This window comes from Mitsuokella apri, assembly GCF_051886055.1.
Classification (GTDB): Bacteria; Bacillota; Negativicutes; order Selenomonadales; family Selenomonadaceae; genus Mitsuokella.
In genome coordinates this window covers 1-57671 of the sequence record NZ_JBJEXT010000005.1, presented here as the reverse complement: position 1 = coordinate 57671, position 57671 = coordinate 1, and the positions used below count along the sequence as shown (strand labels likewise).

Below are 57671 nucleotides of genomic sequence, written 5' to 3'. Positions count from 1 at the left end.
CAGTGTTCTTTTCAATGTTGCCGGAGTTTGTCTGAATAGCAGCGGTATTCTGTTCAATAGCTTTACCATTCTTTTCAATGTTGCTGGAGTTGGTTGCTACCTGAGCAGAAGTCTGTTCAACCGTCTTACTGATTTTTTCAATGTTGCTGGAATTGGTCTTGATGTCAGCGCTATTCTGTTCAATAGCCTTACCGTTCTTTTCAATGTTGCCAGCATTGGTCTTGATAGCAGCTGTGTTCTGTTCAATGGCTTTGCTGTTCTTTTCGATGTTGCCAGCATTGGTCTTGATAGCAGCGCTGTTTTGTTCGATGGCTTTGCTGTTCTTTTCGATATTGTCGGCATTGGTCTTAATGGCAGCACTATTCTGTTCAACGGCTTTGCCGTTCTTTTCGATATTGTCGGCATTGGTTTTAATGGCGGCGCTGTTTTGCTCAATGGCCTTACTGTTCTTTTCGATGTTGCCAGCATTGGTCTTGATGGCGGCACTGTTCTGTTCGATAGCCTTGCCGTTCTTTTCGATGTTGCTAGCGTTAGTCTTGATGGCAGCGCTGTTCTGTTCAATAGCCTTACCATTCTTTTCGATGTTGCTAGCGTTAGTCTTGATAGCTTCGCTATTGGCGTTGGCTTTAGCATCTACATCATTGACCTGTTTTACCGTAGCTGCATCAGTATCATCTTTGCCTTGTGCTACATTGGTAATCTTGTTGTTGCTGACGCTGACATCACCGCCGCGGATAGTGGTCTTGCCATCCGTGCCGAATTCAATCTTGGCACCGGTTGTAGTCGTGCCGCTGGTGGTCTGATTGCTGATGGAGGAGATACCGGTCAGGTCTTTGGCCAGCTGAACTTTCAGCTTGCCTTTGTCGTTGTTCACACCGATGTTGCCTTCAGTCAGAGTACCTGTTGCACCGCCGATGATATCCACCGTGTTGTTCAGTTTCTTGGCAATGACTTTATCAGTATTCGTCTGTCCATCATCGCCAGCAAATTTCAGGCCATCTTCCATGGTAGCCGCCTGATGGTCTCCCGCTGCATCTGTGTAGACAATGCGGTTAATGCCATTCGTGCCATCGACACCATTGGCACCTTTGATGCCTTTATTTGCATCATCAGTGCCCTGCTTGATGGTAATGTCGACTTCTGCATTCTTGCCATCCGCACCGGCAGGTCCTACGAGGCCAATGGTACCAGGCTTGCCATCTTTGCCCGGCGTACCAACAACGATCTTGTCCAGTCCGCCATGGAGAGCGTCATAGACAGTCTTACCGGTTACAAGCTGACCACTGCCATCTTCAGCCTTATCAGTGATTTTGCCAGTACCAATGGCTGTGCCCCAGTTGTCCAGATTTTCTTTCTGCTTTTCTGTATCAGTAATATGGGTACCGATGTTGGAAGCGTTGACGTTTGCTTTGTCTGCTAACTTCGTATCCGTATTGCCAGCTTCTTTTGTAATCATGCTATGGACATCACCGATGTTGGCAGCATTGGATTTATCTGTTTCAGCATAGGTTCCATCCGTTGCAGTCAAGCCGCTCTTAACGTCTGTGATCTTACCTTTGTTGACGCTGATGCTGCCATCATCCTTCAAGTCAATCTTTGCACCTGTAGTAGTCTTGCTATCTCCCTCACCAGTCGTTTTCTGGTTGCCGATGGAAGTAATGCCCGTCAGGTCTTTGGCCAGCTTAATCGTCAACTGTCCCGGAGTCTTTACTGTGCCATCAGCATTGTATTCGGTATCTGTTGCGACAACACCAATGTTTCCTGTACTCAGATCAGCTGCTTTTTTCTGTTTGTTCTTATCCGTGATACCCTGATTGATATCACCAACAACGTTCAACTCATTATCCAGTTTGACTTTTGCCGTTGTACCGAAATCATCCGTGAATTTCAAGCCATCGTCGAGAGTAGCGAAAGTGCGCTTGGTAGTCCCATCTTGGTAAACGACACGGGTAATCCCATCCTTGCCGTTCTTGCCATCAACACCATCAACACCTCGTTCCGTCTTGATGATGGTTGTAGCAAAAGCATTTTTACCATCTTCACCTTTTGCACCAGTCTGACCGACAATACCGATGGAACCATCTTTACCGTCTTTACCATCCTTGCCATCTTTGCCGACTGTGATGTTGTCCAGTCCACCATGGAGAGCGTCATAAACTTCACCGCCGGTGACAAGCTGTTTAGATCCGTTAGTAGAAGCATCTGTTGCTTTAGAATCCGCAACCTTGCCTGTGCCAATAGCTGCAGCCCAGGCATCTTCGTTTTCTCTGATTTCATCAGTCGAAGCAGCGTTCTTACCGTCAGAATCTTTCAAGTTGGCACCAATATTATCAGCAGCTACATTCGCCTTATCTTTAAGAGCCGTAGTTGAATCACTGGAAAGTTTTTCGCCCAGTTTCTTGAGCTGTGCTACGTTGACTGCATCCGTATCGCTGAAACCAGCTGCTACGTTTGTGATTTTACGAGTCGTTGTACCGTTGGCGCCGACGGAAACAGCACCAGTAGTTGATCTCCAAGTTGCAGACGTTTCTGTCGAAGCCTTGTTATCTGACGTGGATGTAGGATCATACCCTTCTGTATTGACATCGGCAGTTGCTATAGAATTGCTACCGATAGCTACGCCGCCATCTACACTGACATCCGCATTATGACCGAGGACTACAGCTTCAGAAGCATTCAGTGCTTTCTTTTCATTATCGGCAGAACCAACGACCACATTGTTGTTTTTACCATCCAAGCTGTGATTATCGCCAAAGACGATGTTATTGTTACTGCTGGAAAGAGTATTCTTCGAACCAATGATGTAATCATGCTTACCATTGGTCAGTTCGTTCTGGAAGCCATCAACGTAGTTGTACTGAGTAGAAGTTCCTTCATTATATGTAGCATCACTGCCGGTAACTGTGTTGCCAACACCGACGACCTGAGTCATGTAGGCTTTATCGACACTGTTGCCACCGCCGATGGTCATGACCTGGGCACCACTTTTAGGAACGGCATCCTGCAAAGCCTTCTTAAGGGCATCTACATCTTTCTTTGCAACGGCACTCTTAATTGCCGACAACGCATCCTTATCAAGGTCGCGATAAGAATTCGTCACGCTGTTGCCTGCACCGACGATGATGGCTGCATTGGAGTCAGTCGTCATATTGGCTTGACCAACGATGCTGTTGGCTACGCCGCTGTAAGTCTTTTGCGTATCCGTATTGTTGTTGACGTTAACAGTACCGACTGAAACAGCCGCAGCCCCCTGCAGACCGGAGCCTATAACACCGGAGTAGGAACCGGCAACCGTTGAGGCAATACCAGTTGTACCGGTTTCAAAACCTGCTGCCATACCTGCAATATTAGAAGCATCAGCGCCGTCATTATCTGCATTAGTTCTAAAATTACCAAGCTTAATGCCATCTTTGACAGAGTAATACTTGGTCTTAGCCGCACCAATGGCTTTATCACGAGCCTGTTGTTCTGCATAAAGCTGGGCTCCATTGACTGCATCTGTACTCGTTTCGCTAAGAGCGCCGGCTTTGACATTGGTAATGGTGGTGCCAGCTGTGCCGCCGGCGAGGGCAATCTTTGTCTTATCGACGATTTTATCGGCAGCCATATCATACTTGACAGTACTGCTATCAATATCAGAAAGCTGGGTGTCCAAGGCTTTTAGATTCTCTGCAGTTGTGCTAGCTTTTTTCACATACGTGCCATCTTCTGGCCGTACTTCGCTATATACCGTACCACCAGTAACGAGCTGCTTGCTGCCATTGGTATCCGCATCGCTGGCCTTGGAATCCGCTACGCTACCAGTGCCCAAAGCTTTGCCCCACTTATTTTCATTGGCTGTGATTTCTTCTTTTTCTGCAGCAGCTTTTTTATCAGCATCAGTAATTTTCTTCGTATCATCACTGAAGTTATTGAAATTCAAACCGACGTTTCCAGCAGTAACATCTGCTTTGCCGCTGAGACCTACAGTTGTACCACTGCCGCCGGAAATCTTAGCATTCTGAATCGCATCGTAAACCGTGCCCCCAGTAACGAGATTATCATCACCAGAAGTTACCTGTCCTGTCTCGATATTAACGGAATATTCTTTTACACTGCCGTTCATCTTAGAAGAAACAGTGGTATGAGCGCCATCCACAATATCAATGGCTTTTTGAGCATCTGCATAAATTACAGAATGACCATCAGGAGTGATATTGTTGAGGCTTATATTCGCTTTATTACTATTGATAGTCGTTACGGCTGTACTCAACTGGCCTACGGTAACGGCATCATTATCGTCTGCACCATCTGCAACATTCGAAATGCGGCGTTTGATGCTGTTTGAACCTACAGACACGTAATTGGCGACTGGTGTCCCATCTTTTGCATACGTTTTCTTTGTAGAATCAAGAGTCATCGTTGCATCAGAATTAGCACCAATGGCGATGTTATCGTTTGTTGCCTGAGCCTGATAGCCGATGGCAACAGATTTCTTACTTGCATTAGCATTCTTTTTATCTGTATCGCTGATATTTTCCCAAGGATCCGCAGAAGCCCCATAACCAATAGCAACAGATCCTGTACCGGTTGCATCAGCCTCTGAGCCAATAACTACCACATCCGTGCCGGTTCCCGGTTTGACGACACTATTAGCATCATATTTTGAACCTATAAATATGCTATCCTTCGACATTGGCTGTAAGCGATCTCCGATAACGATAGTATGATCACCAGCCTGAGTATGAACACCAATGGTAATGGCATGTTCACCTAATGCACCGTTGTTATTGACGCCGATTCCACCTGGTTGATAGTTTTGAGACTCATTATTTTCTTCAGTTTTATGCTGAACACCTATATATTGCCAACCTGTGGTATCCGTTTTATCTGCCGCTTCTGCATTCACCGGCCCAAACGCAAAGGTAAACGCTCCCAACGCAAGCAAAACGGACATTGTCAGCGCCGCTTTCTGCTGCCCGCCATTGCCATGCGAGCTTTTGACGTGACTTTTCGCAAGCTCCGAGACAACAATGTAGCATTGCTTGACTTTACTGTAGATGACTTTATATATTTTATTCATCTTATGGTTCCCCCTACGATATTAAATCTTGCTTAGCCTTTAATATTGACTTAAGCATACGGCCTCATCTCGCAAGAGGGTCAATACAGTATGTTTTGACGTCTTCTCTGGCTTTTAAAACAGAAGAAAATAAAAAAGGCGGCCATATTCCTCAAGGAATGGTCGTCTTTTCTTTGTCATTATGCTGTTTTATGGAACGTTGGCACAGAATCTTCAAGATTTCATCTTTATGGGCGCCTTTTTGTCACTAAGTATGACATCATTTTGTTTTGTCATCCAATTTCATACTGTTTTAGCAATACATTACGTTTTATGCGTGTTGTTTTAGTCCGACTTTTTCGGTACGGCGACGTATATTTTTTTGCCGCAAAAGGCCATGCCGTACTTCCAGACCTCGGTGAGTCCGCGCTTCTTGAATTCGGTATCGTAGGCGCGGTCCTCAATCTGGGCAAGGGCTTCTTCGGCCTTAGTCTGCAGTTCATCTTCATTGGCCGCGGCCTTGAATTCCATGATGACGCCGGCTTTTTGCGCGTCTTTGGGGAAGATGGCAAGGTCAAAACGCCCATAGCCGCTTTCGCGATTCGATTCGACTGCATAGCCGCTGCCCTGCAGAAGAGCAGTCAGGCCCAGCATAAAACCATGGTAGAAACTCTCTTTATTTGCCGTGTCAAATGTGCTGGCCATCCCAGTCAGGATTTTCTGCAGCTGACGGGCAAAACGGACATGGTCACCATGAAACAGATAATCAAATAAATCATCGAAAGTATCCGTATCAATTCCGTGTGCCAGGTGATTGAGGATTTCCGTTGCGTAAACGTCCCGGATTTCGTCATTTGGAATGCGCAGGGCATAGCGGTTGCGGCGCGTGCGTGAAGCCGACTCTGCCGTCAAATAGCCCGTTGTCAGCAAAAGCGTATAAAGTGCGCTTTTATCTCTGCCAATATCCTCGTAAATCACGCGTTCATTAAGGGTCACCGAAATCGTGCCGCCCGCCAATAAATTCTGCAAAGCCTCAATGCGTTCGGCATCCGCGTGCTCCAGCAGTACGTGCAAAATACCATTGGCCGAGGTGTTGACCCAGTAATCGCCAAATTCGCCATTGCGGAAAAAGTTGATGACCGACCAAGGATTGTACATTTCGGTCTGGCCAAAGCGATAGCCATCGTACCATTGCTTAATTTCCGGCAGTTTGTCACTCATGCCGAGGTCCTCAGCCATCTTTTTGACTTCATCCGGCGTAAAGCCGATCACATCGTCATAGCGCGTGCTGAGTACGGAGCAGACGTCAAGATTATTGAGGTCGCTGAAAATGCTTTCCTTCGCCACGCGCAGCACACCCGTCATCACGGCAAATTCCAGATTTTCATTGCCCTTAAGCACGGAGCCGAGCATCTGCTTCATGAAGGAAATGCACTCTTTGTAGAAACCATTTTCCCATGCCTGCTGAATCGGTGCGTCATATTCGTCAATGAGCAGAATGACTTTTTTGCCGTGATGCTGGCGAAGCATCTCCATCCAGATGGCAAGAAACATCTGCATCTCGGAAATATCCGCTTTTCTTTGCTTCAACGCTGTAAAACGAGCCTTCAAGTCCTCGTCAACACGCGGACTTTCTTCCAGATAAGCACAGGAAATAAACCAATTGCTGATCCAAGAACGAAAAGTATCCAACATTTTCTCCCACGTGATATCCTTAAGATCCTTCAACGATACAAAGATCACCGGATACTGCCCACGTTCCTGCATGTATTTTTGTCCAGCCCGCTCAACGGCGAGCCCGTCAAAAAGAAAACGGCTCTCCTGCTCGCGCTGCAGCGAAAAGAAATAATCGAGCATGCTCATCGTCAGTGTTTTGCCGAACCGCCTTGGACGCGTCAAAAGCGTCACGGCACTGTGTTCATCGATGAGCTGCCGGATAAAATCCGTCTTGTCGACAAAATAATACCCTGCCCGCAGTGTTCCAAAATCATCGATGCCAATCGGCATGGCTTTTTTCATAAACTCACCTCGTCCCGACTTACTTAACGGATATGATCTGTTCATGCTTTTACAGAAATCTTCTTGCCACAAAAGGCAATGCCGTACTTCCATACATTCATAATGCCGCGTTTCTGGAATTCAGCATCATAGGCTTTTTCTGCAATCTGACGAAGGGCATCTTCGGCCTTAGTCTGCAGTTCATCTTCGCTGGCCGCGGCCTTGAATTCCATGATGACGCCGGCTTTTTTCGTGTCTTTGGGGAAGATGGCAAGGTCAAAACGCCCGTAGCCGCTTTCGCGATTCGACTCGATGATATAATCCGGTACAAAAAGAGCTGTCATGCCCAGCATGAAGCCATGGTAGAAACTTTCTTTATTGGCGGCGTCGTAAGTGCTGACAAGGCTGCGAATGTAGGAAGTCAGCCCCTCGGCGAACGCTTCCGCTCTTCCCTGCATGAGATTGTCAAGCAGATTGGACAGGCGTGCCATAGAACGGCCTTGACGTGTCTTATTGAGGACTTCATAGCGATAAATGTCCTGCACTTCACGATTGGGAATCATGAGTTCGCAGATGAGTCCGCCAATGCCGCGCCGGCGGCTCTTGATGGTCAAATAGCCTGTGGTCAGCAGCATGGTATAAAGTGCATCCTCATCCTCACCGATGTCGTCATAGATGACGCCTTCTCTTATCGCCGTCTGGATGCTTGCCCCTGACAAGAGAGACTGCAGGTTCTGTATCGTATCGTCATTGGCCTGCTGCAGCATCTCGCGGATAATGCCATTGCCCGAGGTATTGACCCAATAATCGCCAATCTCGCCATTGCGGAAAAAGTTGATGACGGACCACGGATTGTAGATTTCTGCCTGACCAAAGCGATAGCCGTCGTACCATTGCTGGATTTCCGGCAGTCTGTCCTCCATGCCGAGGTCAGCGGCCATCTTTTCGACTTCTGCCGGCGTAAAGCCGATGGCATCATCGTATTGCGAGCTCAAGACAGAGCAAACATCAAGATTGTTGAGGTCACTGAAGATGCTTTCCTTGGCAACGCGCAGGACACCCGTGAGAACGGCAAATTCAAGGTCATCGTTGCTCTTTAAGGCACTGCCAAGCATCTGTTTCATAAAGGAAATACATTCCTTATAAAAACCGTTCTCCCATGCCTGCTGAATCGGTGCATCATATTCATCAATGAGCAAGATGACTTTTTTGCCATAATGCTGATGTAGCAGGTCCAGCAAAAATGATAATGCATAGGAAAGTTCATCCAATGATGCCTGCCGATCAATAATTTTGCTGAAGAACTTTTTGCTGTCTGCTAATATCGTCGGACTTTGCTCTAAATAACGAAACCGCATAAAAAGACTGCTGAAAAAAATCCGAAAATACGCTTGCATTGAGATCCAATCCAAGGCATTCGTATCTTTCAGCGTTATAAAAACCACTGGATACTGACCACGTTCAGACATATAGGACGCCCCAGCCCGTTCAATGGCTAGTCCATCAAAAAGATGACGGGATTCTTTTTCCTTGTCAATCGCAAAGAAGTATTTAAGCATATTCATCGTCAGCGTTTTGCCAAAACGCCGCGGACGCGTCAAAAGCGTTACTTTGCTGTGCTGGTCGATGAGCTGCCGGATAAAATCGGTCTTGTCAACAAAATAATAACGTCCGCGCAGCTCCTGAAAGTCCTCGATGCCAATCGGCATGGCTTTTTTCATGTCTTCACCTCATCTCATTTTGCATGTTTCCTTCATTATAACATAGGCACCTAACAGACGGCATGAAAAAAGACTGCAGAGGCAGTGAGCCCCTGCAGTCTTTGTCTGCATTTTGATTTTGCCGATTTTATTTGAGTACGGCACCCGTGCTGGCGGACGTCGTGAGTTTGGCGTAACGGGAGAGGTAACCGGTCTTGATTTTCGGCTCCGGTTTCTTCCAGTTGGCCTTGCGTTTGGCGAGTTCTTCGTCGCTGACGGCAAGCGTCAGACTGCGGTTCGGGATGTCGATGGTGATTTCATCACCGTCTTCGATGAGGGCAATCGGGCCGCCCTCCATGGCCTCCGGCGAGATGTGGCCGACGCAGGCACCCTGGCTGGCACCGCTGAAGCGGCCGTCGGTGATCAGGCCGACTTTGAGGCCGCGGCCCGTGATGACTGCCGTCGGGTTCAGCATTTCCTGCATGCCCGGGCCGCCTTTCGGACCTTCGTAGCGGATGACGACGACGTCGCCGTCATGGATGTCGCCGGCCATGATGGCATCGCAGGCTTCCGTCTCGGAGTTGTAGCATTTTGCTTTGCCCGTGTAGGTCAGCATGTCGGCAGCAACGGCCGAAGCCTTGACAACGGCGTAATCCGGTGCAAGGTTGCCCTTGAGGATGGCGATGCCGCCCTCTTTGCGGTACGGGTCGTCGACGCTGTGGATGACATTGCGGTCGAGGACTTCGGCGTTCTTGATGCGGTCGCCGACCGTGCCCGTGATGGTCAGGGCGTCGAGGTGAATCAGGCCCTTCTTCGAAAGCTCATGCATGACAGCCGGAATACCGCCTGCTTCGTTGAGGTCCGTCATATGATGTTTGCCAGACGGGCTGAGCTTCGTGATGTACGGCGTACGGCGCGAAATTTCATCGAACAGCGGTGCCGGCAGGTCGATGCCTGCTTCGTGTGCGATAGCCGTGAGGTGCAGGACCGTGTTCGAGGAACCGCCGATGCCCATGTCAACCGTGATGGCATTTTCGAACGCTTCGCGCGTCATGATATCACGCGGCTTGATGTCCTTCTTGATGAGTTCCATCAAAGCGGCGCCGGCGCGTTTGGCGAGCAGGCGGCGCTCGCCGTTGTAGGCAGCCGGAATCGTGCCGTTGCCCGGCAGGCCCATGCCGAGAACTTCCGTCAGGGAGTTCATCGTGTTGGCCGTGAAGAGACCGGCGCAGGAACCGCAGCCCGGGCAGCATTTCGACTCAAGGTCTGCCATCTCAGCAGCGTCCATCTGGCCGGCGGCGAATTTGCCGGCAGCTTCGAAGGCCTGGCTGACGCTGACGTCATGGCCGTGGAAACGGCCCGGCAGCATCGGGCCGCCGGAAACGACGACAGCCGGAATGTTCAGGCGGGCAGCGGCCATCAGCATGCCCGGAACGACTTTATCGCAGTTCGGGATCAGCACGAGGCCGTCAAAGCCCGAAGCCATGGTGACGGCTTCGATGGAGTCCGCGATGAGTTCGCGGCTCGCGAGGGAATATTTCATGCCCGTGTGGCCCATGGCAATGCCGTCGCAGACGCCGATTGCCGGGAATTCCATCGGCGTGCCGCCGGCAGCAGCGACACCGAGTTTGGCAGCTTCGGCGATCTCGCGCAGATGAATGTGGCCCGGGATAATTTCATTGAAGGAATTGCAGATACCAATCAGCGGCTTTTTGAGGTCTTCAGGACCGTAGCCATTGGCATGGAACAAGGAACGATGCGCACAGCGCGTAGCGCCTTTTTTGACAATATCACTTCTCATAAGACAACTCTCCTAACTTTTTGTATCGCGTGTCTAGCAATAGTAGACATTTTAGATGCAATTGGTAATGTGATACTTAGTTTACAACATTACGAGTCAAAATTCAATGCCTTTTTGTGCTTTTATTCCAGACTCGAACGGATGCCTATGGGATTTCATCTCCGTGATGAGGTCGGCCTGCGCCAAAAGCACGGCCGGCGCGTCCCTGCCCGTGCAGACGAGATGCAGATTTTTGGGGCGTTGGGCAAGCAAATCTGCCAGCTCCTGTTCGCTGATCAGGCCGAATTTTACGGCGTAGTTGATTTCGTCGAGGATGACCATGTCCCATTTGCCGCTTGTGATTTCAGTCTCGGCCAGCTGCAGGGCTTTTTTCGCAGCCGCGAGGTGCTCTGCGCGCGGTGTCTCCCCCTTGCGCGTAAAACCGAGCCCCATCTGGCGGACTTCGATGCGGCCCTCGGCCTTTGCCAAAGTCTCGATGGCATGAAGCTCCCCGTATTTCCAGCCGCCCTTGATAAACTGCAAAATGAGCACCCTGAGCCCATCCCCCCAGGCCCGCATCGCAAGGCCGAGTGCCGCCGTCGTCTTGCCCTTGCCTTTGCCCGTGTGGACAATCAGCAGTCCCTGACGTTCCATAAACTTCCCCCATTTCTGCATAAAATAAACGGTTTGCTTCTATTATAACATGGGTTTACATCATGGGTTTACATCGAGAAAAGGGCGGGGACCTAGTCACAAAGATATACTGTCCCTGCGAGGATGCTTACTACATTTAAATGTAACTAGGGCGAGGGTGCCTATTCCGCCTGCAGAAGCGGCGTGATTGCCGAAGGCTGGGTCCTAAACGGCTGCAGCCAAATATGATAATGTGAGAACGCCGCGGCAGGCGGCGAAATTACTAAGTGCATAAACAAAAACCATAGGACCCATTTAACAGAGCGACGAAGCCGAAATAGGCGCCCTCGCCTCTGTATCGATGTAAGCCGTCCCCGCCCCTTCCACGATGTAAACAAAAAGAGCCCCGCAGGGCTCTCTTTCTATGAATATGTAGGGATTGAGGAAACGAATTTGTCGGACTTTATTTGGTGTCCATGATGGCCTCAGGGCCGCGGTCGCCGGTGCGGATGCGGACGGCATCGGTGAGTTCGTAGACGAAGATTTTGCCATCGCCTATGTTGCCGGTCCGCACAGCCTTTTGTGCGACCTCAAGGACGCGTTCTACCGGAATCTCGCAGATGACAGTCTCGAGCTTGATTTTTGGCACGAGGTTGATGTCATATTCCTTGCCGCGATAAACTTCCGTGTGGCCTTTCGACAGGCCGCAGCCAAAGACCTGGCTGACGGTCATGCCGAGCACGCCGATATCGTTCAGTGCCTGTTTGAGCTCTTCGAGCTTGCTGGCACGGGTAATAATTTCTACTTTGGTAATTTTTCTCTTTTCCGTATTTTCTGTAGCCATGATGATTACTCCTTCTGCGTACTCAGAATCGTATTTGCAAGCATCTCGCTGGAGTTCTCAAGCGAAGCAATCGGGCTGCCGGCCATCATGGAGCTGGCATAACCGCGCTCGCCGTGCTCGACAACATCGAGACCTGCAATTTCTTCCGTCTCATCAGCGCGAACCTTCATGAAGTGGCTGACAATCTTGAAGAGGATGTACGTGCCAACGATGGCCAGGGCATATGCGACGATAACCGAAACAACCTGAGCGAAGAGGAGGTGCGTCTCGCCGTAGAACAGGCCGTTTGCACCAGCCGGGTTGACTTCCGTCGTAGCCCAGAGGCCCGTAGCGATGGAGCCCCAGGTACCGCCAATACCATGAACACCGAAAGCATCGAGGGAATCATCATAACCGAGTTTTTCTTTGAGGACGGCAACGGCGAAGTAGCAGACAATACCGCCGATCAGGCCAATGGCCAGAGCTGGCATCGGCTTAACAAAGCCGGCAGCAGGAGTGATGGCAACGAGGCCGGCGATGCAGCCCGAAGCAGCACCGAGGATGGTCGGTTTGCCGTTGCGGATCCACTCAGCGAGTACCCAGGAAACCGTTGCACCGGCAGCAGCAACCTGCGTCGTGACAAAAGCATTGGCAGCGAGGCCGTTAGCACCGAGAGCCGAGCCGGCGTTGAAGCCGAACCAGCCGAACCAAAGAAGCGTAGCGCCGAGAACCGTCATCGGCAGGTTGTGCGGAATCATGGCAAACTGGCCGTAGCCACGGCGTGCGCCGAGAAGAATACAAATCGTAAGGCCCGAAACACCGGAGAGGATGTGAATGACAAGGCCGCCGGCGAAGTCAAGAGCACCGAGCTGCGAAAGGAAGCCGCCGCCCCATACCCAGTGGGCCATCGGGTTGTAAATGAAGATTGCCCAGAGCAGGATCAAAACGGCGAAAGCTGCGAAGCGCATGCGCTCTGCAAATGCACCAGTAATGAGGGCCGGCGTGATGACGGCGAACATGCACTGGAAGGCAACGAACGCGAGCTCCGGAATCGTGCCGTTTTCGAGAACGTTGAGGCCGACGCCTGCAAGACCGATCTTATCGAGGCTGCCGATGAAACCATTGATATCCGTGCCGAACGTCATGGCATAACCGATGATGACCCATTCAACGGAAATCATTGCTACAATGAAGAAACTCTGCATAATCGTGGTCAGGACGTTTTTGCTGCGAACCATGCCGCCGTAGAAGAACGCAAGACCAGGTGTCATAATGAAAACCAGGGCTGCACTTATCAGCACCCAGGCAGTATCGCCAGTGTCAATCATGTAAATCAAATCCTTTCCCATTAGCTCGAAAAAAATGCGATTTGTGGAAAATATAATAGCTTTTCCCCTGACTCCCCGCTGCACTCTGCCGGCCAAAAAGCAAAAAGCGTCCAGCCGCATGACACAAAGGTCATGCCTGCCGGACGCCATTGTCCACTTCTGGCCGCTGTTTGGTTTTGGGGATTTTCAACGGAAAGTGTTGACAGCTTGAAACATAAAAACCCCGAAGGATTTGGTACCTAAATCCTTCGGGGCTCCGTTGCCTCTTGCTGATGTGTATATAATAACAGGCTCTGTGACTTTCGTCAACACCAAATTGTCATGTATACATGTATTCTCAAAAATTAGATTGAAAATCATGCTCTGCAAAAAAACGCCTTTATGCAAGCAGGCCGTTCTTCTTGACAATCAGATCGTACGTCCCATCTTCGCGCTTCTTGACGGAAAGCACCTTGTGGTCCTCATCCTTGAGGCTGCGCGGCACATTCTGGATGGGCTCGCCGTCATTGAGATGCACGGCAAGCGTCTGACCGTCTTCGAGGTCTTCGAGGGCCATCTTGACTTTGACAAACGTAATCGGGCAGACAACATCCGTGATATCGAGCTCTGCGTCCGTCTTTACTGCTTCACTCATAAGATTTCCTCCACTCTCTTCTGGAATTTATCCCAGCCCACGCGGTCCAGGCAGTTTGCGAAGCGTTCGCTCGGTTTGGCATTTTCCTCAAAGAACGCCAGCGTCGCATCGACAATCGCGTAGAGCTTCTCCTCTTCAAAAACAATCGGCAGGAAATGACGGCCGACGGCGATGCGGTTGCCGTAAAGACCGCCGAACGAAATGACAAAACCTGCCTCACCCTGCCAGGCGTCCGTCGGGCAGCTCTTGATGCATTTGCCGCAGTAAACGCATTTTTCGCGGTCAATGCGGACTTCGCTGTTTGCTGCATCCACCGTAATGGCCTTTTCAGGGCAGACGGCCTCGCAGACGCCGCAGTAAACGCAGCTGTCCTGCTTCCACTCCGGCTTAATGCCACCCTTGACGCCGAAGTCATTTTCCTCGGCCTTCAGGCAGTTGTTGTGGCAGCCCGTGAAACCGAATTTGAACTTATGAGGCAGCTCGCGGCCGCCGTAGCGCTTGTCAAATTCATTCGCGAGTTTCTGCGTGTCGATGAGGCCCGACGCACAGATCGCACAGCCCTGACAGGCCGTAATCGTGCGCACGCGCGGACCGCAGACGCCGACGGACACCCCGCCCTCGTGCAGGGCCTTCTTGACCTCGTCGATATCCTGCAGATGGATGAACGGGATCTCGATACCCTGACGCGACGTCAGATGCACATAGCCCTTGCCGTATTTTTCTGCGACCTGCTGAATCGTGCCGAGCTGCGCCGCCGTGAAATGGCCGCCGACCGACTTTAAGCGCATGGAAAAACAATCCTTCTGCCGCTGGCGCATGAAACCGCCTTTTTTGAGCTCCTTATAATCAACTGCCATGGAAATTTCCTCCTAAAACTCCTAAGATATATAATTTGTGTTACATCGTGGTGTACAAGGCGTTTTCAGGGGGCATTTAACGTTCCGCGCAGCAGGCTGAAGCTTCACTTATAAATGCCCCCTGAAAACTCAATGCTGATAAAACATGGATGCAAGGTTAGCAATACATCGTAGCACCTATGGCGTTTGGAAGGAGTATCGAACGCTCCGCGCAGCAGGCTGAAGCTCCGCTTATCGATACTCCTCCCAAACTTAATATCTGCAAGGACGAGCGAAGCAAAGTCCGTCCTCGAACCGAGAGACGAGTATGCTGGAAGTAAGGGAAGGGCTGGACAAAAGCGAAGCGTTCATTTGTCTGCGTGAAGAACTTATTTTTTGCCAGCTAGAACCCTTGCAAGGGAGCGTCGTTCAAACGAAGTGCGTTTAGCTCCCTGCAAGGCTGAATTAAAAGGCAAAAAATAAGTTTAGCAGACAAATGCCGCGCAGCGTTGGCCGGCCCTTCCCGCCTTCCATCCCCTCTCTCCCCTCACCTCACCGAATGCGCAAATCTTCTTTGGTGACATCCTGCTGCTTCTCGATGTGAAAGCTGTTCAGCACAGGTTCGCCGCCGTTCAGGGACAAAATGAAGTAGCTTGCCCTGCTGTCATAGGCGAGCCGTTTATCCTCTTCGCTCGGTCGTGACGGCGTGGCGGGGTGGCTGTGCCAGTTGCCGAGGAGTTCGAGACCTTCGGCGCGCATTTCCTTAACGGCCGCGAACTGCTCCTTTGGGTCGAGTGAGAAATGCTCGGGACTGTGGTCGAGATTCGTCAGGAAAAAGACGTGCTCCACGAATTTTTCACCTGTCTTTTCATCGATGCGGCCGCCCAGAAGCCCGCAGTCCTCATTCGGCGCGTTTTTGCGCGCGTGCTGCACGAGGGCGAGATAGTCCGCGAGTTTTAAATGCACAATCATATTCTGCCTCACTTCCCCTTCTCTTTAATGCTGGCGCAAATCGCAGGCCGGCTGTTCGTAGTCGATGAGCTCCGTAATCGTCGGATGCTCGCCGCAGATGCCGCATTTCGGATTCTTCGGGATCTTGATCTTGCGGAAATTCATCGTCAGGGCATCGTATGTCAGAAGATACCCCGTCAAAAGGTCGCCGACGCCCAGAATGTATTTGAGGGCTTCCGTCGCCTGCAGTGTGCCGATGACGCCGCCCATGACGCCGAGCACGCCGGCCTGACGGCAGGTCGGCACCGCGTCCTTCGGCGGCATCGTCGGGAAAACGCAGCGGTAGCACGGTCCCTGCCCCGGCACATATGTCATGAGCTGTCCCTGAAAGCGGATAATGCCGGCATGCGAAAAAGGCTTTTTCTCAAAGACGCAGGCATCGTTAATCAGGAACTTCGCGGGGAAATTGTCCGTGCCGTCGATGATGAAGTCATAATCCTCGGAACGGATGATGTCGCGAATGTTCTTCGACGTCACCATCTCGTTGTACGTATGGACCTTGACATCAGGATTCATCGCCGCAATGGTCTCGCGGCCCGACTCGACTTTTGGCTTGCCGACATCGGCCGTCTGGTGGATGATCTGACGCTGCAGATTCGAGAGGTCGACGACATCAAAGTCGACGAGGCCGATCGTGCCGACACCGGCAGCCGCGAGGTACATCGCAGCCGGCGCGCCGAGGCCGCCCGTGCCGATGACGAGGACTTTGCTGTTCAGGATTTTTTCCTGCCCTTTGCCGCCGACCTGCTTCAATATAATATGGCGCGAATAGCGCTCAATCTGTTCATTCGTCAAACTGCTCATCTGGCACCGCCTCCCATGAAGTAGAGGAATTCAATCTTGTCGCCATCCTTGACAAAAGTCGACTCAAAGCCCTTGTGGTCGACAAACTCACCGTTGAGTTCGACCGTCACATAGTCGGGCTGCTCGGCCTTCGCGACGACGAGCAGTTCCTTGAGGTTGATGCTTTTCTCGAGACTGAGATCCTTGCCATTTACCGTTACCTTCATGAAAAATCCCTCCATAAGAAAAAGCCCACGATAAAGAACCCACGGCAGACAGAGACTGCGAGCAGGAATATCCATATCATGAGCTTTCGTTGACGAATAACTCCTATATGCTTTTACAATACATATAAAATAAATATGTTTAACAATTTATGGTTATTATACAGCCGTATGTGACGATTGTCAACACGGATTGTAAAAAGTCACAAAAAGTCGCGTAAAATCAGCAAAATCGTAAAAGTCATGGCAAGTCATCGTCATTTGTCATTTTCTGAGCCACAGGCTGCCCTTCATCAGGGAACTCATCGCGCAGCCGCCGGCGGCACCGGCCGCGAGGACTTCAGGGAGCCGCGCCGGCGTCAGGCCGCCAATGGCAAAAACCGGCAGGTCTGACGACGAAGTGACTTCGCGCAGGAAAGTCAGTCCGCGCGGCGAAAGGCCCGGCTTGCACGAAGTCGCGTAGATGTGACCGGCAAAGGCATACGTGCAGCCGAGCTCTGCAGCTTCTTTGACATCCTGCACGGAATGACACGAAGTGCCAAGCTCGGCAAAATTCAGCTCTTTTCCCTCTGCCCTGACCCTGCGCAAAAGCGGCAGCGGCAGATGCAGGCCCGCAGGCCGAAGTTTTTGGGCTGCTTCGATAAATTGATGCAGGATGCAGGGAACGTCATGCTTTGCACAAATCGCCATGACTTTTCTGGCAAGGGCCTCATAAGCTTCGGGCGTCATATCCTTTTCACGCAGCACAATGGCCCTCGGCCCTGCCGCGGCGATTTTTTCAAGACGCTGCAGAAAGTCAGCCTGACTTTTAAAGAGTCTGCGATTCGTCACGCAGATGACTTTTTCAAGGTCAAAGTCCGACTGAAAATCAGCATGACCGGAATTAAAGGTAGACATAGTCGTTCAGGACAGGCTGCAGGCCCTCAGAGGCCATGTCGTCGTACATGCGTCTGAGGCTGCGCGTATCGGCAATCTCAAACTGGGCGTCACCTGTCTCTCCTTCCTCTTTGCCCGTGTATTTCTCCTCGTGGTCGCCGATGCCCGTCGAGACGCCGGCGGAAATCTTCGTCGCGGCGATGCGCACGATGCCGTTGCGGAATTTGGCCGTCTCGCGCGAGGACACTGTGATGCCGACATACGGCAGGAAAATGCGGTACGCGCAGAGAATCTGGCAGAGCTGACGCTCGCCGACATCGAGCGGATTGATTTTTTCGTTGTTGATGATTGGGCGCAGGCGCGGACATGACAGCGAGAACTCGGCCTGCGGGTATTTGCGCTGCAGATAGTAGACGTGCAGGGCCGTTGCGAGGGCGTCCTTGCGGAAGTCGGCAAGGCCTAAGAGTGCCGAGAAGCCGACGCCGCGCATGCCGCCCATGAGCGCGCGTTCCTGTGCTTCGAAGCGGTACGGCCAGACGCGTTTATGGCCCATGAGGTGCAGGGTCTCGTATTTCTTGAGGTCGTACGTCTCCTGAAAGACCGTGACATAGTCGGCGCCGCATTCGTGCAGGTAGGCATAATCCTTGACATTCATCGGGTAGACCTCAAGGCCGACATTGCGGAAATACTTGCACGCAAGCTTGCAGGCCTCGCCGATGTATGCGACGCTGCTCTTCGTCTTGCTCTCGCCCGTCAGCATGAGGATTTCCTCCATGCCGCTGTCCGCGATGACTTTCATCTCGTACTCGATTTCCTCGGGATTCAGCTGCAGGCGGTGAATGTCGTTATAGCAGTTGAAGCCGCAGTAAACGCAGTAGTTCTCGCAGTAGTTGGCGATGTAGAGCGGCGTAAAGAGGTAGACCGTATTGCCGAAATGACGGCTCGTCTCGCGGCTCGCGCGCTCCGCCATCTGCTCAAGAAGCGGCGCGGCGGCCGGCGAGAGCAGGGCCTTGAAGTCCTCAATCGTGCAGGTCTCGTGCTCAAGAGCCCTTTTCGCGTCGAGAATCGTGTAGGTGTCGGGGTCATAGGCGTTCATGGCCGAGATGACCTTGTTGCGCACGTCCGAATGAATCTGCTCCATATCCGGCAGATAGTCCATCGGGTTCGTGCGGCACGAAGGGTCCGTCTCAAGGCGGTGTTTCTTCGCGAGGGCCTTTTCGCTGAGTTTGTCGGAGTCAATGAAGAAATGATTTTCTTTTTTCTCGCTCATTTTTTCTCCCCCCCCTATCAGCGCAAAAAACCAGTCAATGGGTCGGAAGCGGCGCCGCCGCGCTGCAGCACGCGGCCGAGGCCAGCAAGATACGCCTTGCGGCCGGCCTTTATCGCATCGCGAAAAGCCGAGGCCATCAGCGGCACATTGCCGGCCGTCGCGAGAGCCGTGTTCGCCATGATGGCAGCAACGCCCATCTCCATGGCCTCGCAGGCCTCCGACGGCTTGCCGATGCCGGCATCGACGATGATTGGCAGGTCCATCTCGTCGATGAGAATCTGGATGAATTCTTTCGTCGCGAGGCCTTTATTCGAGCCAATCGGCGCGGCGAGCGGCATGATGGCAGCGGCGCCGGCTTCCTTGAGGCTGCGGGCGGCGTAGAGGTCCGGATACATGTACGGCAGGACGACAAAGCCCTCTTTGGCGAGCGTTTCCGTCGCGCGGATGGTCTCGTTGTTGTCCGGCAGCAGGTATTTCGAGTCGCGCATGATCTCGACTTTGACAAAATCGCCGCAGCCAAGGGCCCTGCCGAGGTGTGCGATGCGCACGGCCTCCTCCGCCGTACGGGCGCCCGAGGTATTCGGCAGCAGCGTCACGGTCTTCGGCACGTAGTCGAGGATGTTTTCCTTTTCCTTCGTGTTGGCGCGGCGCACGGCCACCGTAATGAGCTCGGCTTCGGCGTAGCGCACGGCCGCATCGATGAGCTGCAGCGAATATTTACCGGAACCTAAGATAAAGCGCGAATGAAATTTATGGCCGCCGAGCACCAAAGCGTCTTCTGCCATCTTTGCTTCCAGATTTTCACTCTTATTGTTCTTGCTTTCGTTATGCTGTTCCATTTATGTCGCTTCTTTCCATAATATAAGTACTATAAGGTAAACATGTTAAAGACCAAAAGCCTGTGGGCCCCTTTCTCAGCAGCCGCCGCCCATAAAGCAGACGACTTCCACGACATCGCCGTCTTTCAGGCGCGTCGCTGCGTAATCCTCTTTCGCGAGAATCTCACCGTTGTACTCGACGGCCACGGCACGGCTGTCATAGCCGGCTTCCTCCAAAAAATCCGGCAGCAGCACGCCCGCTTTTGCCTGCGGCTCTCCATTGATTGTTACCATATCGTCACCTCTTCTGCACTGCTCAAAAAAAGAAGGAATGCCCGTTTGGGCATTCCCTCTGATGCTTGCATTTCAATCATTTTCTGATGTATTTTGCAAATTGCGCTTGCACACGCTGGTTTCCTACGTTGGCATTGTCCAAATCAGGTCATGGGTCGGAATCGTGAATTCCCTCTCAGCCTGCTTTGACAAATTTTTAAGCTCTGTCCGCAAGCTCCCCAGCTATGAAATTATAATACTTTTTTATTATAGACCGTTTCGTTGGCAATTACAATAGATTTTTTCAGCTTGCTTTGTATGGATTGACAAGGTTCTGCCATACAGATATATCGGTGCGGGCAATGACCTGATGGAACGATTCGCCTGCTTTGCGCAGATTCAGATAGTGCTGAATCAAAGCCCTGACGCAGGCTTCGAGCTGGCTATCAGGAATTTTTCCCTCGAGTTTTTTCGCAAAAGCGGCATGCGGGCCGAGATGGCCGCCGAGCTGCAGGGTATAGACCGGGACGATTTCGTTCCCGACTTTGGCGCGGCCGCCCGTGAGGCCGATGTCGGCCAGCTGGGGCTGGGCACAGGCATGAGAGCAGCCCGTAAGGTTGATACGCAGGGGCAGGCCGATGGCGGGGAATTCATCTTCCATGGCCAGAGCCAGTTTCTGCAGGCGGTATTTCGTCTCAATCGGTGCGAAGTTGCAGTAAGCATTGCCCGTGCACGAGGAAGCATAGCCCGTGAAAAAGCCCGGCGCGAGCGGATAGCGCGTAAAGATTTCGTCGGCAGTGAGTTCTTCTGCCTTCTCTGCAGGAATGTCCGTCAGGATGAGGTTCTGCGAATTGGTCGTGCGCAGGCGGCCCTGACCGAATGTTTCTGCAAGTTCGGCAAAATGTGCGAGGTCTTTGGCCTGTACATGGCCGTTTGGCAGATGCAGTCCGACGTAGACGAGGCCTGCCTGTTTCTGGTCATGGACGCCATAGAAACGGCCGTAGTTCCAGCCTTTCGTGACTTCTTCGCCGCCGCGCGGCAGTTCTCCCGTCTGGGCCTCGATTTTTGCCGCCACGGCCTCGATGCCGAGGTCATCGACGAGGAATTTCAGACGGCAGTGCGTGCGCTTTTCGCGGTAGCCTTCATCGCGGAACAGCGTGGCTGCAGCTTGCGCGACTTTCAGGACATTTTCCGGATGGATGAAGAACGGCAGTTTTTTCGCGAGATACGGCTCTGCCGAAAGGCCGCCGCCGATGTAGGCATGGAAGCCTGCTTCCCCGTCAAGTTTTGCCGGCACAAAGGCGAGGTCGTTGATGCGCGCAAAACCTGCGTCATGCGGATTGGCCGAAATCGAGATCTTGAGTTTGCGCGGCAGATTGGAAAATTCCGGATTGCCGAGGAAGAAGCGGAAGACTTCTTCAACGATGGGGCGCGTGTCGAGGAGCTCTTCAGCGTCGATACCTGCAAGCGGATTGCCGAGAATCGTGCGCGGCACGTCGCCGCAGGCCTCGACCGAGCTCAGGCCGACTGCTTCAAGACGCGGCAGGATGTCAAGCGCATCTTTTAAGGTGATGTTATGAATCTGCACGGCCTGACGAATCGTAATCTGGATTTCGCCTTTGCCGTATTCTTCCGCTAAGTCCGCCAGGACTTTTGCCTGCGCTGCTGTCACCTGCCCCGACGGCAGCTTGACGCGCACGAGGAAATGACCGTCGCGCGGCCGCTGGGCATAGATGCCAGCCCATTTGAGGCGTTCCACATCGCCGGGGTCGATCTCCTTGAATTCCTTCTTTGCTAACTTTGCGAGGTCCTTGAAAATTTCCAGACCGTCTTTTTCGTATTTCCATTTTTCATTGCGATTGTCAAATTCCATTTTTTCTCTCCTGTCGATATCTTTCCTGTTTTAGGGTAAAAAAATAGAGACTCCTGCAGAATATGCAGGAACCTCCATTTGCTGGTCAGTTACTCTTTGCTTTATCAAGATAACATAGCATTTTACTATGCGTCTGTGACCAAAGTCACACTTCTGTATTTTTTACGGTCCTTATTTGCGTCCGAACGCAAAGATCTTGACGAACAGGAACGTAATCGGCACGCCGAGGATGGCGGCAATCAGGTAGCTCGCAAGCGACGGCAGCCCCATCAAATTGTAGACAACAAAGACAATGATATTCTGGATGATGTAGTTCGGCACATAGGAAAGGAAGAATTTTACATAGCGCACAAGGCTCATCTTTGTCGGGAAGACGAAGACGCTGTTTAAAAGATACGCATTGATATTCGAAAGGATGTAGCCGATATTAAAGGCGAGATTGGCATCGCCTGCAACGAGTGGTTCGATGATTTTCGCCAGAAAGCTGCAGAGAAACGTATTGATGCAGCCGACGACGAGAAAGAGCAGAAACGCCCGCGTAAAAAAGTGATGCTTGATGGCCTCGAAATTAAACTTCATGCAGGGGCTTCCCCTTTCCCGCAGGTTCCTCTGCTTTCTCGGCCTCATCCGCATCGTCAAGGCCATGCACAAGGTCTTCAGGCTTGCCGCGCTCCAGAAGATACAGCGGACGGCGTTTCGTCTCTTCGTACGTACGGCCGAGGTATTCGCCGATGATGCCGAGAATCAAAAGCTGCATGCCGCCAAAAAACAGGATGCAGGCCATGATTGTCGGCCAGCCGGCCGTCGTACTCTCCTCAATAAGCGTTTCATACAATACATAGATGAAGGCAAAGACACTCGCGATAAGGCTGGCCATGCCGAAGTAAAGGCCGAGGCGCAGCGGAAACGTCGAACACGTGAAAACGCCGTCGACGGCAAGGCGCCACATCTTGCGCGGCGAAAACTTCGAAACACCGGCAAAGCGCGGCGGCGCCGTGAAATGCAGCTGCTTCTGACGGAATCCCATCGCACCGATGAGCCCGCGGATAAAACGCGCATGCTCGCGGTAGCGGCGGAAGGCCACGACGGCCTTGTGATCCATCAGGCGGAAATCCGAGCCGCCCGGCTGTACGGGCACTTCGGAGATGAGGTTGAGGAATTTGTAATAGCCTGCCGAGGTCGTCCGTTTGAGCCATGAGGCATCCTTTGTCGCATCGCGGATGGTCTGCACGACTTCATAACCGTCTTCCCAGTACTTCAAAAGCGTCGGGATGAGTTCGGGCGGATGCTGCATATCGCCGTCCATCGTGATGACGACATCGCCGTCCGCATGGTCGAGGCCGCAGGTCAGCGCGAGCTGATGGCCGTAGTTGCGCGCCAGAAACATCGGCTGGACATGATGGTCTTCGTGCTCCAGTTCATGCAGGATAGCGCGGCTCTTGTCGCGCGAGCCATCGTCAACAAAGATGATTTCCCAATCGAAATCAAGACCGGCCATAGCTTTTTTGACGGCTTCGTAAAAATGCTGCAAATTGTCCTCTTCGTTATAAACCGGTACAACGATGGATAATCTTCTTTTCTTTATGCTCTTCATGCCTAAGGGCTTCCCTTCTTCTAGTTTTTCTCTTCCTCCGTGCGGCGGGCCGGCACAACAGCCTTGACGATGGACGTGCCGTGCTGTTCATCTACGACTTCCAGCGCGCTGTCCTGCAGACGGCCGCGCAAAAATGGCAGGCGCGGCGTCTCACAGAGGATGTAAACGGTCGTTTCGGGCGGCAGGTCTTCATAAGCGAGGAACGGCATGACATTCTTGGCATTCCAGCTCATGCCGCCCGGCTGAATCTCCGCAAGCTCCCTTTTGCCGATGAGTTCGGGGATATTTTCGCCATAGTAGAAGACCGTCGAGGTCCGATAATGGATACGGTCATTATTATAATCGCCGTAGTTAACGACAAGGTGATGCTCCGGATTAAGATTTCTTAATGCTGCCGCCACATCCCTGCCCGACTGCTGCGCGCAGAGCGGAATGGCAGCCGCGAAGAGCAGGACAAAATAAACGAAATACGAAGCAAGGGCCAGTCTTTTCACGAAAGTCACATGGTCCTTCAGCAGGCGTCCGGCGAGAATCGCCATCGGCAGAAAGGCCGGCTGCGTGTACGTGACGTACTTCGTGGCCATGCACTGGAAAAAGAGATGGACGAGCAGGGCCCAGATGAAGAGAAACAACGCACCCTCGCTGAAAGACCTCTCCTTGACGCGGGCCTTGAGCTCCTGCCAGCGTTTTTTCACCTGCCAGAGTACGACAAACGACCACGGCAAAAAGCCCAGCAGGAAAATCAGGATGTAGTAGAACCAGACATCATCGCGGGCATGCTCGGCGACGCGCGCACGCAGGAAATTATGCACGCCAAAGAACGTATCGATGAAGTCCATGCCGTGCAGCCGGTACATGACGTAGTACCACGAGCCGCCCACGAGCAGGAAAACGGCCATGCCGGAAAACCACTTCATGCGCAAAAGCTCTTTGGGACGCCGCCTGACACAGAGAAAGACGAGCAGGATAAAGCCCGGCAGCAAAAAGCCAATCGGCCCTTTCGTCAGGACAGTCAGCCCCGAAAAGAGAAAGGCCAGTACATAGAGGCTGCGCCGGCCGCTCCTGTAAGCGAGGAAAAAGGCAATGAGTACAGCATTAAAGAAAAAGACAAACGTCATGTCCGTGATGACGGCCTTCGAAAGATAGAAAAACGCCGTCGTCGTGCCGAAAATCAAGGCCGAGAGCAGGGCCGTGCTTTTATCATAAAGCTTCCGCGCAAAATAATAGGTCTCCAGCACATTGAGCACCGAAAAGACCGCAGGGAAAAAGCGGGCGGCAAATTCATTCACGCCAAAGGCTGAAAAAGCCGCCAAAAGCTCCCAATAAAAGAAAATCGGTTTATCATACCAATAATTGCCGTAGATGCGCGGCGAGATATAATCGCCTGAGGCCAGCATCTCCTTCGCCGTCAGCGCGTAATTGGATTCCACGGGATCCGTGATGGCCAATTGGCCGTTGCCGGCCAGCACGAGCACGATAAGGGCCAGCAAAAACACCAGCGGCTGCCGCGTCCGCAGGAATTGTGCAACTTTATTCATCCGCTGTTACTCCTGCCCCGCAGTCTGCGCCGCATCGCGGTGCAGGCAGGCCTGCGTCTCCTGCTGGATATCTGCCAGCGTCGTATGCGCAAGGTCCTGTTCAAGCGCGCTCTGGGCAGACTCCAGATGACCATCGAGGATGTGATGGATATTGCGGCCGACCGGGCAGGCCGGATTCGGATTTTCATGGAAGTGGAACAAACTCTCATGTTCCAGCACATCAACTGCCTTGAAGACATCGAGCAGCGTGATTTCATTCAAGGGACGCGTGATCTTGATGCCGCCCGTGCCGCGCGCGACCTTGATGAGGCCGGCTTTCTGGAGCTGCGACATCGTCTTGCGGATGATGACCGGATTGACATTGACACTGCCGGCGAGGAAATCGCTCGTAAGCTTGTGCGTTTTGCCAAAGGCCTCAATGCAGGCAAAAATATGGACAGCTATTGTAAAACGACTGGAAATCTGCATAAACTCTTCTCCCCTTCTCTTTCTAAGTTTTCTTCTCCGTCAACAAACTTTTGCAGTACACTGCAGCTTCTCTGCATCTCTGTATGGCAGAAAGCAGGCCTGTGTCAATTGGCTGCCGGCTGCTTTTGCGCGGCCGCAAAGCGTTCCGGTGCAAAGAAACGGCCGTGGATGCCGCCCATGACTTCATGCAGGTCCTGCAAAAATACCTTCCAGTCCCCGGGCATGTCCTCTGCATCGTAATGACAGCTTAAGCCTGCTTCCACGCGGTCATGGCGCTGCCAGCGGACGACGAGATGTGCGCTCTTGTCATCTGACGAAAGATTGCGCGCCGTCAGGCGCGATTCAAACGGTGCCATTTTATCGAGCTCATCGAGCAGGCGGCTGACGGACTTTGGCAGTTCATAGGCATGACGCTCCGTGCCGAAATCCTCTTTATGACGGTTGTAGAGAATCATGCGCTTGCGCCGGTCCAGCACGAGTTTTTCGCGCAGCTCCACCATGGTCTGCCTGCGTCCCTGCCGTACCGGCACGGTCTCAATCAAAAGGAAGCGGACGTACTCGAGATGATTTTCCTGCTGAATAGCCACATTCGGCAGCTCATTGAGGCAGTCAATAAATGTAGCCCAATTCTCCGGAAAAGCGCCGCAGCCCGTGATATGGCGCGCCGGCTTGCCCAGTTCCTTGTAAAGAAGCGTCCAGTGCGTATCGGCCGCAAGCTGTTCTTCGGCAAAGAAGCGCGAGCGCCAGCGCTGGGCAATGGCCAGTTTATCGAGTTTGCGGAGCCAGCGGCGGCCGCCCGGCAGCTCTTCCGTGTCGAGCTTTGCGGGCAGATTTTCAAAACTTGCCGCCTGCGCCGCGCCGACATAGACCCTGCGCTCGCGCACGACGGCTTCCACTTTCCAGCAGCCGGCCGTCAAAGGGCCTCCTATAGTAAAACAAAGTTGTTCGAGCAAAGCTCTCATTTTCTCCTTCCCTGCTCCCGCTCTGCCACTTGCTCAGACAGGCTCAGACAAACAATATAGCTTTTACAGCTTTCACAGTTTCCGCGTCTGCCAGTCTATCGTATCATTATTTTTTGCATACCCGCTGAAAATGCGGTACAATGGCAAGCAGGAGGTGTTTTTATGAAAAAATTTTATATCATCGCTATGATGCTCTGCCTGCTGATTCTGCCGGCTACCGTCATGGCAGCGCCATCGCAGAATGCACAGGCTTTCGCCAACGAGGAAGCGGTATCCACGCAGTGGATCAACACCATGCTGACGAATAAAGATGCCAACGGTGCCTATGCCATGATGAGTGCCGAGGCGAAGAAAAGCGTCAAGGCCGCTGACCTGCAGAAAGCAGAACAGCGCATGGCAAAAGAACTCGGCAGCCTCAAAGAGACCCGTTTCGTTGCCTGGACGCGCTTCGACAATGTCGACCAGATGACGTATCTCATGAGCTTTGACAAGACGAAGGCTGTCCGCTGCGAACTCATCTTCAACAAGAAGGGTGAACTCGATTCCTTCATTCTGGCACCGCTCAACACGGATAACGCCAAGAATGCCAAGGCTGACACGAAGAAAAAATAAGCATTTTGCCTTCATCAGTCTGTCTGTGAAAAAGAGCTGTCGCATAAGCGGCAGCCCTTTTTTATTTTGCCTTCAGCAGCTTTTCCACATGGTCGAGGATGATGCCGCCGAGCTCCATCTTAGAGAGCAGCGGATACTCCCACGCCTGCCCGTCGCGGGCAAAAATCCTGACGCGGTTCGTCTCGACGCCAAAGCCGGCTCCCTCTTCCGAAACGTCATTGGCCACAATGAAGTCGAGGTTCTTTTTCGCGAGTTTTTTTCTGGCATAGGTTTCGACATCCGTGGTTTCGGCAGCGAAGCCTATGAGCAGCTGATGCGTCTTTTTTTGACCGAGCTCATAGAGGATATCGGGGTTGCGCTCCAAGACGAGCGTGAACTCCCCTTCCTGCTTCTTAATCTTGTTGGCTGCCACAACCTTGGGCCGGTAGTCTGCCACAGCAGCGGCCTTGATGACAATGTCGCTGTCGGGAAATTCCCGCAGAACAGCCTCGCGCATCTCGCGGGCCGTCTCCACGCGGACGATGCGCACGCCAGCCGGGGCAGACAGAGCAGATGGCGCCGAAATGAGCACGACCTCGGCACCGCGGTTTGCTGCCTGCTGAGCAATCGCATAGCCCATGCGGCCCGTCGAACGGTTGCCAAGATAGCGCACAGGGTCCAAAGGCTCAATGGTGCCGCCGGCCGTCACTAGAATCTTTCTGCCGGCAAGCTCCTGTCCCTTCGCGAAGAAATCTGCCAGAATGCCGACAACGTCAGCAGGCTCGGGCAGGCGGCCCTTGCCCGATACGCCGCAGGCCAGCATGCCGCTGTCCGGCTCAATGAGATGGAAGCCGCGCGCGGCGAGTTCGCGCAGATTGCGCTGCGTGACGGGATTTTCGTACATATTCGTATTCATTGCCGGAGCGACAAACACGGGTGCCTTGGTCGCGAGCAAAGTCGTCGTCAGCATGTCATCGGCAAGGCCGCAGGCAGCCTTTGCTATGACATTGGCCGTGGCCGGCGCAATCAGCACAGCATCGGCAAGATTCGCCAGAGCGATGTGCTCGACATGGTAATGGGCGACTTTTGCCCACATATCCGTTGTAACCGGCTGGCCGCTGATTTCGCGGAATGTCAGCTCCGTGACGAAATTCTCGGCGCCGCGCGTCATGATGACGTGAACCTCGGCACCGGCTTTCTTCAAGCGGCTTGTGATTTCTACGGCCTTATAGGCAGCAATGCCGCCCGTGACGCCGAGGATGATTTTCCTGCCCGCAAGGGCCTGAAGCGCAGAAGCTTCCATAGCGCATAACCCTCTTATTATTCGTCGATATCGAGCTTGTACGAAATCTTGCCCTCAACGATTTCTTCCAGTGCGTTCGTCACGTTCTTCGTCGAGCGGGCCTTCGTAGCCTTGCACTCCGCACCGTCGAGCAGCTGGCGGGCGCGCTTTGCTGCGAGGACGACGAGACCGTAGCGGCTGTCCACTTTCTTCATCAGGGCATCCGTAGACGGATTGACCATGCTCATCTCTACGTTATTCGTTTTCATTTCTCCAACACCTCATTGATCATATCTTCTTTGTCACGGCGGCAGTGCTCTGCGGTCATGATGGCCTTGATGCGGCCGACTGCCCTCTGTACCGTGTCATTGATGACAACAAATGTATACTGACGGCCGATTTCAATTTCCTTGCGGGCGGAGCCGAGGCGGCGTGCCAGCGATTCCTCTGTCTCCGAGCCGCGGCCGCGGATGCGGCGTTCAAGTTCCGGCAGGGACGGCGGCAGCAGGAAAATAAAGAGACCATCGGGGCACTTTTTCATGACATTGAGCGCTCCCTGCGTATCGATTTCCAGCAGGATGTCCTGACCTGCCTCGCGGCGCTCCTCAATCTTGCCGAGCGGCGTGCCGTAATAATTGCCGTAGACATTGGCATACTCGAGGAAGTCCCCCTCGCTGATCTTGCGCTCGAACTCTTCCTTCTCCAAAAAGTAATAGTTCCTGCCGTCGACCTCACCGTCACGCGGCTGGCGCGTCGTGGCCGAAATGGAGTAAGCAAGTTCCGGCGTGCTCGACAAAAGTTCCGCACAGACCGTGCCCTTGCCCGTACCCGAAGGGCCTGATACAACAATCAATAAACCTTTGCTCATTCTACCTCATCTTTTCCTTTTTTATTTCCCTTGGCCGTATCCTTTTCATCCATATCCACAACGATGCGGTGCGTGATGGTCTCCGGCTGAACGGACGACAGGACGACATGGTCGCTGTCCATGACGATGACGGCGCGCGTGCGGCGGCCATACGTGGCGTCAATCAGGCGGCCGCAGTCGCGTGCTTCCTGGACAAAGCGTTTGATGGGTGCCGATTCCGGACTTACAATCGCAACGATGCGATTCGAGGAGATGATATTGCCAAAGCCGATGTTGATTAATTTGATATCCATGGTGGTTCCTCCTCCACTCAGTTCATGTACTTCTATATAATATAGGGACTATATCATATGCTTATTCAATGTTCTGTACCTGCTCACGCAGTTTTTCGATTTCACTTTTCATATCGACGACAAGCTGAGCTGCCTCAGAGCTGTTTGCCTTCGAGGCAATCGTATTCGTCTCGCGATTCATTTCCTGAATGAGAAAATCGAGTTTGCGGCCAATGGGGCCTTCTGCTCCCGCGAGGATGGCGCGGAACTGCTGAAAATGGCTGCCGAGCCGCACGACTTCTTCCGTGTAGTTGACTTTGTCCGCATAGATGGCTGTCTCCTGAATGATACGCGTCTCGTCGATATCCTGTGCGGACAAAAGCTCCTCGAGAGTTTTCTGCAGGCGTTCGCGGTACCCCTGCACAATCTGTGGGGCCAGCTCCTTGAGCTTTGCCACACCCTTCTCGAGTTCCGTGAGATGCACGAGGAAATCACGGCCGATGTTTTCGCCCTCCGCCTGACGCATCGCGTCAAAGCCTGTCAGGGCTTTCTGCACGGTCTCTAAAAGCAGCGGCTCGAAGCCCTCCAGCTCATCCTCTTCGACAACCTGCAGGACATCGGGATACGATGCCACCTGCATGACATCATCCGGACGTGCAAGGTGCAGAAAATCGCTGAGCTCATCAAGAGACGCATGATAGGCCTTGGCGAGGGATTTGTCAACGTGAATGGCTGCTGCCTTTTCACGCTTGTCAAGGTAATTAATGAAGACATCGACCTTGCCGCGCGCGGCCGTCTGGCGGATGCATTTTCGCAGCTTATCCTCAAAAACCGTGAGCTGACGCGGCTCGTGAAAGGCAATCTCCAGAAAGCGCTGATTGACGGCCTTGAGTTCGACCGTGACTTTGTAATCCTGATTCTCGCCCGCTGCCGAGCCAAAACCGGTCATACTTTTAATCATGCAGTATCTTCCTTCCAATCGATTCTATTGTGCAGCTTTGCCAACCGCAAAAACGCTCAGTCTGCGATTTCACCGGTAAAGGCGAGTTCTGCCGGGCCGGTCATGAAGACGTGATTTGTCTTTTCATCCCATTCGACGACGAGTTTGCCGCCATCGAGCTGGACCTCGACTTTGCGGTCCGTGCGGCCTGTCAGCACGCCGGCCACGGCCGTAGCGCAGGAGCCCGTGCCGCAGGCCAGCGTCACGGCAGCGCCGCGTTCCCAGACGCGCATGCGCACATGGCTGCGGTCTTTGACTTCGACGAATTCCGTATTCGTCTTGCGCGGGAAAGAAGGATGCGACTCAAACGACGGGCCGAGCTCATAAATCGGGAAATTCTCGGCGTCCTCGACAAAAATGACGCAGTGCGGGTTGCCCATCGAAACACAGGTCATCTTATACGTCTTGCCTTTGACTTTATGGTCTTCATTGATGACGCGATTCAGTCCAAAACCTTTGACCGGAATTTTATCTCCCTCGAGAACAGGCTCGCCCATATCCACGCGCACGCCCGTGACTCTGCCATTTTCCATCTGCAGATGCGGTACAAGAATGCCCGCACCGGTCTCGACGGTAAACTCGACTTTATCCGTCAGGCCGTAATCATGGAGATAGCGCGCAAAGCAGCGGATGCCGTTGCCGCACATCTCCGCCTCGCTGCCATCCGTATTGAAAATGCGCATGCGAAAATCGGCTTTGTCGGACGGCAGCACATAGAGCACACCATCGCCGCCGATGCCATAATGGCGGTCGCAGGCTTTTTTCGCAAAGGCTGCAAAATCTTTGACGTTTTCCTTAAAGCAGTCAATCAGGACAAAATCATTGCCGCAGCCCTGCCATTTCGAGAATTTCATGAGATACGTCCCTCCTCATAATTACTTCATCTTTTTATTGTACTTGTTTTGCACACATCTTGCAAGCCCTTTCCGTACTCAGGTTCTTTTATCCGGCTCTCTCCTGAGACTATACAAGCGGTTTCTTTCCTATTATAATAGAAGGAAACAGTCTAAAGAAAGAACGAGGAATTTATCATGAGTCTTGACGGCTTTTCGATGCACCCGCTGACACGCGAGCTCAACGACGCACTCGCCGGCAGCCGCATTGACAAGATCACCCAGCCAAATAAACAATCCATCATCCTGTCCGTGCGTCAGCCCGGACAGAATTTCCTTCTGCATATCTCCATCAACTCGCAGAATCCGTCTGCCCATCTTCTAGAGAAGAATCTCGAGAATCCGCCCGAGCCTCCCGTCTTCTGCATGGTCCTGCGCAAGCAGATTGAGACGGGACGCATCGCGAAAATCCGCCAGCACGGGCTCGACCGCCTGCTGCTCATCGACATCGACTCGCTGGCTGCCGGCGGACGCATCGTGACGAAGACGCTTGTACTCGAGCTCATGGGCAAATACAGCAACATCATCCTCGTGCAGGATGGCCAGATCATCGATGCCCTGAGAAAAATCGGCGCAAACAGCAGCCGTGTGCGCACGGTCCTTCCCGGTCAGGCCTACGAGCTGCCGCCCGGACAGGATAAACTCGACCTCTTTACGGATGACCTCGACGCCATCATGGCCATCGTCAAGAAAGACGGCAGCCTGCGCCTCGACAAGGCCCTGCTCGCCGCCTGCATGGGCTTTGGTCCGGTTTCCGCAAAAGAAGTCTGCTTTTCAGCGGGACTCGCGCCATCCATCCGCATCGAGAAACTCGACGAGTCCGACTTTGCGGCCGTCCGTCAGGGCCTTGCGGAAATCCGCACAGCCGCCACGGAAAAAAGCGAGGCCGTGCTGCTGCTCGGCGAAAACAACAAGGTCCTCGCCATGGCGTCCTTCCCGCTGCATTACCTGCCGGACGCCACGGTCCTTTCCTTCCCGACCATCAGCGCCATGCTTGAAAAGGCCGACAGTCTCTTAGGCTCCTATGTCCTTCCGGACAAGGACCGCTTCCGCAAACTTGTCAAAAACGAACTGAACCGCGCCGAGAATAAACTCGTCAAACTCGATGAGGAAATCGCCGCAGCGGAAAATGCCGAGGAATTCAAGGTACGCGGCGACAATCTCATGACATACCAGTATCAATTCAAGGACCGCGAAGATGCCAGCGTCACGGTGCCAAATATTTACAGCGAAACAGGCGAAACCATCACAATTCCCCTCGACCAGCGCCTGACACTCGTCGAGAATATGCAGGCCTGCTATAAAAAATACGATAAGCTCAAGCGCGCGCAGGAACTCCTGCAGGTTCAGCGCCGCGAATGCGAGGACAACATCGCGTATCTTGAGAGCATTGAAGCCTCGCTTCTGGCCTCCTCGAGCCTTGCCGAGATTGCGGAAATCCACAACGAACTCATCGTTTCGGGGTACCTGCGCGAAAAACCGAAGAAAAAGAACAATGATAAGCCCGCCCATCCTTTCCACTTCAAGGCGCCGGATGGCACGGACATCCTTGTTGGCAAAAACAACTACCAGAACGACAAGCTGACATTCAAAACGGCCCGCTTCAACGACACCTGGTTCCATACCAAGGATATTCCAGGCTCCCACGTCGTCCTGCAAAATGGCGGCGCCGAGCCTTCCGCAGAGGACATTCTGCTCGCTGCGAGCCTCGCCGCCCATTTCAGCAAGGCCCGCGGCTCTTCAAAAATCCCCGTTGACTACACGGAAGTCCGCTATGTCAAGAAGCCTTCGGGCAGCAAGCCGGGCTTCGTCATCTTCACGAATCAGAAAACGCTCTATATCACACCGGATGATCAGGCCCTCGCCCCCATCCTCGCACAGGATCCCGCAGCCCTGCAGTCCTGATATAAAAACCAGCCCGCCATCATCGGGAAAAGAAGATGGCGGGCTGTCTTTTTGGGGTTTATTATGATGCTGCCCATCTGCGGGGGACGCAGTCAGGCGGCAAGGGGAACGAATTAAGCGAATTCCTCGCTGTTCTCGAGCTCCTCTTCCATGGCTTTCTCAAGCTCAGCTTCTTCATCAGCCTGCGTCTTGCGGCGGCGGGCATAGAGGATGTAGTACAGGGCAGCGCAGCCGACAGCAGCAACGCCGACAGCGAAGTAAATGCCCTGGAAGCCGAGAGATTCCTTAAAAGCACCGAGCATGTACGGGCCAACGCCGAGGCCGAGGTCCAGCGCGATGAAGTACGTCGAGACGGCAACGCCGATGCGGACTTCTTTAACGAGCTTGACGCAGATGGCCTGGCCGTTCGACATGAACGTGCCGTAGCCAAGGCCGACAAAGACACCGGCGACGAGCATCATCCAGCTCTGCGTCGTAATGGACAGCAGCAGAAGGCCGATAGCGAGGCAGGCATACGTCGGATACATGACGAAGTCCTCACCCTTGCGGTCAAACATGACACCGGCAATCGGGCGGGCAATCGTGATGGCAAGAGCATAAACAACGAAGAACAGCGTACCGGCCGTCATGAGCTGGAGCTCAGCTGCATAGGATGCGAGGAAGCTCAGGACGCTCGAGTAGCAGACGGCAACACAGAATGCGACGACCGAGATGGCCCAGACTTTCGGCTCAAGGAAGTTGGCGATGTGGATTTCCTTCAGGGCAGCGCGATGCTCGGCCGTGAGTTCCATTTCGTCAACATGCATGACAGCAGCAGCACCGAGGCAGACGACAATCATGCCGATGCAGAAGTAAACGATATCGTTGAACGGGAACATCTGCTGCATGAGCATGCCGATGAACGGGCCGATGGCGGCTGCGAGGCTCATGCTCAGGGCATAATAGTTGATGCCCTCGCCGCGGCGTTCTGCCGGAATCATCGTCGAGACAATCGTGCTCGTGGCCGTCGAAGCAATGCCGTAGCCGATACCATTGAGGCAGCGGACGACAAAAAGCATGGCCATTGAGTGAATGCCGAAATACATGAACGTCGTCACGAGGTAGAAGATGATGCCGGCAAAGAGCATTTTCTTGCGGCCGTAGAGTTCAACGGAACGGCCGGCAAAAAGGCGGGCAACGAGCGTGCCGAGAATGAAAATGCCGGAAGCGAGGCCAGCCTCACTCATCGAAGCATTCAGCGAATGAATGGCCTCCGAAGCGATGATGACCATCAGCATATAATAGATGATATAAATCAGGAAATTTACAAGCGTATCAAGAATGAAACCTTTTGTCCATAACTTTGGTTTAGCAGTTTTGGCAGTTGCGGAAGCTGTAGAAGCCATAAATAAGACCAACGACCTTTCTTATGAAGAATAAATATTTTATATATGTTATGGTTCTAGATTATAATAGGGCCGTATCATTTTGTATAGCGCATAAAAAAGATGCATGTTATCGTAAAAATAGATAACATGCATCATTCATTATCGATGAAATCGATATTTCTCAAATTCCGCGCTGCTGTGCATGGCATGCATAACAGCGTCCGTCTCCTCTGGAGTTTTACACTCTTTTAGCAGGAAGATTCCCTCTGTACTGCTAAAAAAATTCCTGTTTTCTATCAGTTCCATATCTTACAGTAATCGTTGACGATAGAAATCATTCTTTTCGCTTATCCTGCTCTGCGGCAAAGCTTGCGAGCACATAATTGACGTAAGCGCGAATCTGCCGGATCTTGGGGCTGTTCTTCTTGTAGAGCAGGCAGGCATCGGCGCGCAGCGGCTCCGCGAGCTCATACCAGCCGTCCTTACAGCCAAGGGTCTTTAAAAGGCGTTCCGGCAGCAGGGCCCCCGCTTCGTTCTGCTGGCAATAATAGACCATCGCGTACGGCGTGGAAAGCCGGGCTGAGACGACCGGCCTGATGCCCGCATCGACGCCCTGAAAATAACGCCGAAAGGTCTTGTTCATAAAGTAATTCTTCGGATAAATGACAATGGGTTCGCCTAAAATCTCTTCGCGCGTGACCAAAGCAGAGGCAGGCTGCAGCAAAGGCGCATAATAGACGAGATTGTCCCAGCAGAAATGCGCGTTCTCGAATTCGTCGGCAGAGCCTTCCGGCATGCTGTCCTCCGCAAAATACGTCGAGACGACATCGAGCCGGTCATCGCGCAGCGCGCGGTTGATCTGGTCGGTCTCAAGGTCAAAGATGTTGAAGCGCAGATTCTTGTTCGTCTGACGGAAATGCGCGATATGGCGGTTCATCTGGATATCGCCGAGTGTCCGCAGGATGCCGACATTGAGCTCGACCGGCTGCGTTTCATCTATATTCTGCAGCTCGTAAACAATGCGGTGCAGCCCGTCCATCCACGCCGTGATGCTCTTCAGGAACTTTTCTCCCGCTTCTGTCAGATGACTGCCGCGCTTCGAGCGCTGAATCAGGGCCACGCCAAGCGTGTTCTCGAGGTTCTTCATCTGCGCGCTGAATGCGGACTGCGTGATATTCGCCTCTTTTGCTGCCCGCGTAAAATTCTGCACCCTGCCATAAATGATGAAGCATTCCATCTGCTGAATGCTCGGTAATTCACCAATCATATCTGCCAAGCCTCACATTCTTTAGCCATCAAGCTAACATAAAATAAATACGATTTATCAAAGAGTTTGACTATCATTGTATCAGAAGCATACATTTTTGGCAATAAAAAAGACTGCCACAGTCCTGCAGCAGTCCCTATGAGTCCGGTCGAAGGGCGCCGGCTCCCATCGCGTTGACTTGTGGTTGGCGTTCAAATCAATGGACATGACCGGAGCCGGCAAGATAAAGCCCGAAGGCTGCCAACCTACCCCCTTCATCTATTATTATAGTCGTTTCCGTCCATTTCGGAAAGACAAGACCATCATATGTTCGTACAAAAATATTTGTACAATCATACAAATCAAGCGTCATTTCCATCCGTCGGCTTTTCATACGTGAGGTATGAATGGACGAGTTTTTCCCCGCCTTTGCGCGTAAAGAGTTCCGGCAGCCAGGCCGGCTTCTCCTTTCTCCCCTGCAGCAGGCACTCCAGCAAAACGTAAGATGACAGGGCATCTTCAAAGGCGCGGTGTTTTTGCCGCGGATGCCAGCCATACGAGGCCAGCAGGTCGACAAGATTGTACTTTTTGCGCTTGGGCAGGAGCATCTGCGCCAGACGCACCGTGTCGAGATAGCGCGGACAGAAAAGGATATTCGTGCCGTTCTTGCGGTTCATGCGCATAAGAGCGAGATTGATGCTCAGAAGGTCGTTGTCGCCGATGGCATGGCCCACGACGAGATCTTCCGGGTCGACAAAATCGAGAAATTCCGGCAGGATGACATCGAGCGTCGATTTGTCGCGCAGTGCTTCCTTTGTCAGCCCCGTCATATTGCGCACGGCGCGGTTGATGAACGTGCGCGGCCGTATCAGACGGCGAAATACCTCGATAGTATCGCGGCCGAGCGGCAGGCGGATGGCTCCGATCTCGATGATATCATCCGGAAAAGCGCCTGCCATCTCAAGGTCGAAGGAAACGACGGCCCGCGGCGTCAGGCCGCCAAGTGTTTCCAAGTTTACCGACTGCGCGCGGATGGCCCGTTCGAGCTGTTTTTTGCGCCGGCGCTGCCGGCGTTTGTTTTCCTGTTCTTTACTCCGCATCATGCACACTCCCCGCCGCAGTCTCAGCGGCCTCGGCCCTTTGAATAAACGCGCCCATGGCCTGTTCGCTCAGCGTTGCTTCTTTTTTATGCTGCTCGATGACCTTTTTTTCATAGGCAAGTTTTTGCTGCAGGCTGCGCACCTGCACCGCCTTGCCCTGCTTCTTTGCCGACAGGAGCAGCCGGGCTGTCTCCGACGCATCGGCCAGTCTGCCATACTGCAAAAGCTGCGGGCGGCACTCGTCCAGCACCGCAGGCGGAAGGTTCTGCTGCAGTTTCACAGCAGAACGCTGACGCATTTTGACGGCTTCCGCCACAGCCTGATAGTCCTCGGCAAATGTCCTGCCATTTGGCCACGACTGCCACATTTTTGCCGCCTTCTGCTGGAAATCCGGGTCATCGGGCAGACCGATATTGGCCCAGTCGTTCTCAAGATGGCGGGAATTGGCCGCAAAAAGCAGCATATCCTGCGCTGCGGGCCCATACTGCTTACAGACGGCCTGCTGCCATGATTTTTCAGGGCTGTAATGGGCAGGGTCTTTGGCATAATCAGCCCCTGTGGCAAGGGCAATCCTGGAAAGGGCCTCATACTTCATGGGATTGAAGAAAACAGCGGGCAGCCCCTTTTTCGGCAGTTCGTCCATAGGCCCCAGGGCCAGCTTGTTTTCCATATAATCCGTGACCGGATAATTCCACCAGACGCCAAGGGCGCGGCCGTAAAGCTTATCGGCCTTCTCAAGCTCAGCATCCGTCAAAGGTGCCTTGGCCACACCCTCCCCCGTGTACAGCACGAGAATATGCGGATTCAGATTTTTGGCAAACGCATCGGTATAAGATTTGCGCGTTCCCTCTGCCGTAACCATATCCTCATAGAAATACTCGGTCGGCACCGTCAGGAAATTGCCGAGGTCTCCATGGCGCAGTTTCATCCGCGCATAGATGTGGTTGAGGAACGCGGCCTGACCTGCTCCGTCCTTATCTTTGATATCATCAAAGAAGATGGCAAAGTCACGTACGCCAAGGCTGTACAGCGACTCAAGCTTTATGAGCATCTTCTCTTCATCCTGCAGGCTCTTATAGCCATGCAGGGAAACGTCAAGGCCGGGCGAAACGGCAAAAATAAAATGTACGTTCTCCTTCTTGGCCTGCTTTACGAGCTGCCCGAGCTCCGCAAGTTTATCGGCAGGGTATGGCTCACGCCACTTTTCACGATGATACGGGTCATCCTTCGGCGCATAGATATAGGCATTATAGCCCGACTTATGGGCGAACGAAAGAATGTCAAGGCGTTCCTGCATCTGCCACGGCGTGCCGTAAAAGCCTTCGATGATCCCGCGCAGGGGAATGGGTGCAGCTTCGGCAGTCTCAAACGGCATGGCCGCAGCCCCCAGTCCTATCGTCACAGCCAGGCAAAACCGGCCCAAACAGCAGATTCGTCTCACGCGTCTCTTCCTTTCCGATATTCCCTACTTCGGATATCCCGTATTCCGTATCTTTATCCTATCTATATCATAACACATCTAAGCAGGAATGTATCTCATCTGCAGAAAATTTTCACAGATTCATCAATTTTGTCTATCTTTCAAAATAACTCCTTCCATGATAGAATAAGACCATGAAAAAAGTCAATTCTGGCAATTAGTCAAAGTAAAAAGACAAGATAAATAAAGTATTTCGAGGTGCCATATGACCTTTCCTTCTTTTTCCAGCATGCGCCCCAGCCGAAAATTTTGGCAGCGGCTGGGGCTCGGACTGCTTTGCACCTGTATCGCCATTCTCATCGCACTGGAAATCATCAGCCGCGGTGCTGCCCAGATTTTCAACCATGCCATGGCCAATCAGGACATGCTGCGCGGCACGATAAAAGTCGAACGCCTGATTTCCGATATTACGGGCCATGTTTATTTCACGAATCTCACCTGGCAGGACCCCGAGGGCAATACGATCCTTGAAATTCCGAGCGGCGACTTCCGCGTCAATGTCTGGGATGTCCTCACCAAAAATTTCAAATCCACCACAATCCGCGAGCTCAATGTCAATAATGCGGCGATTTCCGTTCACTTCTCCGATGACATGAAGGTCGACTTTGTGCGCCCATCTCCCGACATGGACGACCTCAAGAAAGAACCGGAAGACTGGCGTGAAAAAGTCAATCTTTCCAGTCTCGACGCTGCCCAGCGCCGGGCAGTCGGTCAGTGGCGCCGTGAGCACCGGCAGCAGAAAATGCAGAAGAACTGGCAGAATTTCAATGCGGCCGGCAAGAAACTCAAAATGAAGCTCAATGCCCACGACTGTCACATCGAGATTTTCTATCGTGAACGCCATTATCTCATGAGTCATGTACAAATGGCCGTCGATCTCAACACCGATAAGAGGCTCAACATGGATATATCCATCGGCGGCTTTGGCGGTACAATGATCGGCGATGCCATCGCCCTGAACGGCTATGTCGACTTCCAAAAAGAACCCGAGCCCGAGTGCAATCTCGCACTTGTCCTCTATCAGATCGACCCGTCCTCCCTGGGTTTTGGCATGAATATTCATGATAAAATGACGCTCTCGACGTATTTCACAGGCCCTATCTCGCATCCCATCGGCACAGGCAAAATCGAGATGGACGAACTCCATATCCCGGGACTTGACTTTGCCAATGTCGAGGGCAAGGTCTACTACGAAAATTCCCTGCTGCAGTTCACCGATGTCACCGCCGATGTCTACAAGGGCAAACTCTCGGCCTATGGCGACTACGATCTTGACACGCGTTTTTACAACCTCTACGGCCATGGCACGGACCTGCAGACAGAAGCGGCCCTGCCAAAAAGCGGGCTGCACACGCGCGTCGACCTCGACCTCGAGATTCATTCAAAGGGCTCTGCCAAAGAAACGGTTTCGTCCGGTTCCTTTGTCTCCGGTCCGGGCCGCTATCATCTGCTGCCCTTTGACAGCCTTTCCGGCAAGGTCATCGACGATTACCGCGACCTGCACTTCTACGATGCCGTCATCAAGCTGCCGGGCTTTACCGTCTCGACCGATGCCTTCCATATCACGAACGGCAAGCTCAGTCTGAGTCCCATCAAACTCACCTCGCCGGACGGCCAGCCTCTCTACACCTATACGCCAGAGAAATAAGGACGTACGGGTTGTACAAGGCAAAATTCTTCCCGAAATTTATCAAATCTATCAATGACCCCCATAAGCCAATACACCTCGGAAAGGAGCTGCCAATATGTCTCAATCTTCCCGCCGTCAAGGCATTTGCCTTGCACTCACCGGAGCCATTCTCTGGGGCGGTTCCGGCGTGGCCGGTCAGTACCTGCTGCAGGACTGTAGCTTTTCAACGGAATGGCTCGTCGGCGTCCGCATGCTCGTCTCCGGTGCCCTGCTTCTGCTCTGCGATTTCATCTTTTACCGCCAAAATCTCCTCACCGTTTTCCGCGAAAAGCGCGATGCCCTTGAAGTCGTCGCCTTCGCTATTTTCGGCATGCTCGGCGTCCAATACACGTATTTTGCCGCCATCAAGTACAGCAATGCCGCCACAGGCACGGTCCTGCAGTACCTCATGCCGATTGTCATCGTCTTTTACACGGCCCTGCGCACAAAAAAATGGCCGCGGCCCGTCGAAGTGCTCTGTGTACTCCTCGCCGTCCTCGGCACATTCCTGCTCGTGACACACGGCAGCCTCGCGGCCCTGGCCATTTCACCGGCCGCCCTGTTCTGGGGCCTGCTCTCGGCTTTTGCCGCGGCCTTCTATACGGTCCAGCCCAAGCGTCTCATCTGCAAGTGGCGTCCGACACTCGTCACGGGCTGGGGCATGCTGCTCGGCGGCCTGCTGTTCCTGCCTGTCTCCAAGCCCTGGTTTTTTGACGGGCAGATGGATATAACGGCTCTGCTGCTCTTTGCCTACATCATCCTCTTCGGCACGGTCATAGCCTTTGGCTGCTACCTCGGCAGCCTCCAATACATCCAGCCGGCTGAGACCAGCATCCTTGGCTCCGCCGAACCCCTCGCCGCCATTCTGCTCTCCGTCTTTCTGCTGCACATTGCCTTCGGCCTCTACGACCTGCTCGGCACCATCAGTATCTTAGCTACGGTCATCATTCTGGCCAAACAGAAATAAATCTGCACCTAAAAAAGCTCTCAGAAATCAAAATCTGAGAGCTTTTTTCACTTTTTCACTCCTGAATCATCCGCAGGAGATACTTGCCATATTCATTTTTCTTAAGCGGTTCTGCAAGTTTTGCAACGTCTTCTTTGCTGATATAGCCCATGCGGTAGGCGATTTCCTCAAGGCAGGCAATCTTGAGGCCCTGTCTGGCCTGAATGGTCTGCACGAAGGAAGCCGCCTGCAGCAGCGACTCATGCGTGCCCGTGTCAAGCCAGGCGTAGCCGCGGCGCATCGTCTCGACATGGAGTGCATGGCGCGCGAGATACACCTTATTGACATCCGTGATTTCAAGCTCGCCGCGGGCCGAAGGCCTGATGGTCTTGGCGATATCCACGATATCTTTATCATAGAAGTAGAGGCCTGTCACCGCGTAATTCGATTTTGGTTCAGCCGGCTTTTCTTCAAGGCTCACAGCTTCGCCATTTTTGTCAAACTCGACCACGCCGTAGCGTTCCGGGTCGCTGACATAATAGGCAAAGACCGTCGCCCCGGACTCCTGCGCGGCGGCGCGCTGCATCAGCACAGAAAGGTTGGAGCCATAGAAGATATTATCGCCGAGCACGAGGGCACAGCCTTCGCCAGCGAGGAATTCTTCGCCAATCAGAAAAGCCTGGGCAAGGCCTTTTGGCTCAGGCTGCACAGCATAAGAAACTTTAATGCCCCACTGCGAGCCATCCCCCAGCAGGCGCTTGAAATTATTGTTGTCTGCCGGCGTCGTAATGACGAGAATATCGCGGATGCCTGCCAGCATCAGCGTCGACAGCGGGTAATAGATCATCGGCTTATCATAGACCGGCATGAGCTGCTTTGATACGGCAATCGTCAGAGGATAAAGCCGCGTCCCCGAACCGCCTGCCAGAATGATTCCCTTACGTATCATCTTTCTATTTCTCCCTCAAATGACGAAAATGACAAACGCACTCAACCCTCGTAGACAAAATTCAGCAACTCCGCTGCGCGTTCTTTAAGCGAGGGTGCTTTCTGGTCTTTGTCCGACAGGATTACGGGGTCAATCGGCCAGGCGACGCCGATATCCGGATCATTCCACTTGATGTTGCCATCGCATTCCGGCGCATAATAATTATCCGCCTTGTACTGCACTTCGACATCGTCCGTCAGCGTGATGAAACCATGAGCAAAGCCGCGCGGGATGAAGAGCTGTTTCTTGTTTTCAGCCGAGAGTTCTACGCCGACCCACTGACCGAACTGCGGCGAGCCCTTGCGGATATCGACGGCCACATCAAAAATGGTGCCGCGCGTTGCACGCAGCAGCTTGGCCTGACACATCGGGTTGAGCTGATAATGAAGGCCGCGCAGCGTGCCCTTAGCTGCCGAATATGACTGATTGTCCTGCACAAAATCAACGTGCAGGCCCGCCTCCTCCATCTTCCGCTTTGACCAGCTCTCCATGAACCAGCCACGCGCATCGCCAAATACCTGTGGTTCCAGCACATATACACCCTTGAGCTTTGTTTCTGTAACTTTCACGACGAAAGACCCCCTTCAATGATTACCGTTTCATTATAACATAGCGCTGTCCGGCCTGTCGAATCAGTCTGCAGACAAAAAATCCCTGCCGTGTTTTTAGGAACACAGCAGGGATTTGGAAATTGTGACTTTCTAAAGGAATCAGTCGCGGCCGAACTTATCCTTGAGGATGACGTCGTGCGAACCGCCTTCGACGATACTCGTTGCCGAAACGAGCGTAATCTTAGCTTTTTCGCGCAGCTCCGGCAGCGTCAGAGCACCGCAGTTGCACATCGTCGAGCGGATCTTGGCGAGCGTCGTGCTGACGTTGTCCTTGAGGGAGCCGGCATACGGAACGTAGGAGTCAACACCCTCTTCGAACGAAAGCTTGCGGGCACCGCCGAGGTCATAGCGCTGCCAGTTGCGCGCACGGTTGGAACCTTCGCCCCAATACTCTTTGTAGTACGTGCCATTGACCTTGACCTTGTCCGTCGGGCTCTCGTCAAAGCGCGAGAAGTAACGGCCGAGCATCAGGAAATCAGCGCCCATAGCGAGGGCCAGCGTCATGTGATAGTCGTGGACGATACCGCCATCGGAGCAAACCGGGATATAAACGCCAGTCTCTTCATAATAACGGTCACGCTCAGCGCAGACATCGATGAGGGCCGTAGCCTGGCCGCGGCCAATGCCCTTCGTCTCACGCGTGATGCAGATGGAGCCGCCGCCGATACCGACTTTGATGAAGTCAGCGCCAGCCTCAGCGAGGAAGCGGAAACCTTCAGCATCGACGACATTGCCGGCGCCGACTTTGACATCGTTGCCGAAATGCTCGTGGATGTAGCGGAGCGTAATGCGCTGCCACTCGGAGAAGCCTTCTGAGGAGTCGATGCAGAGGACATCTGCACCGGCTTTCAGCAGGGCCGGAACGCGCTCTGCATAGTCGCGCGTGTTGATGCCGGCACCGACAATGTAGCGCTTATTGTCATCGATGAGCTCAAGCTCATGCTCTTTGTTGTCCGTGTAATCCTTGCGGAATACCATGTAACGCAGGCGCTGGTTCTTGTCGACGAGCGGCAGCATGTTGAGCTTATGCTCCCAGATGAGGTCATTGGCCTTCGTCAGCGACGTCGTGTCTGCATCGGCATAAACGAGTTTCTCAAACGGCGTCATGAAGGACGAAGCCGGCGTATCAAGGCTCATGCGCGAAATGCGGTAATCGCGGCTCGTCACAATGCCGAGCAGTTTGCCCGTCGGCGTACCGTCTTCCGTGACAGCCATCGTGGAATGGCTCGTCTTCTGCAGCAGGTCGAGAATCTCGCCGAGCGTCGTCGTCGGTTTGATGTTGGAGTCACTGCTGACAAAACCAGATTTGTAATTCTTGACGCGGGATACCATGGCAGCTTCTGCTTCAATGCTCTGCGAACCGTAAATGAAGGATACGCCGCCCTCTTTTGCCAGTGCAATGGCCATCGTATCATTCGAAACGGCCTGCATGATAGCAGACGTCATCGGGATATTCATCGAAATCTTCGGCTCTTCACCCTTCTTGAACTTCACAAGCGGCGTCTTAAGAGATACATTATTCGGGATACATTTATCCGAGGAATACCCCGGAACGAGAAGATACTCTCCAAACGTGTGTGATGGTTCTTTGAAATAGAATGCCAACGTAACCCCTTCTTTCTTGAATACTGAAACCTGTCTCATATATATTGTTGCTAGTTTACTATAAAGGAGAACGGCTGTCAATCTCCTTCTTAAAACTTTGTTTACAATGTTACAGCAAATATAAAAGACACGTTTGTTGCCTGCGGATTTACAGCTTTATTATATCACCTGCAGGCATCCGGCGTAAAGAATGCAATTGCGCTGCAGCCTGTTTCTCAATACTGCCAGCGGGCCACAGCCGAAGCAAAGATATCCCTGTCGCTGCACTGCGCATAATCGGCATGCTGAATTTTAGCAAGCCCCAGCGAACCATCTATAAAGAAATGGTCCTGCAGTTTGACGCGGCCAGTCAGGGCAGCTTCGTAAACGTTTGGATGATTTCCGAAGCTGCGGTCCATCTCCGTGCGCATGACGTACGCGCCAATCTGATTCTCGCCCGGCAGATAATGGTTGATGCCCAGATAATATTTTTTTGCGTTATTGCCCATGGCATCGCCGATGATATCATCGCTGTAGGTCCAGCCATTCTGGTATTTCTGATGGACATACCATGCAGGGTCGGTCGAGGCATATTCCGTGGTCATATCCCAGGAGCCGTCTTTCGCAAGCTGCGGCAGATACATGCCAAAGCGGTAGCCGCGGTCCGTCGGCTGCAAGCCGCCGGCATCCTCACCGTAAATCTCGCCGTAGAAATGCACGCCTGGCAGCCGCACGCGGAAATCGCCGCCCGCAATATCATCCCAGCGGTCTTCTCCGGCATTGTCATTATGTCCCGTCAGCCAATGGCGCCAGTCCGACTTCGAGAGCCCATTGCCATCGCCGCCGAGCATCGAGACGCGCATGAGGCCAAACGTAAAGGCCTTTGACGGTGTAAAGTCTGCACGAAGCCCCAGAAGTCCTGCATGGTCGTAGTCTGTGCGTCCTGATTTTACACGGTCTTCGCGGTCACCCTCCAATTGACCATAAAATGCATGGTAATTCTGCCTGCCGAGGAAACGGAAGAAGCCGCGCACCGGCACATCATCTTCAAGATGCACCTGCACAGCTGTCAGCGGCTTCATCGTATTGTCCAAAACGAGCCTGCCCGTTTTTCCCTGCCCGTAGCTCAGTGCTTCGCGTCCAGCCGTATACTCGACAATACCGGTCTTGGTTTTAATATAACCTTCTTCCAGTTTGAGCTTTGTGTCGTCATCATCGTTGAAACTCAGGCGCGGCGTCACAGAAACAGCCGTCTTGTGACCGATATTTCCTGAAACCTCTGCCTTGGCCACGGCATTGAAACCATCGGCGTAATCATACCCATTCGTGCCGTTCCCAAAGGGCTGCCAGTGCGCATGGGGCTGACCATCCCCTCGTTTTGCACTCTGCTTATACGAAGAATGGTCGCTGTCATAATCTGCCAATTGCAGCGAAGCCTGTCTCAAGGCAAGGTCATCCTGCTTCGCCCTGCCCTGCAGCGTATCGATTTCAGCAGCAAACGACGCATGCATCGCGGCGAGCTCGTCTGCCAGATATTTTGGCATTGGCTTCGTCTTGGCCTGTTCTTCCGCCTGCAGCACCCACTTTGCCATCTGCAGACGGCTGTACGGCCGCGCACCATCCGGCAGGGAATCGATATAGCCCATGCCGCTGAGTTTATCGACGTAATCATAATAAACACTGCCGACCGGCACATCGGCTGTCACGGCCTCAGCACCAGCCAACCCCGGCATCGTCATAACTGCAGCAGCTGCTGCCAGCATCATCATTTTCTTCATTAATATTCATCCACCCTCTAAAAAACTTGTCAGCGCATCTTATTTCTGTGATAGCTGCGATAGCCATAGATTGTTCCTGCAAGAATAAACAGTACAGCCAGCAGGCCCAGCAGCTGCTCTGCTAAGACGGACATTTACTCTCCCTCATTTCCTCACTGTAGAATCTTGTTTTAGCATGAAGTTAAAACAAACAGCATTAAGCATATCCATTATATCATCAAGATGGTACGGATTCCTCATTTAAAAAAAATTTTTGTTTTACACGACGCCGGCAGAAGGATTTTCGTATTCAAGCGCGAAAAATGAAATTGGATAGTGGTGATAGACTATCCGATCCCTCGCAGCCGGTATCCTTTCACTTCCCCGGCTGCCTTTGGCGGCTGACTCCCCCAATTGTCAGCCGCTTCTTTTTGCCCCGCTTTTACGGGCTGGAAAATAATGCTGTTTTTATGAAAGAAGATGACTGCCGATGGAAAATTTCATTCACAACAACCTGCGTCTCCGCACCTTTGCTGCGGTTATGCTGGTGAATTTTCTCGTCATTCTCGTCATCTCTATCTTTTTCCAGCAGCGCTCACTGTCCTTCTTCGAACAGGAATACGCCGATGCCCTTTACGAACAGGCACAGGCCAACGGCAGCCTTATCGACAGCGGCTGTCAGTCACTCTATCAGACTGCAGCAGATGCCGCCTATGACATGACCATAAGGGAAAAACTCTCTGCCTCAGACAATAATTCCCCAGAGACCGCAAAGGAAATCGCAGCCATCCTGCGCGCCTATAAAAACCGCAATCCTCTGATTGACCGCGTCAGTCTCTACGAACCTGTTTCCGGCCGGCTGATCCGTTCCGATGAATATCACGCTGTCATGATACTTGACCCAAATAAGGAAGGCAGAAAATGGCTGGATACCATCTGCCAGCAGCAGGGCCGCCAGCCCTTCCTGACCGAAGATCAGCTTGGCGCTTCTCCGCAAAAGGTTTATCTTTACCACCAGCCTGTATACGACAGGGACGGAAACATCCTTGCCTACCTGACCGCATCATGCAGTGAACGAAGGCTCTACTATGCCTACCTTGCTCCAGCCACACGGGAAAAAGAGAGCTCTGTCCTGCTCTATCACAAAGATGGCACCCTGCTCAGCGGCAGTCTCGCAGGGGAAGAGAATAATTCCGTACAAACTATGCTGCAGAGTAAAATTGCCCAAAATCCAGACGGACAGGCCACACTTCACATCCGCAATCAGGATTATGCCGCAGTCTGGCTGTCACTGCCTTTTTCAGGAGAAGTTTTCTGTGTGCTGAAATCTCAGCATGACTTTCACGCCCAGATTATCCAAATGCAGATTCTCTGTGTTCTTTCTGCGCTCGTCCTGCTTCTCTTGTCCGCCGTTTTTCTCTATTGGATTTCCCTGCGTCTGGCACGCCCTGTCGAAAATCTCGCTGAAGCCATGCAGGAAGCAGGGCGCGGCAATCTCGCTGTCCGCGCGCCTGTGACGGGCAGTGATGAAATTTCTTATCTGGCAAAAACCTTCAATGAAATGCTGCAGAAGATGCACGAACTCATCGAACGTCTGGCAACGGAAAAGGAACAGAAGAAAGAAGCCGAGCTCAAGGCCCTGCAGTATCAGATACGCCCGCATTTCATTTATAATATGCTCAATGCCATCCGCTTTGCTGCCATCATGCAGGGAGCACGCAATCTCGGCAAACTGCTGGCCGACTTTGTCGAGCTCCTGCGCGCCAGCACCAACCGCAGCGGCGTGTTCATCCCCTTGTCCGAAGAGCTTGACACCCTGCGCCATTATATTTCCCTGCAGGAATTCCGTCTGATGGATGCCTTTACCGTGCATTTCTCCATCCAAGACAATACACTTGCCTGTATTGTACCGCGCATGCTCCTGCAGCCGCTTGTTGAAAACAGCATCCTGCATGGCCCCTCCGCCACGCAGAGCTGCTGCCATATCGAAGTAACGGCCTATATCAAAAAAAATGCGCTGCACCTCATCGTCAGGGATGACGGTCAGGGCATGACGCCGGAACAAATCGAAGAACTTGAGCACAAAGCCAAGACCGGCAGACCTCCTGCCCATGGCGGTCTGTCGGGCATCGGCGTCCATAACATCATGGAAAGACTGCATCTTTATTATGGAGAGAAGGCCCGTCTTCATTACGAAAGCGACGGAAAAAGTTTCACGAAGGCGGAAATCACCCTGCCTGTTTCCCATGACGTCCATGAATACGAAATTTAAAGCAAGGAGGAATTCGATGCGCATTATGATGATGATTTTCATGACACTGCTCACCGGCATTTTTATCTTGCTTCTGCCCATACAGAGTCATGAAGATACCATTGCCCGTCCTACTTACACCGTAGGAGTCGTACTCAAAGCCATGGACAGCGAGCATTGGCTGGCCGTCCGTTCCAGTATGCAGGAGGCTGCCCAGCAAAAAAATATCCGTCTGATTGTCATGACACCGGAAAATGAATCGGCTTACGACGAACAAAACAAAATCATTGAGGACCTGCTTGCGGGCGGCATCGATGCCCTGATTGTCTCACCGGTCAATATCCACCACACGGAGCAATGGGTCAGGGAAGCTCAGGAACGCAATCTGCCGCTCCTGACCATTGACGAAAAGATTGCAGGCATCCCCTATGTCGGTTCGGATAACTATGCCATTGGCCAGACAGCTGCCAAGGAAATGGCGGCACATCTGCCCGTGGGAACGTCAGTCGGCATCGTTGCCGGCAGTGCCAATCAGGATGCCCATATCCAGCGCGTAGCAGGGTTCCGCGATTATCTCTCTTCGACCCATGCCCTGCATCTCGTTGATGTAGAAGCTGATGAGACGAAATACCGTCAGGCCACGACGGAGAGTGAGCAAATGCTGCGCCGTCATCCTGATATACAGGGACTTTTCGTAACGAGTGCCATGATGACGCTCGGTGCCATCGACGCCACGGAAACACACAGTCCTGCCGTTCACATCATCGGCGTCGACACACAGAATGACACGCTGGCAGCCTTGAAACAGGGACGCATCGATGCCATGATTTCCCAGGACGGCCATGAAACAGGGCAGCTGGCCATCGATGTCATTACCAGAATGCTCTCTGGCAACGGCGTTGACGAAAATAATTTCATCCAGAATGATGTTATTACGCAGGATAAAGCCGACGAGTATCAAATCAAAGAAGAATGAACACGTTGATACAAACAGACCATAGAAACACAGAGGGGGCTTCTTTTTGTATAAAGTGATTATTGCGGACGATGATTTTCTGGTCCGCACTTATCTGAAACAGATGATTCCGTGGAAAAAGCATGGATTTCTTATTGTCGGGAACGCTAAAAACGGCCAGGAAGCATTGGAACTCATCGAAAAAGAACATCCTGCCCTCATCATCACCGATGTCTGCATGCCAGTTTTAGACGGCATCGGCCTCATCCGCGCCATGCGCGCCCGCCATCTTCCCGGCCACATTCTCGTTCTGAGCAGCCACGATGATTTTGCCTATGTTCACGAAGCCATGAAACTCGGCATCGATGATTATCTCTTAAAAGATGATCTGACACCGGAAAATATGCTGACTTTTCTCAAGGAACATCTAAAGGATGCCCCCTGTGAATCAGAAAAAGAGGAAAGTCCGACTGCCTCGCCTGCATCATCTGTCTCAAACGTATCAAATTTCTCAAATGTATCAAAGGAAGAGCTGGCCCGCATCGGTCAGGAAAAACTCCGCCATGATTTCTTCTTGGCTTTCAGCAGACAGGGGCTTCTCCCAAGCGCTGAAATTCCCACAGCAGCAGAGCGGGCAGGGCTGCCTGCCTCTTTCCGCCTGGCAGCGGCCTTTTTCCTGCAGCTGCGCGGCTGGCAGGCACGCCGTCAGGCTCTGAACGAAGAAGAACGCCTCTCCTTTCATCAGGCTTTTGTCGAAATGCTCCAGACCTTTCTTGACCGCCATCGAGATACTTGCAAAGGCTGGCCCTTCCTGCTCGATGAAGAAAGCGGCTTCTGGGGGCTCATACTCATCTTCCCCGATGCCGTCAGCCGTGCCGCACTGCTGCCAAAGCTTTATGAAACGTCCCGTCACCTGCAGACTTTAGTCGAGCGGTACTTCGATCTGCGTATTTTGCTCGTGAAAACCGCTCCGCAGTCCGACTGGGCACACCTCATGACGAGCTATTGGGCACTGCTCACGAAAAAAGATACCTGCTTTTATCTGCCGGATGGCATATACACAGCTGATGAACTACCCGCCGCCAAATCGTCAACGTCATTATCCCCTGACCTGTCAGCCGAAAAATTTCTGCCATTGCTCGCCAAAGAAAATCTGACAAAAGAAGCCCTCCTGTCATGCTTGGAAAAAAAGTTTCCACAGCTCACAGAAGCCAGTTGGGCAGCATTACGACAGGCAGAAGATTACAAAGCCCTGCAGCAGGAACTCGGTCAAATGCTTGCCAGAGAACAGGCCGAAAGTCAGCTTCATCCGTCCATCCGCCAGGCCCTGCGCTTTATTGAAGAGCATTACCACGAAAACCTCATGCAGGCAGACATTGCCGCAGCCGTACATCTGAATCCGGCTTACTTTTCGACTTTGTTCAAAAAGAATATGAATAAGGGCTTCAGCGAATACTTAGCCGAGCGCCGCATTAAAGCCGTCAAGCAACGTTTAGCCGAAAGCACGGAACGCATCAAGGACATCGCTGCAGCGGAGGGCTTTGATGATTATCCCTATTTCTGCCGGCTCTTCAAACGCCTCGTTGGCTTGACACCGCAGGAATACCGCTCTCAAAAAATTTAACAATCCCTTATCCAAAAATACGACAACTCTTGTCAAAAAAAGACAAGGCTGCCGTATTTTTTTATGCCTATCCGTCCTGCTGTCAAAAATCAGCCAAGGAAATGACAAACCATCCAAAAAGCTCAAAAACACGTACAATAGATAATAAACTATAATAGTAACTGTCAAACGGAACAGCACTTATACAAATGAAAGAGAGGTTTTCATCATGAAAATTGGTATCATCGGCGCAGGACGCATCGGCAAGGTTCACATCCGCAACATTTCCCTGTTCGTACCAGACATGGAAATCAAGACGGTCGCTGACCCGTTCATGAATGATAAGACAGCAGCCTATGTCAAGCAGTTCGGCATCGAGAATGTCACGAAAGACGCTGCTGACATCCTGAATGACCCGGAAATCAAGGCTGTCATCATCGCGTCCTCGACGAATACCCATGCAAAATTCATCATTGAGTCGGCTAAAGCCGGCAAGGACATTTTCTGCGAGAAGCCAATTGACTACGACCTCAAGCGCGTTCACGAAGCCATCGACACGGCCAAAGCAGCTGGCGTCAAGCTGCAGATTGGCTTCTGCCGCCGCTTCGACCACAATCACCGCGCTGTTTACGATATGGTAAAATCCGGCAAAGTCGGACAGCCGCACCTCATCCGCATCAGCTCGCGTGACCCGGAGCCGCCATCCATCGACTATGTAAAAGTTTCGGGCGGCATCTTCTACGATATGATGATTCACGATTTCGATATGGCCCGTTTCCTCGCAGGCGATGAAGTTGAAGAAGTCTACGCACAGGGCTCTGTCCTCGTCGATCCGGAAATCGGCAAAGCCGGTGATGTCGACACGGCCGTCGTTACGCTCAAATTCAAGTCAGGCACAATTGCCACAATCGACAACAGCCGCCGCGCCGTCTACGGCTATGACCAGCGCGTTGAAGTATTTGGCTCGAAGGGCGTTGCCTTCAACGGCAATGACATCCCGAACACGGCACATTTCGCCGATGCAGATGGCACAGTCGGCGGCACGGCTTATCAGGTCATGTGGGACCGCTATGAGCAGGCCTTCGTCAATGAGATGAATGCTTTTGCCAAAGCCGTCAAAGAAGACACGGCTACGCCGGTGACGGGCGAAGATGGACTTTATCCGGTCGAGATGGCTGCTGCTGCTACGAAGTCCCTCAAAGAAGGCCGTCCGGTCAAGATTGAAGAAGTCCGTTAAAATACCATAGAAAAATAAGGCAGATGCTGGCTGTCACTGCCAGCATCTGAAAAATAATCAGGAGGAATCATCATGAAACGTTGTGCCTGCATCGATACACTTTATACGGAACTGCCCTTCGCTGAACGCTTTGCCGCCGCCAAGAAAGACGGCTTCGAGTCCGTCGAATTTTGGGACTGGCGCATCCGCGACCTCAAGGAAGTCCACGAAGCTGCCAAGGCTGCCGACATCAAAATCAGCGGCTTCAACGGCGATAACGACTACTCCCTCGTCGACCCAGAACAGAAAGACGCCTACCTCAAAAATCTCAGGGATTCCCTCGAAGCCGCCAAGACGGTAGGTGCTGAAACCGTCACAATCCATTCCAACGCCCTCGGCGATGGCGGCGTGGTCATCAATCATTACGATGAACTTTCTGATACCGTAAAACTCTGCTCGATGTACCGCACACTCGTGGAAAGCGTAAAACTGGCCGAAGAATACGGCATCCGCATGAATCTTGAGGCTCTTAACATCAAAGTCGACCATGTCGGCAATTTCCTCAAAACCACGCAGATGGCTGCCGAAGTCACGCGCCTGATTGGCTCTCCGTACCTCATGGTTCTCTTTGATGCCTATCACATGCAGTACAACGAAGGTGCCCTCTGCTACAATCTCGAGAAATACATCGACCAGATTGGCCATATCCATGTAGCCGACTGCCCGGGCCGTCATGAACCCGGCACAGGCGAAATCAACTACCATCAGGTCTATGAGACGCTCAAGCGCCTTGGCTACAAATACCGTGTGGGCTATGAGCTTTTCCCGAAGACGGATACCAAGACCGCTGTACAGGCTATCATGAAAGACTGATGAACTAAAATCGAATATTCACTTCATATTTGCTTGTATTATGAGATATGAGGAGGGCTTTTTATGAATGAACCGCAGCCAGCTGGGGGCACGCCGCCCACAGCAGCCGCACCAAGCCAGGCGTCCTCACAAAATGATGGCCGTCTTTCCTGGTTTACGCGCATTTCCTATGGCCTCGGCGACACAGCCATGAACATCGTCGCCGGTGCTATGACCATCCTGACTTTTTTCTACACCGACTACGCAGGCGTCGAGCCGACGACCGTCGGCCTCGTCTTCCTGATTTCCCGTATTTTCGACGGTGTTTCCGACCTCATCATGGGCTTTATCGTCGAGCGTACGAATTCAAAATGGGGCAAATCAAGGCCCTGGATTCTCTGGTCCAGCATCCCCTTCTGTGTTTCCATTGTCCTCATTTATACCGTCCCGCAGGGTTCGGACTTCATGAAGTTCGTTTACCTGTTCATCACGTACAACTTCTGCAATACCATCTGCTATACAGCACTCAACCTGCCTTACGGCAGCCTCTCGGCCATGATGACGCGCATCTCGCGCGAACGCGATATGCTCTCCATTACGCGTATGGCCCTCTCGCCAATCGGCAAAATCATCTCGATTTCCGCCACGCTGCCGCTCGTCAAAATGCTCGGCGACAATCAGGCCGCCTGGATCAAGGTCATGAGCATCTGGTCGGTACTCGCCTTCATCCTGCTCATGCTCTGCTTCACACAGTGCAAGGAGACCGTCGTCATCGAGGCACGCAAGAAAGTCAGCAAAGTCCCCATCCTGCTGTCTCTTAAATGCCTGTTCTGCAATAAGTATTTCTGGATGGCCATGACGATTTGGATGATGCAGTGCATCATTCAGATGGTCACGGGCACACTGCTTCCTTACTACTGCAAATACATCTTCCACAATGACTCGCTCTTCAGCATCCTGCTGCTCTGCGAGGTCATCACGACGATTGTTTGCACCATTCTCTTCTGTCCGAAACTCCTCAAACGCTTCGGCAAACGCAATATGTCCCTGATTGGCGTCACCGTCGCCCTGATTGGCCATTTGATTTACTGCCTGAACCCGATGAGCTTTGGCTGGGTCGTCTTTAGCTGCATCATCCGCGGCATCGGTTTTGCCCCGCTGAATTCCGTCATTTTCGGTTTTCTCGGCGACGTCGTCGAATACGGTCAGTGGAAATTCCACGTACGTCAGGAAGGCCTGATCTTCTCCGGCAGCTCCGTCGGCTACAAAGTCGGCACGGGTATCACCGGTGCCCTCATCACGGTGCTGATGTCCTGGTCCGGTTACATCTCTTCTTCGACGGCAGATGCCATTCAGCCGCAGTCAGCCATTGACATGATCGTACATATGTATATGTACGGCATGACACTCATCTGGGTCATCCTGATTGTCGTTCTGCTGCTTTATAAACTTGATAAACTTTATCCGCGCATCATGCGAGACCTTGTCGAACGTGAATCGCACGGTCAGCTTTGATCTCCCCCGCCAGGCTGTCTCCCCTTCCGACAGTCTGGCGTTTTTTATTGTAAAAGAATTCAAATCCGGATTCAGCAATGAACTTTCCTTCTTTATCCAGTTTGTCAAGTTCAAGGGCTTTACGAATTAACAAAAAAGTAGTATAATATTAAGTAATTATTTGTAAATGTAATCGTCTTTTAGATGGGAGGAACTTCTATTGATGAGCAGAATGAGAAAATTCCTGACAGCCACATTCCTTGTTTGCTGCGCAGTCGGCAGCACGACTGTTTCGGCATCGCCAGTCCTTAAAACGACGGCTCCTGCAGCGCAGGCTTCGTATCAGCAAAAAGCTGCTATGCTGCCCGGCACGGCAGGAACGTTCACGGAACAGGAAGCCAGTGCTGCTGTTCTGAGCAGACCGGCTGTCATCACTCGTCCTGTTTACAAACGCGCAAATACGGCTTCCGCATCTGTCCATTCCATGAATTCCAATTCAAAAATGGAAAGCAAAGTTGCGCCGCTTTCGCCGATGCATCCAATTTCTCCAATCACACCATCCGTGAAACTGCCTTCCATCATCCCGTCCATGCCTTCCGGAACGGCTCCGGATACCACGGAAGATGCCTATGCCATCCGCAATGATTTTGGCAAGAGCAATCTGATCAAGTGGAGCAGCGCTTACGGCATGAATACGCCGTGGAATGATAATGATGTAACGGATACGGCTGACTTCAAGCCTTCCACGATTGCCTTCCTCGACACGCTCAACACGTTCGCCCGTGATGCCGGCATTTCCTTCGTGCTGACGGGCGGTGCCGAATACGGCTATCATGCCCATGGTACCTACTCCCATGAGAACGGCTACAAAGTCGACATTTCCGACACCGGCGCTTATCCGGGAACGGAAGCTTATCGCGTGCTCTTAATGGCACTGGCTCCTTTCAAACATCACCTTTCCCACGAATGGAACAATGGTCATTATGACATCACCATTTACCCTGCGAACTATACGGGTTCCTACGAGGGTGCCGACCACGGCAATGACGATGACTAAACATCATTTATAAAGCAAAAAGAAAAACCTTCGGGAATCAGCTGCTCATCCTGATTCCCGAAGGATTTTTTATTTGCAGATAAAAATAAGGCCCACAGCAATGCAGGAATATTCTTCTCTCTTGCTATGGGTCTTACTTTATCCGTTTATATCCGTCTTTGTTATGCATGATTATGCATTCCAGCTGATGACTTTGCCAAAAGCTTCTACATTGATACGGGATTTGAATACGCGTTTTACGAGTTTCTTCATGATCTTCTTCCTCCTGTTTTTCTTTCTTTTGAGTACATGGTTACTATAACTCATTTATAAAAATACGTCAATACAGGATAAAAAAGAAGTTTTCTTGAAAAATTTCATTAATTTTATTTACATATAAAAATTCTGATTATTATATTATTTTATGAGTACGGCGAATTCAAATACGCTCTGACTTTTTTCCATTCAGGCATATAGTAGCTCATAAGTGCATAAAAATGCTTGTTATGATAGCGTTCAGCCAGATGAAGAATTTCATGCAGGATGATATAACGCAGGCAGAGCGGCTTCTTTTTCGCGAGTTCCAGATTAATCCAGATGCGCCTTTTGAGGATATTGCAGGTTCCCCAGCGCGTCTTCATCTGTTTCGTCCGCCATTCCGCCGCAAAAAGTCCTGTGAGCTGCTCGATGGCTGGTGCTGTTTTCTGAATGGCCGCCATGAGTTCTCTGCGATAGGCCTCCCGCAGCAGTCTCTCCCTCTGCCCGCACGTACTGCCGGCAGGAACCGTCAGCAATGCACGTGCTCCGGAAAAGGAACAGGCCGCCCGCCTGCCCTCTTTGACGACGAGAACTTTAGACTCCCCCCAGAGCCTTACGGTCTCGCCTGTCACATATTGATGCTGTGTTGACGGACGGGCTTTGATCTCGGTGATTTTGCGCCGCAGCCAGTCTTCATTCTCCCGTACAAAGCGCTCGATGGAGGCTTTTGGCATATGCAGGGGGGCCGAAAGCGTGACTTTTCCGTCCGGAGTCTTGACGCGCAGATGCATATTCTTGATGTGCTTGCGCTGCAGTTCAATCGCGATGCCGGCAATCCGGATATCCGTTTTTGTTTCTTTCATCTTCATGCAACCATTTTCCGATACAGATGAACGCGCCATCATTCGTCAAAAAGAGTCAGCTCATCGCCTACCGGGACCTGTGATGCCTCCGGAACGCCTCTGGCCGACTGATAATCCGCTTTGAGCTTTGCCAGCATCTGCGGAAAATAACGCTTGACCTCTTCCTTCGTCCGGAAGCAGTTGCCCGCCGCAAAATGCGCGTAGTCAGCAAACGTGCCGTGCCAGTTGCAGCCCTCTATTCTGCCGTCATCACTGAGATAATAATAATAGTCGGGCTCAGCCGGCAGGAATTTGTCCCAGCGGATGCGCCGTCTGCCATTTAAAAGCTCCGGCAAATATTCCGAAGCATCTGCAGCCTGCTTTTCTATTTTCTCCCAAGGCATTTCCTCAGAAAAATCCTTCAGGGCCGCTTCCTGCAGATTCAGCATATGCAGGCCATCCTCTTCAAGAAAAAACGCCCTGTGCGAAACGCCTTCCAGATAAAAGATTTCCCGCAGACCGACATGCAGGAGCTCCGCGACCGACTGCATAAGGCCGTGTCTGGCCTGCGTTCTTGCCATTTCCTGCTGCCAGACATAATCTTCTATCCGGCTTTTCTGCTCATCCGAAGCAATTTTATCATCCACTCGCTACGCCTCCCAGCAAAAATATCCTTTATTATATCATATCTGCCGGACAGAGCGAAACCATCACTGGAATTTCTCAAAACGGTACTTCTGCCCGGCCTCCGGGTATTTCTCGTGGTCGACTTCACTCATGAACATCAGGAGCGGCCGGACATAGACACCGTAGCTGCCGTACAGGGCACGGTAGCAGACCATGCGTTCATCCGTTTCCGTATGAATGACCGGACATTCGATGATTTCATAAAGATGATTCTTAAAGTGTCTCCAGATTTCCCCGTGTTTTGGCAGTTCCCTCGTCATAAAAATTCCCCCATTCTTTTTGCGATCTATCTGATATAGTACAATTCGCGGAAAAAACGCAGAATCCTGCTGCCTGCAAGGGCCATATCGGTCAGTCCTGCTCTTCTGGCAGAATACCGGAATTTATGCTAAGATGAAACCGAATAACAGCAGCGGCTTCGCAGATGTAAGATATGTTTAATACTATATATTTAG

At 52.4% G+C, this 57671-nt stretch carries 50 protein-coding genes (1 of these 50 running past the window's edge); 11 read left to right on the top strand and 39 right to left on the bottom strand.

The window, feature by feature from the left end:
* The 22 genes from ACI4OH_RS00515 to ACI4OH_RS00410 form a co-directional block, all read right to left on the bottom strand.
* A protein-coding gene (locus tag ACI4OH_RS00515) for an ESPR-type extended signal peptide-containing protein (RefSeq protein WP_439783926.1) crosses the window boundary here: on the bottom strand, positions 1–5062 show its 5' portion. Its footprint begins 944 nt before the window's first position; only the first 5062 of its 6006 coding nucleotides appear in the window; the start codon lies at positions 5060–5062; its stop codon lies off the left edge, out of view.
* A 324-nt stretch (positions 5063–5386) separates the two neighbouring features.
* A complete protein-coding gene (locus ACI4OH_RS00510; RefSeq protein ID WP_435721410.1) occupies positions 5387–7060 on the bottom strand; it encodes an AAA family ATPase in 1674 nt (557 codons plus the stop codon).
* A 41-nt stretch (positions 7061–7101) separates the two neighbouring features.
* The gene (locus tag ACI4OH_RS00505) at positions 7102–8760 is read right to left on the bottom strand and encodes an AAA family ATPase (protein WP_439783925.1); all 1659 of its coding nucleotides are present in this window, start codon (positions 8758–8760) and stop codon (positions 7102–7104) included.
* 127 nt (positions 8761–8887) lie between these two features.
* On the bottom strand, positions 8888–10540 hold the full coding sequence (gene ilvD / locus ACI4OH_RS00500; protein ID WP_439783924.1) for a dihydroxy-acid dehydratase: 1653 nt from the start codon (positions 10538–10540) through the stop codon (positions 8888–8890).
* A 96-nt stretch (positions 10541–10636) separates the two neighbouring features.
* Positions 10637–11173 carry a cob(I)yrinic acid a,c-diamide adenosyltransferase gene (gene cobO / locus ACI4OH_RS00495; protein WP_439783923.1) on the bottom strand — a complete coding sequence of 179 codons (537 nt, stop codon included), beginning with the start codon at positions 11171–11173 and terminating at the stop codon, positions 10637–10639.
* A gap of 442 nt (positions 11174–11615) precedes the next feature.
* Positions 11616–11996 carry a P-II family nitrogen regulator gene (locus ACI4OH_RS00490; protein ID WP_435721406.1) on the bottom strand — a complete coding sequence of 127 codons (381 nt, stop codon included), beginning with the start codon at positions 11994–11996 and terminating at the stop codon, positions 11616–11618.
* A 5-nt stretch (positions 11997–12001) separates the two neighbouring features.
* Positions 12002–13303: an ammonium transporter gene (locus tag ACI4OH_RS00485; RefSeq protein WP_435721405.1), complete on the bottom strand. Its 1302-nt coding sequence runs from the start codon at positions 13301–13303 to the stop codon at positions 12002–12004.
* Positions 13304–13682: 379 nt separating this feature from the next.
* The gene (locus ACI4OH_RS00480) at positions 13683–13937 is read right to left on the bottom strand and encodes a sulfurtransferase TusA family protein (protein ID WP_432647725.1); all 255 of its coding nucleotides are present in this window, start codon (positions 13935–13937) and stop codon (positions 13683–13685) included.
* The gene (locus ACI4OH_RS00475; protein WP_435721404.1) at positions 13934–14794 is read right to left on the bottom strand and encodes a ferredoxin-like domain-containing protein; all 861 of its coding nucleotides are present in this window, start codon (positions 14792–14794) and stop codon (positions 13934–13936) included. Before ACI4OH_RS00475 ends, ACI4OH_RS00480 begins: the two co-directional genes overlap by 4 nt.
* Before the next feature lie 531 nt (positions 14795–15325).
* Positions 15326–15745 carry a M67 family metallopeptidase gene (locus ACI4OH_RS00470; RefSeq protein WP_432647723.1) on the bottom strand — a complete coding sequence of 140 codons (420 nt, stop codon included), beginning with the start codon at positions 15743–15745 and terminating at the stop codon, positions 15326–15328.
* A gap of 24 nt (positions 15746–15769) precedes the next feature.
* On the bottom strand, positions 15770–16588 hold the full coding sequence (locus tag ACI4OH_RS00465; RefSeq protein WP_432647722.1) for a HesA/MoeB/ThiF family protein: 819 nt from the start codon (positions 16586–16588) through the stop codon (positions 15770–15772).
* The gene (gene thiS / locus ACI4OH_RS00460; RefSeq protein WP_432647721.1) at positions 16585–16794 is read right to left on the bottom strand and encodes a sulfur carrier protein ThiS; all 210 of its coding nucleotides are present in this window, start codon (positions 16792–16794) and stop codon (positions 16585–16587) included. The genes ACI4OH_RS00465 and thiS (ACI4OH_RS00460) overlap by 4 nt, the downstream gene beginning before the upstream one ends.
* A 261-nt stretch (positions 16795–17055) precedes the next feature.
* Positions 17056–17688, bottom strand: a complete 633-nt coding sequence (locus ACI4OH_RS00455) for a thiamine phosphate synthase (RefSeq protein WP_432647720.1) — start codon at positions 17686–17688, stop codon at positions 17056–17058.
* Positions 17675–18937 (bottom strand): 2-iminoacetate synthase ThiH, encoded by a 1263-nt coding sequence (gene thiH, locus ACI4OH_RS00450; protein ID WP_439783922.1) that lies wholly within the window; start codon positions 18935–18937, stop codon positions 17675–17677. Before thiH ends, ACI4OH_RS00455 begins: the two co-directional genes overlap by 14 nt.
* 17 nt (positions 18938–18954) lie before the next feature.
* Positions 18955–19722: a thiazole synthase gene (locus ACI4OH_RS00445; protein ID WP_439783931.1), complete on the bottom strand. Its 768-nt coding sequence runs from the start codon at positions 19720–19722 to the stop codon at positions 18955–18957.
* A 129-nt stretch (positions 19723–19851) separates the two neighbouring features.
* On the bottom strand, positions 19852–20049 hold the full coding sequence (gene thiS / locus ACI4OH_RS00440) for a sulfur carrier protein ThiS (RefSeq protein WP_439783921.1): 198 nt from the start codon (positions 20047–20049) through the stop codon (positions 19852–19854).
* 283 nt (positions 20050–20332) lie between these two features.
* Positions 20333–21901 (bottom strand): nitrite/sulfite reductase, encoded by a 1569-nt coding sequence (locus tag ACI4OH_RS00435; protein ID WP_439783920.1) that lies wholly within the window; start codon positions 21899–21901, stop codon positions 20333–20335.
* Positions 21902–22072: 171 nt separating this feature from the next.
* Positions 22073–22480, bottom strand: a complete 408-nt coding sequence (locus ACI4OH_RS00430; RefSeq protein ID WP_432647360.1) for a GtrA family protein — start codon at positions 22478–22480, stop codon at positions 22073–22075.
* On the bottom strand, positions 22470–23495 hold the full coding sequence (locus ACI4OH_RS00425; protein ID WP_432647361.1) for a glycosyltransferase family 2 protein: 1026 nt from the start codon (positions 23493–23495) through the stop codon (positions 22470–22472). Before ACI4OH_RS00425 ends, ACI4OH_RS00430 begins: the two co-directional genes overlap by 11 nt.
* A 20-nt stretch (positions 23496–23515) precedes the next feature.
* Positions 23516–25033, bottom strand: coding sequence for an ArnT family glycosyltransferase (locus ACI4OH_RS00420; RefSeq protein WP_432647362.1), 1518 nt, complete (start codon positions 25031–25033; stop codon positions 23516–23518).
* Between the two features lie 6 nt (positions 25034–25039).
* Entirely contained in the window at positions 25040–25501 is a 462-nt protein-coding gene (locus tag ACI4OH_RS00415; RefSeq protein ID WP_432647363.1) for an Rrf2 family transcriptional regulator, read from the bottom strand.
* Positions 25502–25605: 104 nt separating this feature from the next.
* On the bottom strand, positions 25606–26418 hold the full coding sequence (locus ACI4OH_RS00410) for a hypothetical protein (protein WP_435721399.1): 813 nt from the start codon (positions 26416–26418) through the stop codon (positions 25606–25608).
* Between the two features lie 207 nt (positions 26419–26625).
* Between ACI4OH_RS00410 and ACI4OH_RS00405 the strand changes: the two genes are divergently transcribed.
* The gene (locus ACI4OH_RS00405) at positions 26626–27075 is read left to right on the top strand and encodes a hypothetical protein (protein WP_432647365.1); all 450 of its coding nucleotides are present in this window, start codon (positions 26626–26628) and stop codon (positions 27073–27075) included.
* A 61-nt stretch (positions 27076–27136) separates the two neighbouring features.
* On the opposite strand, the gene coaBC is transcribed toward ACI4OH_RS00405, so the two are convergent.
* From coaBC to dapF, 6 genes are all read right to left on the bottom strand, one after another.
* The gene (gene coaBC / locus ACI4OH_RS00400) at positions 27137–28357 is read right to left on the bottom strand and encodes a bifunctional phosphopantothenoylcysteine decarboxylase/phosphopantothenate--cysteine ligase CoaBC (protein WP_439783919.1); all 1221 of its coding nucleotides are present in this window, start codon (positions 28355–28357) and stop codon (positions 27137–27139) included.
* A 17-nt stretch (positions 28358–28374) separates the two neighbouring features.
* Positions 28375–28605: a DNA-directed RNA polymerase subunit omega gene (rpoZ, locus tag ACI4OH_RS00395; protein WP_295713876.1), complete on the bottom strand. Its 231-nt coding sequence runs from the start codon at positions 28603–28605 to the stop codon at positions 28375–28377.
* Positions 28602–29204 (bottom strand): guanylate kinase, encoded by a 603-nt coding sequence (gene gmk, locus ACI4OH_RS00390; protein WP_432647367.1) that lies wholly within the window; start codon positions 29202–29204, stop codon positions 28602–28604. Before gmk ends, rpoZ begins: the two co-directional genes overlap by 4 nt.
* Positions 29201–29497 (bottom strand): extracellular matrix/biofilm regulator RemA, encoded by a 297-nt coding sequence (gene remA / locus ACI4OH_RS00385; RefSeq protein WP_432647368.1) that lies wholly within the window; start codon positions 29495–29497, stop codon positions 29201–29203. Before remA ends, gmk begins: the two co-directional genes overlap by 4 nt.
* A 61-nt stretch (positions 29498–29558) precedes the next feature.
* Positions 29559–30437 carry a YicC/YloC family endoribonuclease gene (locus ACI4OH_RS00380; RefSeq protein WP_432647369.1) on the bottom strand — a complete coding sequence of 293 codons (879 nt, stop codon included), beginning with the start codon at positions 30435–30437 and terminating at the stop codon, positions 29559–29561.
* A 56-nt stretch (positions 30438–30493) separates the two neighbouring features.
* Complete coding sequence (gene dapF / locus ACI4OH_RS00375) at positions 30494–31330, bottom strand: diaminopimelate epimerase (RefSeq protein ID WP_435721397.1); 837 nt, start codon at positions 31328–31330, stop codon at positions 30494–30496.
* Positions 31331–31507: 177 nt separating this feature from the next.
* Here dapF and ACI4OH_RS00370 point away from each other — a divergent pair, with 177 nt between their 5' ends.
* Complete coding sequence (locus ACI4OH_RS00370) at positions 31508–33274, top strand: Rqc2 family fibronectin-binding protein (RefSeq protein ID WP_439783918.1); 1767 nt, start codon at positions 31508–31510, stop codon at positions 33272–33274.
* 113 nt (positions 33275–33387) lie between these two features.
* On the opposite strand, the gene ACI4OH_RS00365 is transcribed toward ACI4OH_RS00370, so the two are convergent.
* The 4 genes from ACI4OH_RS00365 to ACI4OH_RS00350 all read right to left on the bottom strand — a co-directional run bounded on the left by ACI4OH_RS00365 (position 33388) and on the right by ACI4OH_RS00350 (position 38428).
* Positions 33388–34659: an MFS transporter gene (locus tag ACI4OH_RS00365; RefSeq protein ID WP_439783930.1), complete on the bottom strand. Its 1272-nt coding sequence runs from the start codon at positions 34657–34659 to the stop codon at positions 33388–33390.
* Positions 34660–34975: 316 nt separating this feature from the next.
* Complete coding sequence (locus tag ACI4OH_RS00360) at positions 34976–35908, bottom strand: LysR family transcriptional regulator (RefSeq protein WP_432647911.1); 933 nt, start codon at positions 35906–35908, stop codon at positions 34976–34978.
* Positions 35909–36249: 341 nt separating this feature from the next.
* Positions 36250–36990 carry a 3'-5' exonuclease gene (locus tag ACI4OH_RS00355; protein WP_432647910.1) on the bottom strand — a complete coding sequence of 247 codons (741 nt, stop codon included), beginning with the start codon at positions 36988–36990 and terminating at the stop codon, positions 36250–36252.
* A complete protein-coding gene (locus ACI4OH_RS00350) occupies positions 36977–38428 on the bottom strand; it encodes a protein O-GlcNAcase (protein WP_439783917.1) in 1452 nt (483 codons plus the stop codon). Before ACI4OH_RS00350 ends, ACI4OH_RS00355 begins: the two co-directional genes overlap by 14 nt.
* A gap of 244 nt (positions 38429–38672) precedes the next feature.
* On the opposite strand from ACI4OH_RS00350, the gene ACI4OH_RS00345 reads away from it, so the two are divergent.
* Together ACI4OH_RS00345 and ACI4OH_RS00340 are read left to right on the top strand one after the other, a co-directional pair.
* Positions 38673–40115 (top strand): translocation/assembly module TamB domain-containing protein, encoded by a 1443-nt coding sequence (locus ACI4OH_RS00345; RefSeq protein WP_435721391.1) that lies wholly within the window; start codon positions 38673–38675, stop codon positions 40113–40115.
* Between the two features lie 97 nt (positions 40116–40212).
* Positions 40213–41103 (top strand): DMT family transporter, encoded by an 891-nt coding sequence (locus ACI4OH_RS00340; protein WP_432648164.1) that lies wholly within the window; start codon positions 40213–40215, stop codon positions 41101–41103.
* Between the two features lie 55 nt (positions 41104–41158).
* Here the strand turns inward: ACI4OH_RS00340 and rfbA are convergent, their stop codons facing one another.
* The 4 genes from rfbA to ACI4OH_RS00320 all read right to left on the bottom strand — a co-directional run bounded on the left by rfbA (position 41159) and on the right by ACI4OH_RS00320 (position 46043).
* The gene (gene rfbA, locus ACI4OH_RS00335; protein ID WP_439783916.1) at positions 41159–42031 is read right to left on the bottom strand and encodes a glucose-1-phosphate thymidylyltransferase RfbA; all 873 of its coding nucleotides are present in this window, start codon (positions 42029–42031) and stop codon (positions 41159–41161) included.
* A gap of 41 nt (positions 42032–42072) precedes the next feature.
* The gene (gene rfbC / locus ACI4OH_RS00330; RefSeq protein ID WP_439783915.1) at positions 42073–42639 is read right to left on the bottom strand and encodes a dTDP-4-dehydrorhamnose 3,5-epimerase; all 567 of its coding nucleotides are present in this window, start codon (positions 42637–42639) and stop codon (positions 42073–42075) included.
* A 141-nt stretch (positions 42640–42780) separates the two neighbouring features.
* Positions 42781–44286, bottom strand: coding sequence for an IMP dehydrogenase (locus tag ACI4OH_RS00325; protein ID WP_439783914.1), 1506 nt, complete (start codon positions 44284–44286; stop codon positions 42781–42783).
* Positions 44287–44501: 215 nt separating this feature from the next.
* Complete coding sequence (locus tag ACI4OH_RS00320) at positions 44502–46043, bottom strand: capsule assembly Wzi family protein (protein ID WP_439783913.1); 1542 nt, start codon at positions 46041–46043, stop codon at positions 44502–44504.
* Positions 46044–46512: 469 nt separating this feature from the next.
* Here ACI4OH_RS00320 and ACI4OH_RS00315 point away from each other — a divergent pair, with 469 nt between their 5' ends.
* The 7 genes from ACI4OH_RS00315 to ACI4OH_RS00285 all read left to right on the top strand — a co-directional run bounded on the left by ACI4OH_RS00315 (position 46513) and on the right by ACI4OH_RS00285 (position 55450).
* Positions 46513–48294: a cache domain-containing sensor histidine kinase gene (locus tag ACI4OH_RS00315; RefSeq protein ID WP_432647120.1), complete on the top strand. Its 1782-nt coding sequence runs from the start codon at positions 46513–46515 to the stop codon at positions 48292–48294.
* Positions 48295–48310: 16 nt separating this feature from the next.
* Positions 48311–49249: a sugar ABC transporter substrate-binding protein gene (locus ACI4OH_RS00310; protein ID WP_432647121.1), complete on the top strand. Its 939-nt coding sequence runs from the start codon at positions 48311–48313 to the stop codon at positions 49247–49249.
* Positions 49250–49304: 55 nt separating this feature from the next.
* Positions 49305–50852 carry a response regulator transcription factor gene (locus ACI4OH_RS00305; RefSeq protein ID WP_435721423.1) on the top strand — a complete coding sequence of 516 codons (1548 nt, stop codon included), beginning with the start codon at positions 49305–49307 and terminating at the stop codon, positions 50850–50852.
* Between the two features lie 208 nt (positions 50853–51060).
* A complete protein-coding gene (gene iolG, locus ACI4OH_RS00300; protein WP_435721384.1) occupies positions 51061–52068 on the top strand; it encodes an inositol 2-dehydrogenase in 1008 nt (335 codons plus the stop codon).
* Between the two features lie 72 nt (positions 52069–52140).
* Entirely contained in the window at positions 52141–52920 is a 780-nt protein-coding gene (locus ACI4OH_RS00295; RefSeq protein WP_432647123.1) for a TIM barrel protein, read from the top strand.
* A 63-nt stretch (positions 52921–52983) separates the two neighbouring features.
* Entirely contained in the window at positions 52984–54414 is a 1431-nt protein-coding gene (locus ACI4OH_RS00290; protein WP_435721383.1) for an MFS transporter, read from the top strand.
* A gap of 202 nt (positions 54415–54616) precedes the next feature.
* A complete protein-coding gene (locus ACI4OH_RS00285) occupies positions 54617–55450 on the top strand; it encodes a hypothetical protein (RefSeq protein ID WP_435721382.1) in 834 nt (277 codons plus the stop codon).
* A gap of 401 nt (positions 55451–55851) precedes the next feature.
* Here ACI4OH_RS00285 and ACI4OH_RS00280 read toward each other — a convergent pair whose 3' ends face one another.
* The 3 genes from ACI4OH_RS00280 to ACI4OH_RS00270 form a co-directional block, all read right to left on the bottom strand.
* A complete protein-coding gene (locus ACI4OH_RS00280) occupies positions 55852–56556 on the bottom strand; it encodes a M48 family metallopeptidase (RefSeq protein ID WP_435721381.1) in 705 nt (234 codons plus the stop codon).
* Positions 56557–56588: 32 nt separating this feature from the next.
* A complete protein-coding gene (locus ACI4OH_RS00275; RefSeq protein ID WP_435721380.1) occupies positions 56589–57176 on the bottom strand; it encodes a hypothetical protein in 588 nt (195 codons plus the stop codon).
* Between the two features lie 63 nt (positions 57177–57239).
* On the bottom strand, positions 57240–57476 hold the full coding sequence (locus ACI4OH_RS00270; protein ID WP_432647128.1) for a DUF1653 domain-containing protein: 237 nt from the start codon (positions 57474–57476) through the stop codon (positions 57240–57242).
* Between the last annotated feature and the right edge of the window lie 195 nt (positions 57477–57671).

Bases quoted from the DNA above. Each gene is read 5' to 3' on its own strand.
- ACI4OH_RS00470 (WP_432647723.1), bottom strand. From the start codon at position 15,745: ATGATTGTGCATTTAAAACTCGCGGACTATCTCGCCCTCGTGCAGCAC.
- ACI4OH_RS00365 (WP_439783930.1), bottom strand. From the start codon at position 34,659: ATGGCTTCTACAGCTTCCGCAACTGCCAAAACTGCTAAACCAAAGTTA.
- ACI4OH_RS00315 (WP_432647120.1), top strand. From the start codon at position 46,513: ATGGAAAATTTCATTCACAACAACCTGCGTCTCCGCACCTTTGCTGCG.
- ACI4OH_RS00280 (WP_435721381.1), bottom strand. From the start codon at position 56,556: ATGAAGATGAAAGAAACAAAAACGGATATCCGGATTGCCGGCATCGCG.
- ACI4OH_RS00480 (WP_432647725.1), bottom strand. From the start codon at position 13,937: ATGAGTGAAGCAGTAAAGACGGACGCAGAGCTCGATATCACGGATGTT.
- ACI4OH_RS00430 (WP_432647360.1), bottom strand. From the start codon at position 22,480: ATGAAGTTTAATTTCGAGGCCATCAAGCATCACTTTTTTACGCGGGCG.
- coaBC (WP_439783919.1), bottom strand. From the start codon at position 28,357: ATGGAAGCTTCTGCGCTTCAGGCCCTTGCGGGCAGGAAAATCATCCTC.
- ACI4OH_RS00355 (WP_432647910.1), bottom strand. From the start codon at position 36,990: ATGATGCGGAGTAAAGAACAGGAAAACAAACGCCGGCAGCGCCGGCGC.
- rfbA (WP_439783916.1), bottom strand. From the start codon at position 42,031: ATGATACGTAAGGGAATCATTCTGGCAGGCGGTTCGGGGACGCGGCTT.
- ACI4OH_RS00420 (WP_432647362.1), bottom strand. From the start codon at position 25,033: ATGAATAAAGTTGCACAATTCCTGCGGACGCGGCAGCCGCTGGTGTTT.
- ACI4OH_RS00405 (WP_432647365.1), top strand. From the start codon at position 26,626: ATGAAAAAATTTTATATCATCGCTATGATGCTCTGCCTGCTGATTCTG.
- ACI4OH_RS00490 (WP_435721406.1), bottom strand. From the start codon at position 11,996: ATGGCTACAGAAAATACGGAAAAGAGAAAAATTACCAAAGTAGAAATT.
- cobO (WP_439783923.1), bottom strand. From the start codon at position 11,173: ATGGAACGTCAGGGACTGCTGATTGTCCACACGGGCAAAGGCAAGGGC.
- ACI4OH_RS00475 (WP_435721404.1), bottom strand. From the start codon at position 14,794: ATGGCAGTTGATTATAAGGAGCTCAAAAAAGGCGGTTTCATGCGCCAG.
- thiS (WP_439783921.1), bottom strand. From the start codon at position 20,049: ATGGTAACAATCAATGGAGAGCCGCAGGCAAAAGCGGGCGTGCTGCTG.
- ACI4OH_RS00340 (WP_432648164.1), top strand. From the start codon at position 40,213: ATGTCTCAATCTTCCCGCCGTCAAGGCATTTGCCTTGCACTCACCGGA.
- ACI4OH_RS00415 (WP_432647363.1), bottom strand. From the start codon at position 25,501: ATGCAGATTTCCAGTCGTTTTACAATAGCTGTCCATATTTTTGCCTGC.
- ACI4OH_RS00505 (WP_439783925.1), bottom strand. From the start codon at position 8,760: ATGAAAAAAGCCATGCCGATTGGCATCGAGGACTTTCAGGAGCTGCGC.
- dapF (WP_435721397.1), bottom strand. From the start codon at position 31,330: ATGAAATTCTCGAAATGGCAGGGCTGCGGCAATGATTTTGTCCTGATT.
- thiS (WP_432647721.1), bottom strand. From the start codon at position 16,794: ATGAAGGTAACGGTAAATGGCAAGGATCTCAGTCTCGAGAAAAGCATC.
- ACI4OH_RS00360 (WP_432647911.1), bottom strand. From the start codon at position 35,908: ATGATTGGTGAATTACCGAGCATTCAGCAGATGGAATGCTTCATCATT.
- thiH (WP_439783922.1), bottom strand. From the start codon at position 18,937: ATGAGCGAGAAAAAAGAAAATCATTTCTTCATTGACTCCGACAAACTC.
- ACI4OH_RS00445 (WP_439783931.1), bottom strand. From the start codon at position 19,722: ATGGCAGAAGACGCTTTGGTGCTCGGCGGCCATAAATTTCATTCGCGC.
- gmk (WP_432647367.1), bottom strand. From the start codon at position 29,204: ATGAGCAAAGGTTTATTGATTGTTGTATCAGGCCCTTCGGGTACGGGC.
- ACI4OH_RS00310 (WP_432647121.1), top strand. From the start codon at position 48,311: ATGCGCATTATGATGATGATTTTCATGACACTGCTCACCGGCATTTTT.
- ilvD (WP_439783924.1), bottom strand. From the start codon at position 10,540: ATGAGAAGTGATATTGTCAAAAAAGGCGCTACGCGCTGTGCGCATCGT.
- remA (WP_432647368.1), bottom strand. From the start codon at position 29,497: ATGGATATCAAATTAATCAACATCGGCTTTGGCAATATCATCTCCTCG.
- ACI4OH_RS00425 (WP_432647361.1), bottom strand. From the start codon at position 23,495: ATGAAGAGCATAAAGAAAAGAAGATTATCCATCGTTGTACCGGTTTAT.
- ACI4OH_RS00270 (WP_432647128.1), bottom strand. From the start codon at position 57,476: ATGACGAGGGAACTGCCAAAACACGGGGAAATCTGGAGACACTTTAAG.
- ACI4OH_RS00435 (WP_439783920.1), bottom strand. From the start codon at position 21,901: ATGGAATTTGACAATCGCAATGAAAAATGGAAATACGAAAAAGACGGT.
- ACI4OH_RS00510 (WP_435721410.1), bottom strand. From the start codon at position 7,060: ATGAAAAAAGCCATGCCGATTGGCATCGATGATTTTGGAACACTGCGG.
- ACI4OH_RS00370 (WP_439783918.1), top strand. From the start codon at position 31,508: ATGAGTCTTGACGGCTTTTCGATGCACCCGCTGACACGCGAGCTCAAC.
- iolG (WP_435721384.1), top strand. From the start codon at position 51,061: ATGAAAATTGGTATCATCGGCGCAGGACGCATCGGCAAGGTTCACATC.
- ACI4OH_RS00320 (WP_439783913.1), bottom strand. From the start codon at position 46,043: ATGAAGAAAATGATGATGCTGGCAGCAGCTGCTGCAGTTATGACGATG.
- ACI4OH_RS00290 (WP_435721383.1), top strand. From the start codon at position 52,984: ATGAATGAACCGCAGCCAGCTGGGGGCACGCCGCCCACAGCAGCCGCA.
- ACI4OH_RS00455 (WP_432647720.1), bottom strand. From the start codon at position 17,688: ATGTCTACCTTTAATTCCGGTCATGCTGATTTTCAGTCGGACTTTGAC.
- ACI4OH_RS00485 (WP_435721405.1), bottom strand. From the start codon at position 13,303: ATGATTGACACTGGCGATACTGCCTGGGTGCTGATAAGTGCAGCCCTG.
- ACI4OH_RS00345 (WP_435721391.1), top strand. From the start codon at position 38,673: ATGACCTTTCCTTCTTTTTCCAGCATGCGCCCCAGCCGAAAATTTTGG.
- ACI4OH_RS00285 (WP_435721382.1), top strand. From the start codon at position 54,617: ATGAGCAGAATGAGAAAATTCCTGACAGCCACATTCCTTGTTTGCTGC.
- ACI4OH_RS00380 (WP_432647369.1), bottom strand. From the start codon at position 30,437: ATGATTAAAAGTATGACCGGTTTTGGCTCGGCAGCGGGCGAGAATCAG.
- ACI4OH_RS00465 (WP_432647722.1), bottom strand. From the start codon at position 16,588: ATGAGCAGTTTGACGAATGAACAGATTGAGCGCTATTCGCGCCATATT.
- ACI4OH_RS00295 (WP_432647123.1), top strand. From the start codon at position 52,141: ATGAAACGTTGTGCCTGCATCGATACACTTTATACGGAACTGCCCTTC.
- rpoZ (WP_295713876.1), bottom strand. From the start codon at position 28,605: ATGAAAACGAATAACGTAGAGATGAGCATGGTCAATCCGTCTACGGAT.